The sequence below is a fragment of the Rhabdobacter roseus genome, from assembly GCF_014202275.1.
Classification (GTDB): Bacteria; Bacteroidota; Bacteroidia; order Cytophagales; family Spirosomataceae; genus Rhabdobacter; species Rhabdobacter roseus.
The window spans coordinates 230,686-288,001 of sequence record NZ_JACHGF010000007.1; the positions used below are offsets into that span (position 1 = coordinate 230,686).

Here is a 57,316-nt window from a genome sequence, read left to right on the forward strand (position 1 = left end):
GCAAAACCGACGGCTTTACGAGGAAGGTCACGGGAGGGGTACTTTTTGGCAGGCCGGCGGTCAGGGCAAAGCTACTCAGCAGCCAGCAGAGCATGGCCCAGAAGGTACTTTTTCGTTGGATCAGCGGGTTAGGAATCATCGTATGGCTAGGGATTTAGGAATAAAAACTACTCGGCGGGGTACTTGGCATCCATGATCATTTTTTTCTCCTTGCTTAGCTTTTGCGGATCGGCACCGGGACGACCATTGCCCGCGTAGGTATTGCCTTTGGCCTTTACGTTTTTGGCCGCGTAGGCTTCCAGGCCGTGTCCGGTGTTGTAGTGAATGAGGTTATGGCTTAAAGTAACGTTTCGGGAGCCCTGGTGCAGGTACTCCAGCATCACGCCACTGCGGTCGTTGGCCTCGATAAGGTTATTTTCCACCCAAATATTTTCCGACTCGGTGACGAGCAGGCCGTAGTACGCATTGCGGGCTATTTCGCAGTTGGCCACAATGACGTCCCGGCAGTACCCTAGCGCCAGGCCGCTGCCGTGGGGGGAGGTAGCCAGGCGACTATCGCGAACCGTGACGTCGGCGCAGTGCGTCAGGAGCAGGTTATGCTGGAGCTTGGGGCCGGGTACTATGCTGGCCCCGTTTTCGTTGAAGTCGCAGCCAAGTACCTTCAGGCCGGTGGCTCCGCTCACAAATACGCCGTTGTAGGTCGCATTTTGTACCGTTATATTTTCAAAAGTGATATTTTTCATTTGTCCTTCCTGCTGCGCCAGCAGCATAATCCCGCCCCGGTTGGCCGTGCTCCGGTACGAGCGGGCGCTGTTGGGGTCGGAAGGTACCTCGGTGCGGGTCGCGACTTCGATCACCAGGTCTCGTAGCGTGAAGTCGTGCAGATTGGGCTCAGCGTTCACCAGCGCATCGCGCACGCCAGAAGCCGGGTCCAGAAAAAGGATGGTACTTAGGCCCTCGCCCGCCAGCGTGACGCCACTGGGTACTTTGAGGGTAGTAGGTAAGCTATGTATTCCGGCCTTCGCCACCACCCAGCGGTTTTTCCCCGCCGCGGCATCCAGCGCCGCCTGTAACGATTCGCCCGGCGCTACCAGCAGCGCGTCGGAGGGTACTTTGGCCGTGGCCGAATGGCGCGCCCCGGCTACGTAGCCAATGGTACTTGCCTTGGGCGAAACCGCCTGCGTAGGTACCTTCGCCAGCGGGGCCCGCACGGCCGTCAGGACGGAGCGGCTCGCTTTGGTCCGGACCGAGTCGGCCGCCTGGCGGGTGTAGGGCATGTCAACGCCGCGGGCGGCGTAGTGGCGGTATACGTACTCGTAGTCGTCGCGCAGGGTGCGGGCTCGCTCGGAAATGGTCCCGTAGCTATGGGGTTTGTCGCTCAGCAGGAACTGGGCCGTGTACTCGTAGCCCAGGGCCAGGCGATTATTCCCAATCGAAAAGAGATCTACCCCCTGCGTGTAGGCAATCTGGGCCGCCCCGGCAAATTCGCCCAGGCCCAGCTGCACGTGCGCCTGATCGCGGGTACTTTCCTGGCACTGTCCGCTGGGGTAGATGTACTTGAAGATCCCGCCGTTAACGGGCCCGTGCAGAAAATGAGCGACGGCGTTGTCGAACAGGGGCCGGTTGTCGGTAAAAATAGCGATGGCAAGCAGCGAGTGGATAATGGCCCCGTCCCAGTTGCCATTGGCCTGGGGGTAGTAAAAACGCATGAGCGGGTAGTAGACCGTCGTGAGCATCTTTGTAAAGCGCTCTACCTCGGCGGAAGCCAAACCGGCGTTGGTATAGCGCAGAATCTCGGCGGCATTGCACAGCGCGTGGCCCGTCCAGGCGGCGAGTAGCTTGGCGTCGTTGTAATCAAAATCCCAGAGGGTACCTGACCAGGCGTTCAGGATCTCGATGGCTTTCCGGGCGTAGGCGGGGTCGTTGGTGAGGTACCAGAGCAGGGCGCAATTATAGGCCATATTGGCTCCTTTGGACAAATCATCCCCGCCGATATTGGGCCGCCCGTAGGGTCCCCGCAGTACGTGCGTGTGCGGCTTTACTTCAAAAGTAAGGTCAGTTGCTGCTTTGAGTCGATCGAAGGCGTCTTTCCAGGGCTGCTCGCCTTTGAGCACCTGCTGCTTCATATAAGCCAGGTCCTGGGCCGACTGGTCGATACCCGGATGGATGAATTTTTGGGCAAAGGCCGAAGGAAGCAAGACGGTAGTAGCAAGAACTACCACCAACATCAAAAGTCTTTTCATAACGAATGGTAAAAGGGCTAGGGTACCTGAGCAGCGGGCCGTGTCCACTACACGGTCAAGCTTTTATGCTTACTTAGAAAAACAAATGGTTGAATTGTTGGTCTAGAAGCAATTCTAAACGTAGCAATTCAACCATTTGAAGGTATTCCAACTTTTTCAACGTCAAGAAGTACTTATAAAGGTACCTCCGGGCAAATTAAAGGGCGTAGCGCTTGATGCTGATCCGGGCGCTGCGGGCACCGTTGTTTATGGCGTTAAAGTAGATATAAGCCCGGTAACGACCATCGGCCGTTTCTACCCAGGCACCCGACTCGGCCCGCATGTTGATGGCGAAGTTAGGCTCCCCTTCCAGGTTCAACTGCTGGAAATCCAGGTCGTCGATGTACACCCCAAACTGGGTGCGCGCCAGGTGGAAATCCCGGATTCCCCAGGCTTTCCGGATCTTGATGCTACGGTTTACGCCCGCCGGGAGCGTAATACCCGGACGGTACTGGGCATCGGCCGCTGGCGAAACCAGCCCGTGGTTGAACGTTACGTTCGGGATGGTCCGGTAGAGGTACACCAGGTCGATCTTGTCCGGATTGGCGGCGGCTTGTGCTGCCGTGTACACGGCCATGTCGGCAATCGAGATGTAGCAGGCTCCGGCGTCTACGACGTTCAGGTCCAGTTTAAGGTCCATTTTCCCAACGGTATACGGCCCCATGGTATAGGATACCGTTTGGCCGTTACTGCTGGTCGCCGAGAACGTAAAGTTCACCGACTGGCCGCGTGCTTCTTCGGGAATCCGGTAGAAATAGCGCAGCGTAGCCGCCGAGGTATCGGCTGTGAAGTTCACCCTGGTGATGCGCCCTTCGGTAGCGGAGGGCTGGCCCACCACGACGCCCACGTCCGCTCCACCGCCATCGGTATAGAAAGAACGATGCTCCAGGTAGGTACCGCTGGCCCCCGAAATGGAGGCTTCTACCTGGGCGGAGGTGATCCGGCCCATGTCCCGGGGAAGCGCCATGGCGTAGGCAAACTCAATGTCGAGGCCCACCACGTTGGGGCCCAGCGTACGTTTAATCACATCGTTCTGAAATCCACTGCCTTTCAGCGGCGTGACCGTCACGATCTCCTTCTCCTGGCAGGCCGAAACGCCCAGCAGACAGATCAGAAGCAATAGGGTAATGTATGAATAGTTCCGTTGCATGATCGATGGTTTTTTATTACGGTTTCTGAACAGTAACGTAAACAGTATAAGGCTTCCGCACCTTTCGGTTACCGGAAACAACTGTGTACACTTTGGGATTAGCCAAATCGGAGAAATCCACTTTGCCGGTAATCTTGGGGTCCAGCTTGGCGTCAGTCACTAACGAAAACTGAGGGAAGAGGTTCCGTAGGTCCGTACCGTAAAATACCTCCACTTGAATGGTTTGGGCGGTGGTATCAATCACGGGGTTTTTGGTGCGGACGGTTTGGAAATCCCCGCCCAGCAACTCAAAGTTACTCACGAAACACTCGGCCCGATCGGTGATGAGGAGTCCGTCCTCATCTACGGGAAAATCATTCTTGCAACCTACCCAGGCAACGGATACCAGCAAGAGTACGCAGGCTATTCTAAAATATTTTTTCATTGCAATGTTCATTTATATTACAAAAATCTCACTAGGATAGCCTGGCTTACATCCACGGCCGGTTTTGGGTCAGGTTCGGGTTACGATCCCGCTCTCCGGGCGGAATCCGGAAGATGTAGGCCTGCTCGTACACGCGCTCGGAGGCATTTTGGTAGTAGCGCTGCTGCTGAGCACCGCGCGTGTCGATCCGCCATACGCCCTCCGTGAGAGGTCCACCCCATACGCGTTCGATGGCCCGCCAGCGGCGCAGGTCGAAGCCCCGGTGGCCTTCGCCCAGCAGCTCGATGATCCGCTCCTGCTCAATGGCGTCAAAGAAAGCTTGTTTGCTGGCCGTTTTGTCTGCCTTCAACGGAGGCAAATTACCCCGGTGACGAATTTTATTCACCAGCTCAATGGCGTCGGCTTGGGGACCGTTGATTTCGTTGGTCGCTTCGGCGTACATCAGGTACACATCGGCTAGGCGCATCACGGGGAAGTCATAATCGCCGTCGCTCCGTCCCTGCCCGGCGTAGTTGCGCAGGAACTTCCGGAATACGTAGCCTGAGTTGCTACCGTCGGTATTATAGGAAGTATATCGAACGCCGTTGATAGTCACGGGTTGATTCCAGGTTTGGTAAATAAAGGGTACCCAGCCGGTCGACTGTAGACCAATCATCCCGATGCTCATTTCGTAATCCCACATGATGGAAGACTTCATGCGGTAGTCGCGGTTGGCGTAGCTCTGCGGATTCACGGCCGAGTTTGGCGTGGTACGAGCCGCGGGATTAGCCGAAGGGTTCATCGGAATCATCGGTTCCATAAAGTCGCCGGTGATGGTCGATTGGTAGCGATCGGCGATTTCGTAACGCGGAGAAACCCAGCATTGGGATCCTTCATGGGAGCGCCCGGCCACGTCGCGCATGAGTTCTTCACCCTGCGCGGTACCTACGCCACCGTGCGTGAAAGTCATGATCATCTCGGGATTTCCGTTCGCAATGGGCGTAAACAGATAGTAGTAGTTGGGTAGTTTTTCGGCTTTCCCTAGCTCATCGATTTCACCGGGTTCTCCTCCCCGGAACAGCGTCAGACCGAAATCCTGAATCACTTTACGGAAGTCCTCGGCGGCGGCGGCGTAGGCCGCATCAGCGGCGGCAGGATCACTCTTAAAGGTTTCGAGCTCCGGCCAGCCAAACTTATTCCAGCACGCCCAGTAGAGCTGCAACTTACCCCGGAAGGCCAGTGCGGCAGGCTTGCCGGCCCGCCCTATGGCGGCTCCCTTCACAGGTAGCTTTTCGTAGGCATAGGTAAAGTCAGCCATGATGGAGTCCTTCACCTGGGCGATGGGCATCCGGGTAATGTCTGCTACCTCCGCGTTGGCATTCACAATGTTGCTGATGTAGGGTACATCCCCCCACATGGAGATCAAGCGGAAGTACACCATCCCGCGGAGCAAGCGAGCCTCCCCCACAATCGCTTCCAGGTTCTCCACCGAGGAGGGGCTGGCCGTTTGCAGCATTATATTTACGTTATCGATTACGTAGTTGGCGCGGTTAACGCCCCCGTAGAGGTAACGGTACATTTTATCGAAGCTTCCCGCGTAGCCCGAAGGGTTGTAGTTACCGTTATGGTACGCATCTCCAAGCCTTAAATTTTCATTTGTTGCGCTGGTTCCGCGGGTCCGGACGTACTCCCCGTGGCCGTCAAGGTAGTAGTCGCGATCGAATAGAGGACGAATGGACGAATAGGCACCCATGAGGGCAAAGGTAGCGTCGGCTTCCGTTTTCCAGAAAGCGTTGGTTCCCAGCTCGGTTGTGGGCGCCTGCTCGAGCAGATCTTCCTGGCAGGAGCTTGCCCCCAGCATGAAGCCCGTCAAAGCCGCAACGGACAGTATTTTTGAAGTAATTCTTTTCATACCTATAAAAATCTTTGAATTAGATACCAATGTTGATACCAACTGAATACGATTTATTGATCGGGTACACGTTGCTGCGGTTACCGTCTTTTTCGGGATCAAGGCCCCGGAACTTGGTCAGTGTAGCGATGTTTTCCGACGAGCCGAAGATCCGAACGCTAGCCAGGCCAATTTTACGCAGCACGGTCTTGGGTACATTATAGCCTAACTGCACGTTTTTCACCCGGATGTAGCTCAAATCGTCCAGCCAGAAGGTACTTTCGGTTGTGTTATTACTTCCTCCTAGACGGGGCCAGGCTCCGTCGCGGTTTTCCCACGACCAAGGATTCTCCCAGTGCCCCCAGGTAGAAGCGTAGCGCTGGGTACCGAAGTTTACGTTGTTGTGGTTGTTGAGCCAGAAGTCCTTACGACCCGTAGCCCCTTGCACCAGCACCACGATGTCAAACCCGCGCCAGGAGGCATTGGCGTTCAACGCTAAGAAGGTCGTAGGGCGTTCACGCTGAAATTTAGAATGGGCAATTTTATCGTTATCGTCAATCCGGCCATCACCGTTCACGTCCTTACGCAGAATATCGCCCGGCGAGGCACCTTGGGGCGTGGCGTTGTACACATCCTCCCAGGTCTGAGCAATCCCCATATCCTCCCAAGCATACACATAGCGGTACGGCATGTTTAGGAATACCCAACCTTTCCCCAGGAACTCGTTCCACTTCTCCAGGGTTGTGACGTTTTTCGAGCCGTTCAGGTTGACGCCGTAGGCGACCTGTCCGATCTGGTCGCGCCAGGTTAGGTTCAGCTCCACCCCGCGGTTACGGAGGTTCCCGATGTTGCGGCGGGGCGCGGTGTAGGCTCCCGTCAGGTGGATCGACATCTCCGAAGGCCGGTTCATGCCCGTCGTGAGGCGGTCGTAGAAGTCGATTTCGGCGGTCAGGCGGTTGTTGAGGAAGCCCAGGTCCAACCCTAGGTTAAATACGGAAGTCGTTTCCCAGGAAAGATCCCGGTTGACCATCTTGCGGTTCACGAAGCCCTTCTGGATGCTGTTCCCCAGGAAATAGTTGCTGGCGGCCAGCGTTTCCTGCTGCTCGTAGCGACCCACCCCAGCGTTGTTTCCGAGACTACCGTACGACACCCGTAGCTTACCCGAGCTCAGGAAACGATCGGTAAAAGCACTGATGAAGCTCTCTTCGGTAAAGCGCCAGCCCAAAGCCGCCGAAGGGAAGAAGCCAAACCGACTTCCGTCTAAGAACTTGGAAGAACCGTCGGCGCGGAAGTTCACTTCGAGCAAGTAGCGGTCAAAGGCCGTGTAGTTGAGGCGGCCAATGTACGAGCGAAGCCCTTCGGCGCTGGAGCTCCCCCCTGTGCCTTGAATGTCGGTCAGGGCAGCATCGATTTCGTGCAGGGACGGGTGCAGACGGTCGTTACGGGAAGAAGACTGGTAGCGATCGTACCAGTATTCCTCGCTGTATACGGCCAGGGCGCTCAACGTGTGGTTTTTCCCAAAGGAGGTGTTGTAGGTCAATCGCCCGTTGAGCATCGTTTTGTAGCCGGTGTTGGTAAAGTTACCTACCCCCGCGTTATCCGTAACGTACGCCCGGGCCCCAAAGGCTCCCTGCTGGAAGTTGTAGGCGCGGTTGGGCATGTTGGCGTTCCAGCGAAACTGGTTGTCGTAGTTCAGGGCGTAGTCAATACGAGCCGTTAGGCCTTTGATCGGCGACCAGTCCCAGAACAAGTTGGCGTTGGCTTCCTGGCGGTTCTGGTAGCTCAGGTTGTTGATGTAGTTGGTGTAGGGATTGTAGGCCTGGGGATCTTCGTTGTAGGCCATGGTCCCCCCGTAATAACCCGAGACCGGATCGTAAGGAACAATACCGGCAATGGCGTACTGCATGTCGTAGCCCGCGGTGTTGTTGTCCTCGGTGAAACCATCCGCCAGGAAGTAGGTAAACTTCGACCAGTTCCCCTGGAAACGTACCCCTACGTTCATATTTTTGTTCAGCTTATAATCAAAGTTGAAGCGGGCGTTGTAGCGCTTAAAGTCGTTGTTGATCTGCAAACCTTTTTCGTCCATCAAACCAATCGAGATGAAGAAGTTGGACTTGTCATTGCCGCCGGAGGCCGAAAGGTTGTGGTTCTGCATGGTACCGTTACGCATGATGATGTCCCACCAGTCGGTGTTGGGATAGCGCAGCGGATCTACCATACCCAGGGCCATCCACTGGTCGATGGTACCGTCCCGGAAGAGGTAGTTAGAACGCAGCGTACCCACGTCGGCCGCGCGCTGGTGCAGCGTCAGGGCGCGGGGGTAGTCGTCCATGAAGTCGATGGCCCGGGTTGGTACCTGTACGGCGTAAGAGCCCGTATAGTTGATGCTGGCCCGTTCCTGCCCTTTACCCGACTTGGTGGTGATCAGGATAACCCCGTTGGCCGCCCGTGATCCGTACACCGATGCCGAGGTAGCGTCTTTCAGTACCGATACGCTCTCGATGTCGTGGATGTTGATCCGGTTGATGTCTACGTCGGGCATGCCGTCGACGACGATCAGCGGACCGGCACCATTGACCGTACCCAAGCCGCGAATCATCAGGCTGGCGTTATTACGGCCCGCCATACCCGTCGACTGCGTCACGGCCATACCGGGTACCAAACCCGCCAAACCCGACGATACGTTGGCCAGCGAGCGGCTGGCAATTTTTTCGTCGATGGTCACGGTGGCTACCGCGCCCGTGACGTTGGCGCGCTTCTGGGTACCGTACCCAACTACTACGACTTCGTCCAGCGCCCGGTCTTCTGACTGAAGGACCACTTCGACGGTCTGGCGGTTGCCTACTTCTACCTCCTGGGTGGCATAGCCAATAAAGCTAAACACCAGCACGGAGCTTGCATTGGTGACGTTGAGCGAGTAATTCCCGTCGGTGTTGGTGGTAGTACCGTTGGCGGTACCTTTTTCTACCACACTCACACCGGGCATTCCTTCTTTGCTATCAGAACCCGTCACGCGGCCCGTAATGGTGATAGCCTGAAGGCGGCGGGCGTTGGTCAACATTTCCGAAACAGCTACCGACCGAAAGGGAGCCTGCATACCCGAAGCGGTATTGCGGCTGGCCAGCTGAATGGGCACGAGCTGGTTGGAGGGGACTACCAATTCCGTTACCGACACCCTTTTCGTGGGGTTTTCCGTAACGTGAATCGTTTCGTTGACCCGGCGAAAGCTCAGGCCCGTCTCCTGCGAAATGGACCGAAGTACCTTACCCAGGCTCTCGTTCGTAAAATCCTGACTGAGTTTCTTATTACTCACGATTTTTCGGTCGTACTGAAAGTTGAGGTCCGTTTTCTCAACAATCTTCACGAACGCATCTTCCAGCTTCATATTACGCAGATTTGCCGAAAGGTAAATGTCCTCAATACTTTTTTCCTGGGCCTTCAGGTCAGAAGCGGCCAATAGTCCCACGAATAAGCACTGGATAATTCCTCCTAGTAGTGCGTACCTTGTCATTGCTACAATTTGTGGTAGTAGTTTGAATTTCATAAATTTAAAAGTTTAAAATTCTCGCTTAATTTTAAATAAGGCTGAACACTTGCCGCCGAGGTGCCACTCAAAGCAAGTACCCGCCTGGATTTCAAGCCGGCAATCTTTACAGATTGTCGGCTTTTTCACTAGCTACTATCGAGTAGTTTCATTTTCCTGGGTTATCTTATTTAATTATTACCTCTCGGTCGGTGACTACAAAAGAAAAACGGTTGGGGTAACGGCAAATCTCCAGAATATAATCAATGGACCGGTTCTCGAACTTCCCGCTCAAACGCCAATCGGGGCTCATTTTCACCTCACCCTCAATCCTTATTTTTACGCCGTACCACCTTTCCAGCCTGCGTACGATTTCGGCAAAGTCGGCTTTCTCAAAGTGCAGAACCCCGTCTTTCCAACCCAGCAATTCATATTTATTGTAGGTACTTACCGTCATGGCTTTCTTCTGCTTTTCAAACGTCACCATCTCGTCCCGTACCAGGTAAATCTCATTTTGGGCCGCTTCATCCGCTCCGTTGCTTACGCCTACCTTGCCCTCCACCACGGCTACCCGCACGTCCTGATTTTCGGGATAAGATTCGACGGCAAACTTCGTCCCCAGTACTTTGATGTGCAGCTCATCGGTGTGGATAATGAAGGGTGCCTTCGGGTTGGAAGCGACCTCAAAGAAGGCTTCTCCCTCCAGGTACACTTCACGTCGATCGCCAGGAAATTTTTCGGGGTAAGAAAGGGTGGATCCGGCATTGAGTTTAATCACACTCCCATCCATTAGCTTGATGGTCAGCTGCTGGCCATTGGCTACCTCCTTGCGCGCCAGGCTGGGCGTAGGGGTGCTCAGAGAAGTCCAGTATTGTTTTCCGGCCCACAGGCCTGAGAGTAGGATCACTGCCGCAGCTACCCGAAATAGCAACCGACCAATTCGCTTTCCAGCACTTTCCTCTTCCGTATCCCACGCGTCGTCCTGTTCCAGGCTAGCCGCCTTCACCTTCTCCCACTCCTGCTGCACCGTATCACTATCTAGCTTATTTTCCTTAAATGACAATGCCGCATAGAGCTCTTGCGCTTTTTCTACTTCGGCCCGTTGTCCGGGATTGTCGCTGAGCCACTCTTGCCATTCCCGGTTAGACTGGGGGCTATCACCGCGCATCCAGGCCAAAAAATCATCATCCAGCAAAAAATCCGAAGCTCGAAAATGAACGTACCGCTGCTTTTCCACAAAATCTGTTGAAATTGTCTTTTGCTAGTATAAAGCTAGAATATTACCACAGTGACCCTCTCTGATTCATTTTTTTTCTAAAAAAAATACTTTCCTCAGCACTCGCTGTTATCAGGGGTACTTTGAAAGGGTACTTTGACCCTAAAAAAGGAGGGTAGAGGTAAAAAAAGCATAGCCGCTTGGAAGGGTACTTGAGCCAGGGGCAAAAAAAGCCAGGGCCGGGTTACCTGAGCAAGAATAAGGTACTTAGCAGAAAAGGAACTACGCTCATCAGTACCGACACCGGCTCCGCCGTAAACTCTTCGGTGAGGGCGTCCAGGGCTTTGTAGATGAGCTTGTAGACGGCCCGGGTGCTGATGTTCATGGTATGCGCAATGTCGGCAAACGACTGCTCCCCGTAGTACTTCAGGTACAGGGCTTCCTTTTGGCGGGCGGGTAGTTTTTCCACGCCACGCTGCAGTTGGCTCAAACGATCGCTTGCCGTTTGGTCCCGGATCATCTGGGCTTCGATGGAAAGCTCGGAGTGGAGGTTAAATGTATCGGGGTCAATCGTGAGCCGTAAAGAGTCTGACTTCATGCGCTTTAGCACCAGACGACGCAGCGACGACAACAGGTAGTTTTTAATGGAAGTCGTTGGCCCCAGGAAAGTGCGGCGTTCCCAAATGGTAAGAAATAGAATCTGGAGACAATCCTTGATTTCGTCCTCATCGTCCTGAAAACGCTGGCAGTAGTTAAACAAGAAACTGTAGTGCTGCTTGAATATTTCCTCATAAACGATAGTATTCCCCATTTTCAAGGCTTCCCACCGCTCCGCATCGGAACTACTCGCCACTACATTATCCTCCATTTTCATACTAGGTTGTAACAAAAAAACTGGGTAAGCTTAACTTCCGAAACTTAGGGCCTTTCTTGATAAGTACGCGGTGCATCCTCATTCAGACTACTGTGTCCAGCGCGGAGTATTAGGTGGCGCGGGCTCGAAAAGGATTTAAGCCCTTTTTCTCCTTCACTATCCTGTACCTTCATGCCTTAGAGACGGCTATTTCAAGCCGTACCCCTACGACGATCTATGATTTTTCTAAAATAATATTTAATAAATTTCAGACTACCCCGGCTGGCTTACCTACGTCCAGGAAAAGGTACCCAGACCAGGAGGTACTTGCCAAAGGTACTTGGTCGATAACATGTTGAAGTTCAGAAAATTGAAGGATAGTAAGGAAGCCAAAAACGGAAGAGGTACCTGTCTGATTCGCTAGCCTTCCAGGGTAATTTTGGCGCGGGTACACACGCCGCCCACCGGAGGGTTAAACTTTGACACGCTAACCGTCACCCGCTCGACGCGGGGGTACTTTTGGCGCACCTTTTCAATGACCCGGAAAGCAATGTGCTCGAGCAAGCGGGAGCGCTCCTGCATCACCTCGGCGGCAATGCGGTAAAGCTCTTCGTAGTTGACGGTTTCGCTCAGGCGGTCGTGGTGGGCGGCCGCTACAAAATCAGTGGTGATGACGATATCAAGCGAGTACCGGTTGCCTATTTTTTGTTCTTCGGCGTAGTAGCCGTGGTAGGCAAAAAACTCTAGCCCTTCTAGTGTAATGGTACCCAAAGCAGCGTGTAAAAGTATAAAATGTACCTATAGAATGAAATCAATACGTATTCAGAGGTAGTTTGTAAAACTACCCATCCGTGGCTCGTTCCCGGCCGTTGGGCCGGAAGTGCAGGTACCTAGTTGATTTGATCAAAGAAGGAACCACCGCCTTTTTTGGGTGCCGCGCTCGTCTCCATCGCCCTGGCTTCGTTGCTTTTCTCCAACCTTTCGTTGGCTTCTTGCACCGCTTTTTTCACCTTTTGTGCTTCCGCCATGGCTTCCGAGGCGGCATCGGGTGCAGGCTCCGGCTCTACCTCTGCTACTACTTCTTCCGGTTTTTCTTCCGGGGTACTTTCCGGTTCGGTGATGGGCTCCGCAGCGGGTGGGGGTACTTCCTCATCCAGGGGAGCTTCGGCTACGGGCTCCTCCACGGGCTGGCTTTCCTCGGTGGCCTCTTCAGCCTGCGGCTGCTCTTCCTGAGACTGCTCTTCGCCCACAAGTACCTCTTCGCTCGCTGCTACGGCTTCGTCCGCCCCGGCTTCCGGGCTGCTTTCGGCTACCTGCTGGGTTACTTCCTCCATTTTCTGCAGGAAAGAATCTTTATTGAATTTTTTCTCGAAGCGGTCTACGGTTTCGCTGGTGGTACTTACCAACGTCCGGAGCTGAACGATCAGGTTGTCGCGGTACTTCTCCATGGCTTTGAAATCCCGGTCCTGGTTTTTCAGCTCATTGAGAATTTCCTCTTTGATGTACTTGGATTGGTTTTCGGCGTCCTGAATGAGCATACTGGCCTTGCGCTTGGCCTCGTTGAGCAGTTCGTCCGATTTCTGCCGCGACTCCTGCAGGTACTTTTCGGCGGCCTTGTTGGCCTGCTCGGTGATCTGCCCGCTGGTGTCTTCGGCCGTTTTGAGGGTACGGAACAGCGTCATCTCCACATCTTTGAGCTTATTGAGCTCTTTCTCGGCTATTTCGAGCTGCATTTTGAGCATTTTTTGCTCGTTCATGATCCGCTCCCACTCCTGCGATAAGGAGTTCAGAAAGGCATTCACTTCATCCACGTTATAGCCTCGGAATACCTTCTCAAAAGTGTGTTGCCGTATATCAATGGGAGATATTTTCATGCGCGTTTCGTCCGTTTTGAGTTAGTTAAATCTTTGTTGTGAAATTAACGGTTAAATTAGCACAATTCAAAAACTTAATCCAAATTATCCTCTTGAGGGTACTTGTACTCCCGCAGGGGTACCCGTTCTTAACCTGAGCCCGGCAGCGGCCCTATTCCACTTCCCAAACCGAAATCATGCGGTCGTCGCTGCACGAAACGAGCCGGTTTTGGTGCTCTTTCCAAAGCAGCTTATTCACCGAAGTACCATGCCCGGCGTGCCGCGCCCGGTCGATCACCTTCCGAAGCCGGAAGGTACCGGCATCCCATACTTTAATGGATTTGTCCATGCTGCCCGTGGCCAGCCAACGCCCGTCGGGGCTATACGTGAGGTGGTTAATGGCGAACAGGTGCGCCGGGATGTCTTCCCGCAGCTCGTAGCCCTGCTGGACATCCCATACTTTGAGGTGGGCGTCGCGCCCGGCCGTGAGCAGGTAACGGCCGTCGGGGGAGTAGCGTACTGTAAAAACGGAGTTGTCGTGCGCGCGCAGCGTTTTTTTTAGCAAAAATCCGTCCGCGTCAAATATACTCACAGTCCAGTCGCTGAATCCGGCGGCGATTTCCCCGGTAGCCGGGTTGACGGCCAGCGTACGAACGCTTTTCGCGGAGGCTTTGATGTGTTTTTGCACCGAAAAGGAAGGTACATCCAGCACCACGATCACGCCGTCGCCCTGGGCTACCCAGGCTTTTTCGCCGAAAAACTGGATGTCAAAGATAGGCACTGAGGAAAGCTTGAGCGAGGCGATGACGGCCTTTCCCGCGGGGTCAATCTTTTGAATACCTTCAAAATTCTGACCAATCCAAAGCGTATGCTCCTCCGGATGGTAGGCCAGTGCGTACACCGAAGCCCCCAGGCGTGCTACTACCTCTCCCAGGTCGGGGCGTTGTAAGTCCCACTTCACCACCAGCCCATCGCCCCCGGCCGAGTAGAAGCCCTGCGGCGTGTGGTCTGAAATTAAAGTATAGACGCAGTCGCGATGCCCGGAAAAAGTATCAATTTTGCGGATATTCATACATTCGGTTTAATGGAGGGAACTCCGGTTGTTGACAGTTAACACCTATTGCCATGCCACTCGTTCACTACGAACCCTTACTACAGTCGGGCCAGCTACTGCTCTGGAAATTGGACGAAAGTACCGAAGAGCTCCGTACGTTGTACGCGTTGCCGTACAATCAGGAAGAGCTCAGGGGGATTTCGCACCCCCAGAAGGTACGTGAATGGCTCGCCGGGCGGCTGGTGATCCGGCAGCTGGCCGAGCGCGCCGGGATCAACTACCAGGGGCTGCGCAAAGACGAGCACGGTAAGCCCTTTCTGGTGGGGTCATCCTGCCCGATTTCCGTCACCCACAGCCTGGACTACGTGGCCGCCGTGCTGCATCCGGACAGGCCCGTGGGGATTGATATGGAAAAAAAACACGAGAAGTTGATTCGTACCTCGTCCAAGTACCTGTCGGAGGCGGAGCTGCTTCAGGCCGGTGGGGATGTGGCCAAACTTTGCATGTACTGGTGTGCCAAGGAAGCGCTATTCAAGCTCAATGGTCGCCAGAAGGTCAGTTTCCGGGACCACATCCGGATCGCCCCGTTTGAGGAGGACAGCCTGCGGCTGGATGGTACCCTTACCGACGACGGCGTGGTGCGTTCAGCGGCGCTGTACGTACAGTGGGTAGGTAGTTACTGCCTGGTTATTGCTACGTAAGCACGAAGCCTACTCGCCCAGTTCGTCGTCCAGAATTGATAAAAGTATCTGCTCTACCTCCCGAATTTTGTCCGGCTCGCCCGCTTTTTCGTAGGAAAGAATCAGGTTGCGAAGTACCCTTTGAATAATCTCGAGGTGGGTGCAGGGTTGGTAAAAAGACTCCTGCGTTTTCAGGTTCAGCTGCGCTATGTAGTGGTCAATGTCGGTCTTCAGAAAAATAATGCCCCGGTTGAAGACATTGATGTAAAACTGCACCTTGTCCTGCTTGTAGGTGAGTACGAAGAGGTTGGGCAAATTGACCCCGTAGACCGGCATCCCGAGTTTGCGCGCGATCAGCATGTAGATGACACAGAGCGTAATGGGGTTGCCGCGGCGGTTTTCGAGCACGATGTTGATCATCGAGTTGGAGGCCGAGTGAAAGCTCTTGGTATTGGCCCCAAAGTTCATGGATCCATAAAACAGCGTATTCATCAGCTTCACCTGGTCCGACGGATTCATATCGTCCTGAAACTGCGGCCAGATGGAGTAGTGGAGCTGCTCAATATCCATCCGCAACTTTTCAAGCGACAGATCGGGGTACTGGTAGGTAGCTACTATCCACATACCTTCCAGCAGGTCCAGCGCCCCGCCATTTTTCCAGGCCTGCAAGCGGTCGATCATTACGCTGAGCTGCAGATCGTGGATCAGTTGTTCGATTTTTCGCTGTACAACCGGACTGAAGCTTCCCTCCCATTCGGTTTCCAGAAAAGGTATCACGCTACTACCCAGCGAGCGGATTTTCTTTTCTACGTGCCCGGTAATCTCACGGTCCTCGTCGTCCAGCAAGGAAACCAAAGCCTTTATTTCCTTTTCGTTCATACCTGCTCCAGATTGTGTTTTGATAACGATGGCTTAAATAAAAACAATTTTTATATGGGTTTCAAATTTTCTACTTTTGCCCGAAATAAAACTACCTTAATCCACAAAATTCATTCCATCGCTTAATCTGCTTACTACTATTCAACGTTTATGAAAATTTTGGTCACCGGGGGTGCTGGTTTTATTGGCTCGCATACCGTCGTAGAACTTCACAAAGCCGGTTTCGAGCCCGTTATAGCCGATAATCTCTCTAATTCCAACCGGGGCGTGCTCAACGGCCTGCGTACAATTATTGGCCAGGAAGTACCTTTTTATGAACTAGACTGCAACGATTCCGCGGCCCTGCGGGACTTGTTTCGGCAGGAGGCGTTTGGCGGAGCGATCCATTTTGCGGCCTACAAAGCCGTGGGCGAATCCGTTCAGAAGCCGCTCAACTACTACGAAAACAACCTGGGCTCGCTGTGGGTATTGCTAAAAATCATGCAGGAATTCGGGGTAGGTAACCTCGTCTTTTCTTCTTCCTGCACGGTGTACGGCCAACCTACCGACCTGCCCGTTACTGAAGATACCCCACGCCAACCGGCCGCTTCGCCCTACGGCAACACCAAGGCCATCAGCGAAGATATTATCCGTGACCACGTCTTTTCGGAGCCGGGCCTCAAAGCCATTGCGCTGAGGTACTTCAATCCCATCGGGGCGCATCCCTCGGCCCTGATCGGGGAGCTGCCCCTGGGGGTACCTAGCAACCTGGTCCCTTTCCTGACGCAGGCCGCCGCCGGGCTCCGGGAGTCCCTGACGGTCTTTGGCAGCGACTACAATACCCCCGACGGTACCTGCGTGCGCGATTTTATCCACGTGGTGGACCTGGCCAAAGCCCACGTGAAGGCGCTGGAACTGCTGGCCGAGCAACCCAACGCAAACTACTACGATGTGTTCAACGTCGGGACCGGGCGGGGCAACACCGTGCTGGAACTGATCAAAACCTTTGAAGAAGTAAATAACCTGAAGCTCAACTATACCATTGGTCCGCGCCGCCCCGGCGACGTAGAAAAAATATACGCAGAATCCAGGAAAGTCAATACCGTGATGAAATGGGAAGCCGAAAAAACGCTGGCCGAGGCCCTTCAGGATGCCTGGCGCTGGCAGCAAAAATTGGCAGAAACCCACGTAGCTTCGTAGATTCACGCGGTTTTTAACGAACTAATTCAATCAAGGAATAGTATGAAGAAGATTTTGATAACGGGGGGAGCAGGCTTCATTGGCTCGCACGTGGTGCGCCGCTTCGTGACACAGTACCCGCAGTACCAGATCCTGAACCTCGACGCACTCACCTACGCCGGTAACCTCGAAAACCTGCGTGACATCGAAAACGCCCCCAACTACACCTTCGTCAAAGGCGACATCACCGACGCCGCTTTCATCGACGCCCTCTTTGCTGAGCATGACCTCCAGGGCGTCATTCACCTGGCCGCCGAGTCGCACGTGGACCGCTCCATCTCTGACCCCATGGCCTTCGTGATGACCAACGTCATCGGGACCGTGAACCTGCTCAACGCCGCCAAAAAAGCCTGGAAGGACGACTATGCAACACGTGGTGCGACCAACCGTCGTTTTTACCACGTCTCGACCGACGAAGTCTACGGGGAGCTGCACGACCCTACGGAGTTTTTCCTCGAAACCACCAAGTACGATCCGCGCTCGCCCTACTCGGCCTCCAAAGCCTCTTCGGATCACTTCGTGCGCGCCTACCACAATACCTATAAACTACCCGTGGTCATTTCCAATTGCTCGAATAACTACGGCCCCAACCATTTCCCCGAGAAGCTCATCCCGCTGATCATCCACAACATCATCCAGCAGAAGCCGCTGCCGGTCTACGGCAAGGGCGAGAACATCCGCGACTGGCTCTTTGTGGAAGACCACGCCCGGGCCATTGACGTGATTTACCACCAGGGCAAAAACGGCGAAACCTACAACATCGGCGGCCACAACGAGTGGAAAAACCTGGACCTGGTGCTGCTGCTGTGTAGCATCATGGACCGCAAGCTGGGTCGCCCCGAAGGTACCTCCGAGCAGCAGATCACCTACGTCACCGACCGCGCCGGCCACGACCTGCGCTACGCCATCGACGCCACCAAGCTCAAAGAGGAGCTGGGCTGGGAGCCTTCGCTGCAGTTTGAGGAAGGCCTGGAACGAACCGTAGACTGGTACCTGAGCAACCAGCCCTGGCTCGAAAACGTGACCTCGGGGGCTTATCAGAAGTACTACGAAGGCATGTACGCGGGGCGGTAGGGCGCGTAGGAGAGTTCATGAGTAAGTGAGTTGATGAGTATCCTCATTTTCTCGTCCACTTTTAACTCATCCACTTTCCACTCCTCCTGCACTCATGAACTTACAACTCATTGACTCATAAACAACTTTATGAAAGGAATTATCCTGGCCGGAGGCTCCGGTACCCGTCTGCACCCGCTCACGCTGGCCGTCAGCAAGCAGCTCATGCCGGTCTTCGACAAGCCCATGATCTACTACCCGCTGTCGATCCTGATGCTGGCCGGGATCAAAGAAATCCTGATCATCTCTACCCCCCACGACCTACCCCACTTCGAGAAGCTCCTGGGCGACGGCAGCCGCCTGGGCTGTTCGTTTAGCTACGCTGTGCAGCCCAGCCCCGACGGCCTGGCGCAGGCTTTCCTGATCGGCGAGGAGTTTATCGGCTCCGACAAAGTGGCGCTGGTGCTGGGCGACAACATCTTTTACGGCTCGGGGCTCTCGCGGCTGCTGCAAGCCAACAACGACCCCGACGGCGGGGTGATCTACGCCTACCAGGTCCACGACCCGGAGCGCTACGGAGTGGTGGAGTTTGACAAAGATTTCAACGTACTTTCCATCGAGGAGAAGCCCGCTCAGCCCAAGTCCAACTACGCCGTGCCGGGCCTGTACTTTTACGACAACCAAGTGGTGGACATTGCCCGTCATACGGCCCCTTCACCGCGCGGTGAGCTGGAAATCACGGACGTCAACCGCCAGTACCTGGAGATGGGTCGTTTGAAGGTAGGCGTGCTGGACCGCGGCACGGCCTGGCTGGACACGGGTACTTTCCAGTCGCTGATGCAGGCGGGGCAGTTTGTGCAGGTGATCGAGGAGCGGCAGGGGCTGAAGATCGGGTGCATCGAGGAGGTAGCCTACCGCATGGGCTTTATCAACGCCGAGCAGCTGCAGCGGGTGGCTCAGCCGCTCATCAAAAGTGGCTACGGCGTGTACCTCCAGAATCTGCTGCGGTAATTTACAGGTACCTTGAATTGTTTTTTTGTATAAGAATTAGGGAAAGCTATCGTTTCTTTGGTAAATTTGATCATACAACGCCTCCTTTGGCGCTCGGATTGATGTACGCCCTAATCTTGAATGGAGTTTTTACCCAAAGACATTGAAACCTATACGGAGGCTCATACGGAGGCCGAAAGCGAGCTGCTGCGTGCCCTGGCCCGCGAAACGCACGCCAAGGTACTTAGGCCCCGCATGTTGTCGGGGCACCTCCAGGGCCGTTTTTTAGCGCTGCTTTCGCGCCTGCTGCGGCCAAGGCGCATTCTGGAAATAGGTACCTACACCGGCTACTCGGCCCTGTGCCTTTGTGAAGGACTGGCCACGGACGGTACGCTTACTACCCTGGATGTAAACGAAGAGCTGGAATCCCTGACCCGACGCTACTTTGAACAATCGGGCTACGCGTCCCGCATCGACTACCGCCTTGGCCCGGCTGCCGCTATCATTCCCCAACTGGACGAAACCTTTGATCTGGTTTTTATCGACGCCGACAAGCTCAACTACCTCACGTACTACCAGCTCCTGATCGACAAGGTACGCCCCGGTGGCCTTATCCTGGCCGACAACGTACTTTGGAGCGGAAAGGTAGTACCGGTACCCGGCCAGCGCATCGATAAAGATACCCAGGCTCTGCTGGACTTCAACCGGACGGTCCACGAAGACCCCCGGGTGTCTAACCTGCTGCTGCCCATTCGGGATGGCCTCATGATTTTGCAGAAAAACAGCTAATTCTCAACGCTTACTACCACAGAACCAATCATCCATCATGTTAAAACACGTCAAGAACTACCTTAGCCTCTATCTGCTGGTCGCCTGGGTCGTTGTGGGAAAAGAGAATACCGCCGCGCAGGACATCCCTTCTATCCCGGCTAGCCTGCCCTTTGCGGGTATTAACGTGAAGCTGGATAACGGCGCCCGCGCGCTCATTGAGTCGGATGTGCGAAGCCTTATGGCCAACCGTCGCTTCTGGGAAGACAAAATGGACCGCGCTATCCTGTACTTCCCCCTCATCGAAGGGGTACTTATCGACGAAGAAGTACCCATCGACTTCAAGTACCTGGCCGTGCAGGAAAGCTCCCTCACGCCCGACGCCGTGTCGTCTTCCAACGCAGTGGGTTTCTGGCAGTTCAAGCAGGAAACGGCCCTCGAACTGGGCATTCGGGTAGATAATGAGGTAGATGAACGCAAGAATATCTCCGCCTCTACCCACGCCGCCGCCCGCTACCTCAAGCGCAGCAACCAGCAGTTTAACAACTGGGTGTCCTCGCTCTACTCCTACTACCTGGGCATGGGCGGCATCAGTAAGATTGTTCCGGCCAACTGGGCCTACGCCCGCGAGATTACCCTTACCGGCCAAACCGACCGCTATGTACTGCGCTTTTTTGCCCACAAAATAGCCCTCGAAGCCGGGCTGGAACGCTACCGTTCGGCCAATACCATTGTGCTGCTGGAAGCGCCTTACGGCAAGGGCCGCGCGCTCAGCGAAGTAAGCCGCGACCTGGGCGTCACCGTACTGGACCTACAACGTTACAACCGCTGGTTCAACGGCGACTACATCCCGGCCGATAAAGACTACATGCTGGCGATTCCGGTGGCGACGGGCCAGATCAATGCCGTTCGGGACAAGCTTTCGATGGTACGCCAGGACCCAGGCATGGACCTGAGCCGGACCGACATCGGTTTTCCCGTGCTGCGTAAGGCTAGCGTACAACTCCGGGGAGCCAATGATCCTGTATTTTACGAAATCAACGGATTACCCGGCGTTCAGGCCCGTCCCAACGACCAGGTAGCCGCTTTGGCCAAAATCGCCAAGATTAGTACCTCCAGCTTTTTGCGCTACAACGACATGACGCCCCAGGACCCCATCATACCGGGGGATGTGTATTACCTGGCTAAGAAAAATAAGAAGGCCATGGTGCCTTTCCATACCGTACGGGAAAACGAAACCCTGCGGAGCATTTCTCAGATATACGGGATCCGGCTGCGCGACCTGATGAGCTACAATCGCATCAACAACCGCAACCTGCGCCTACCCACCGGCCGGGTAATGTGGCTCATGAAAAAGCGCCCCGCCAAGCAGCCCGTGGAGATCATCAACCAGCCCGGCCAGGACAAGAACCTGCCGCTACAGGCCACCAGCACGCTGGCTTCCGCTCCGGCTACGGTGGCTCCGGCTAGTACCCCTTCGTCGCCCTCCGCGGAAATTCCCCGCAATGCCTCGGAGCGTAAGAAGTATACGCCCAAATTAGCCGAAAATACCACCGCCTCCGGCACCTCCACAGACGTGTCCCGGACGGACGTGCCCCGGACGGCTTCCCCCAGCAACGAGGCTCCCGCCGTAGCCGTCACCCGGACGGAGGTGCCCCGGACGGAGGTACCTGCCAACGAGGCCCCTGCCAACGAAACCGCTCAGGCAAGGGTACCCACCCGTACCTCTACCTCCGGTGGAAGTACCGGCGACCGGATCGTGATTATCTCGCAGGAAAACGGCCAGCCGCAGATGCAGGCCGAAGAACCTACCGCGGTGGCCTCCCGGCCCGTCAACCGGACTCCCTCCGCCAGGGTACCTGCCACCAGTACGCCAAGTACCTCCTCCCGCCCCGCGGCTCCCAGCTCAGGTACCCAGTACCACACGGTTGAAGCCGGACAAACCTTTTACAGTGTTTCGCGGCTTTATAACATCTCTGTTTATGACCTGTTTACCTGGAATAAACTCACCGCAGACGATAAGCTATCCGTAGGCCAGCGGCTGCTCGTCGCGCCCCCGGCTACGCAAGTACCCACCACTGTATCAACTACGACGGCCCCCACGGCTGACTTCGTCACGCATACCGTCGCTTCGGGCGAAACGCTTTTCCGCATTTCCCAAACCTACGGGGTGAGCATGGATGAGATACAGCAAGTCAACAACATGCCCAACACCACCGTTAAACTCGGCCAACGGCTCAAAATACCCAAGCGCTAACGATACCCAGCATGATACTCATTGATAATACGTGCATCAGCGACGACATAGGTGATCAGTTTTTTGTCTGTAATCTCGAAAAATGCAAAGGTGCCTGCTGCGTCGAGGGCGACTCCGGCGCTCCGCTGGAGCCCGAAGAGGTACCTATTCTCAAGCAAATTTACCGGCACGTAGAGCCCTACCTGTCCGAAGCCGGCAAAAAGGTGATTGCCGAAGAGGGCGTCTTCACGAAGGACTGGGAAGGCGACCTGGTGACGCCCGTCATCGACGGCAAGGAATGCGCCTATGCCATTTACGACGAAAAGGGTATTCTGAAATGCGGCATCGAAGCCGCCTACAACGACGGCAAGATTGACTTTAAAAAACCCATTTCCTGCCATCTGTACCCCATTCGGATCACCAAATATGAGCAGTACCACGCCCTCAACTACGACCGCTGGCATATCTGTAGCCCGGCCTGCTCCTTCGGGCAAGCCCTTGGGGTACCCGTCTATCAGTTTCTGAAAGAGCCCCTCACCCGCGCCTACGGTGCCGAGTGGTACCAGCAGCTTCAGAAAGAGGTTGAAGAACGAAACGCCGCCGCTTCCCATGCCAAAAGCTGATTATTTTGAGGATGTGTATGAGGTAGTGCGGCTGATCCCCGTCGGGCGTGTAAGTACCTACGGGGCCATTGCTGCCTACCTGGGCTCCAAGCAGGGAGCCCGCATGGTAGGCTGGGCCATGAACAACTGCCACGCCCGGCCCGACGTCCCCGCCCACCGGGTGGTCAACCGCCAGGGGGTACTTACGGGCAAGCATTTTTTTGGCAGCCCTACGGCCATGCAAGAGCGGCTGGAAGCCGAAGGGGTACTTGTAAAAGAAGATCAGGTGCAGCAGTGGGACGCTCGCTTCTGGGACCCCAGCCTGGAATTGACCTAGCTTTGCCACCATGCAACAAAGTACCTAAAAGGCCCGCTTCTGGCGGGCCTTTTAGGTACTTACAACTGCAAAATGAAATTGATTATTTACTTGATCGCAATTAGTTGCTGCGTGGGCGTAGAGAGCTCAAGGCGCTTGCGGAAGGTTTCCTCGCCCGATTTGAACTCGAAGTAGTACGTTCCGTTTTCTACGTCTTTCAGGTTAAAGTTGCGCTTGTATTGCTGCTGTTTTTTACTCAGCGTTTCCCGGTAAAGTACCTTCCCGCGTTCATCCACCAGGCGGATCGTCATGGGCTCCTCTACGTGGCGTACCAGCGCCAGGCTTACTTTTGAGGTATTCGAAATTCGGTACAAAGCCATCTCGAACGATTTTGGCTTCTCGGGGTTGAAGAAATGGTTTTCGGCTTGTACTGCGAAAGGCAGCGAGAGAAGTGCAACGAGAGCGAAACGGCGGAACTGAGAGATAATCAAGGTTTTCATGGCTTTTTCTTTTTTAAAAAGTTGGCTAATAAATGCATTTGATTTATTAACTAGAAAAGCCCGTGCCGTATGTGCCAGTACCAGGAAGCGCGACCAGCTAAAGAAGAGTATCTACCTGATAATCTGTAAGATAAAATTATTTCTAATAAATATAAAGCGTGAAGTACCTTGACGGCAGCTGTTCGTTTCCGAACATACTTGTGCAGAAATGAACGTTCGGAACCGTACCGGGCTATTCGTTCTGGTTTACGCGGGTACCTTCGTCGCGCTGGCGACGTGCCTGCTTATCTTCAACGTACTCGACCAGGTAGGCGCACCAAACGCCGCTGGTGATGGATGCGATAAAAAATAGTAAGACGTCCATAGTTCTTGCTTTTGATTCGTTTGCGTTGAACTAAGGGATAAAAGAATACGTCCAACCAACGGTAAGGTACCTGTCCGCATCCTTACTCAAGAAACAAGTACCTGATTTTCATGCCATTGCCTCATACAAAGGCCTCTACCCTACCAAGGCAGGCTGTGGAATCGATTGCCCGGCTGGTTTCACGAAGTGGGGGAAAAACGATCTTTCGGCCCGATGGAGAGCAACCACAAGCCGGTGAAGGTGATGAGCCCGTTGAGGATCAGGCGCTCGAAGCCCAGCTTGTAGCCCCCAAACCATTCGGCGGAGTTTTGATTGACGATGTAGGTAAGAATGGGGGCAAGCACACATACTAAAGGTACCCACGCATCGCGCACCGGCCGCTTCAGGAACAGGCCAAAAGCAAACAACCCCAGTAAAGGCCCGTAGGTATAGCCCGCCAGGTCAAACACCGCCGTGATGACTTCCTTGCTGTTGAGCTGGTTAAAAACGATGATTACCAGGTAAAAAAGGACCGAAAACCCAATGTGTACCCAGAATTTGGTGCGCGAGCGCTGGGCTTCGGGTTTGTTTTCCACGTTCATGAAATCGATGCAAAAGGCGGTCGTCAGGGCCGTCAGGGCCGAGTCGGAGCTGGCATAGGTAGCCGCCGTGATCCCGAGCAGAAACGTAATACCCACCACCAGGCCCAGGTGATTCAGGGCCAGCATGGGGTAAAAATCGTCGGTCTTGGTGGTGGGCGCAATTCCTTTTTCGGCGGCGTAGAGGTACAGCAGAGCCCCTAGCGACAAAAACAGCAGGTTCACGATCACCAGGATTACCGTAAACCAAAACATGTTTTTCTGGGCTTCGCCGATATTCTTGCAGGTCAGGTTTTTTTGCATCAGATCCTGGTCCAGGCCCGTCATGACGATGGCGATGAAAGCCCCCGCAAAAAATTGCTTGTAGAAGTTTTTGGGATCGTTGCCATCCCAATAAAATATCTGGGAATAGCTACTCTCCCGCACCGAGCTCACGATGTCCGTAATACTTTGCATATTGAGCTCCCTGGCTACGAGCACAATGGTGAGGATGACGGCCGTAATCAGAAAGGTAGTCTGTAGCGTATCCGTAACGATGATCGTCTTGATGCCCCCTTTGAAAGTATATACCCAGATCAGCAAAATGGTAATGGCCACGGCTACCTCAAAAGGTACCCCTAACGGACCGAAAATAGCCAGCTGAAGTACCCCCGCCGCCACGTACAGCCGCACCGCCGAACCAACCGTGCGCGATAGTAAAAAAAACGCCGAGCCCGACTTGTACGTCCAAAACCCAAAGCGCTGGTCCAGGTAGGAATAGATGGAGATTAAGTTGAGCCGGTAATAGAGCGGCATGAGTACCGTACCGATCACCAGGTACCCCAGCAAGTACCCTAAGACCACCTGGAAATACGAAAACTGAATGGCAGCCACCGCCCCCGGCACCGACACGAACGTGACCCCCGACAGCGAGGTACCGATCATCCCGAAAGCCACCAGGTACCAGGGCGACTGCCGGTTGGCCATAAAAAAGGTATTGGTATCGGCCCCGCGCGACGTATACACCGAAATGGTAATCAACATCCCGAAATATGCGATCAGGATAAACAGGGCGATGTAAGGATTCATATGGAAAAACGGTAACTTTTTTGAAGGTAAATGCGTTGTAAAGAAGTCTTCGGGGGCTTCGGTTAGTCCTCGATTTTTATTAGATTTGCTAATCAAACGGAAATTTGACTGTTATGCAAACCCAGATAGAAACCGAGGTTGAAATTCTTGAAGAAACCATTGAAACGGAAGTAAAATCGCTGGTAGTATTCAATGACGAAGTGAATACCTTCGATTGGGTAATTCAGACGTTGATCGAAGTATGTGAGCACGGCCCCGAGCAAGCGGAGCAATGTACGCTGATTATACACTTTAAGGGAAAATGTTCGGTAAAGGAGGGAGAGTTTGAAAAACTGGCACCCATGCGTAACGAAATTTGCCGGAGGGGTATTTCTGCCGAAATTCTTTGAATTAACCCGAACGCCTTACTTTTTTAGTGCCTATGAATTATCCATCCCGGCTCATTGAGGATGCTGTAAATGAAATAGCGAAGCTACCTGGTATTGGAAAAAAAACCGCCCTACGGCTGGCTTTGCACTTACTCAAGCGCGACGAAGAACAAACCCGGGCCCTTTCGGATGCCCTTTTGTCTATGCGCACCCAAACCCAGTTTTGCCGCCAATGCCACAATATCGCCGACGGCGAGCTTTGTGCCATTTGTAGCAGTACCAAGCGCGACGCTTCCCTGATTTGCGTAGTAGTAGATACCCGCGACGTGCTGGCCATCGAAAATACCAGCCAATACCACGGCCACTACCACGTACTGGGCGGGATCATCTCCCCGCTGGAAGGGATTGGCCCCGCCGATCTGCACATTGAGTCCCTGGTGCGGCGTTTGCAGCAAGCCTCCGAGCAGGAGCCCGTTCGGGAGATTATCCTGGCGCTGAGCCCTACCATGGAAGGCGATACGACGGCTTTTTATTTACAAAAAAAACTTAAACCTACCGGAGTAAAAGTAAGTACCATCGCCAGGGGTATCCCCATCGGTGGTGACCTTGAATACGCCGACGAGATCACCCTCGGGCGCAGTATCGTGAGCCGGGTGGCTTACGATTGATTATCGTTTTTCCTAACCTTCAAGTACTATGAACCGTACCGAATTTTTACGTACGTTAGCGGGCACAACCCTGGCCGTGGGTGCCTTTGCCAGCCAAAGTTCCTGCCAGAGCTCTTCCAAAGAAACGGGCCTGATGGCTCCCTATTCCCAGGCTCCCCTACCCTACGATTTTGCGGCCCTTGAGCCTAGCATCGACAAGGAAACCATGGAAATACACTACGGCAAGCACCATGCTACCTACGTGAGCAAGCTCAACGACGCGATCAAAGGTACCGAGTACGAGAAAATGTCGCTGGATGATATCATGAAAAAAGCCGGCAACGCCCCTGATGCCGTTCGTAACAACGGCGGCGGGCACTGGAACCATACGTTTTTCTGGGAAGTAATGGGCCCACAAAAGGGAGGTACCCCCGGCGGAGCCCTGGCCGAAGCCATCAACGGGCAGTTTGGCTCTTTTGACCAATTTAAAGAAGCCTTCGGCAAAGAAGCCAGCGGCCGCTTTGGCTCCGGATGGGCCTGGCTGGTGGTACAGAACGGCAAACTGGCCGTTGGCTCAACCCCTAACCAGGACAATCCCCTCATGGATGCGGTTGATCTGAAAGGTACCCCCGTTTTAGGGCTCGACGTATGGGAACATGCGTATTACCTCAAGTACCAGAACAAACGTCCCGACTACATCGGGGCTTTCTGGGACGTAGTGAACTGGGACAAAGTGGCCGAGAAATTTGATAAGGTAAAGTCCTGATGGGCTGCTTCCAGGTACTTTAAAAAAAAGAAAACCCTCGTCGCTGCTGACGAGGGTTTTCTTTTTTTTAAAGTACCTACGAATGCTTCCGGATCAGGTACTAGTTGCAATAGTCACTGATCACTTTATAGGCAGGCGTGTAGCCTAGCTCACCGGCTTTGCTGAGGTCCAGGCAGCCGCCGTTGACATCGCCCAGGCTATGCTTGACAATCCCCCGCACGTAAAAGGCTTCGGAATGCCCGGCTTTGAGCTTAATGGCACTGCTGCAATCCAGGATGGCCCCCATTTGATCGCCCGTGGCCGACTTCACCAGCCCCCGCGAAAAGTAGGCGTCCGAGTAGGTAGGGTCAAGCTCCACGGCGCTATTCATGTCCTGGATGGCCCCTTTGGCATCGCCACTTTTGCTTTTACTCAACCCCCGGATAAAGTAGGCCTCGGCGCGCTCTTGCGACAGCGGGTTAATCTTCACCTGCTCTTGTACCTGCCCGCGCAGGGCGTCCAGCACACTACGGTTAATGGGCCCCATGTACACAATCTTCTTTGGATCAGTCGTATACGAATTATTAATTTCTACCGCTCTGGTTAAGTCCAGGATCGCGCCCCGCTGGTCGCCCAGCTTGCTCTTGGCAAAGCCCCGCCCGTAGTACGACTCATAGCTGTTGGGATTTACCTGCAATGCCTTGTCGTAGTCGGCAATGGCCCCGCTGAAGTCATCTACCTTGGCTTTGGCGAAGCCCCGGTATCCGTAGGCCAAGCCGTCTTCAGGATTCAGCTCGATGGCCTTGGTGTAATCGCCGATAGCGCCTTTGTAGTCGCCCAGTTTAATTTTTGCGTAGGCCCGCCCGGCATAAGCGCCCGAGCGCTTCGGGTTCAGGTCAATTACCCGCGAAAAATCCGCCAGGCAACCGGCGTAATCCTCCAGTTGTTGCTTGCTGCTACCGCGGGCGTACAAGGCCAGCACGTCATTCGGATCCAGCGTAGTAGCCTTGTTAAAATCTTCCATGGCTCCCCGCTGGTTGTCCAGCTTGGCGCGGCTTACGCCCCGGTTGTAGTACGACTTGGCATCGTCGGGGTTTAGCTCAATAGCCCGGGTATAATCCTGAACCGCCGAGCGGTGATCGTCCTGCATACTTTTGCTGACGCCCCGGCTTTGGTAGTATACCGCTTCTTTGGAATTTATTTCAATGGCCCGATCGTAATCGATGATGGCCCCCCGGTGGTCCTTGAGGTTGGCCTTGGCTAGTCCGCGGTTAAAAAAACTGGGGGCGTGGTCGGGATTCATGGCCACTACGGCACTGTACGATTGCAAAGCACCGGCAAAATCACCCGCCCGCGCCTTGGTATTGCCTTCATCAAAATACTCAGCCGCTGAACGCTGAGCCTGCACCGGGTTTGCAATACCCACCCACAAAGTTGGAATGGTAATACTAAGCACTAGTAAAAACTTTTTCATGAAAAATTCGAGGAGGATGGTTATAGAAAACGGATTTTAAGGAAATAGACCTTAAAATTATTCAAATTCAGATGCCGGGACAAAGGTTCTTGGATTAATTTTTCGCTGACTCAACTAGTTGTCAATTCTTTACCGGCCAAATTCACTCACGCCATGCCAGTTAGGTTTCCTCTGAGCCACGTACGGGCAAATATCGGCCCGGCTCCTGCGTTAAAATAGGAGTAGCTAAGAACCCGCAGCCGAACCCCAACCGACCAGGCATACCCTTACTAAAAAACTATTTAATGAGTACAAACGCGCAAATCACCAAATAAGTACCTGTATCATAACTCCTTAAGGCCTTATCGTCACCTCTGGCAGGCCGCTGTATGGAGAAAAGTCATTTGGGAATGAAGCCACGTTTGCTTAGTTTGTCACGCTAAACCCTGATTCGACCTATGAACTTTGAAGATTTTTCGTTTGATCCTGAGGATGATTTCGATGCTCAGGGAGGCAGCCGCCAGCCCGGCGAAAGGCGGGACCGGGATGAAGTGTTTAGTTTGCCGATCATGAAAAAAGCCAAGGATATCTACCAAATCACGCGGGCCCTGGTGGAGCTGATCGACGAAGAGAAGGACGAATTCATGACCCGCCAGTTTATGCTGGAAAATGCGTCCCTGCTGGCCTCCAAAATTGCCGGTGCCGAAGGAGGAAATTTGTACTCACTCCGCATGGAAAACGCCGTCATCATCAAGCTCAACGCCCGCGAGCTCCTAACGCAGACGTCGGTACTGCTCATGGAAGAAAACGTGAATAAAGAGTACGTGGACCTGCTTCGGCAGGCCATCGAAGAGTTCCGGCTTCTCTTTATTGATTGGGTAAGTACCTTTGATAAGGGGAACGATATTCCCGATGGCTGGGGGAATCTTTTCGGTTGATGGGCCGAAACAATTCCCTTTTCCACCGATAGTGGTACCTTTGTTGTGTTCACTTTTTAGCTTACTACCATGAAACTAAACGGAAAAATCATACTCGTAGCGCTGCTGGCCATTTTGGCTTTTACGGCCTTGTATTATAGCTTCAAGACCGAAACCCAAAACGAAACGGCCACCCCTGCTACTTCCGATGAGTTTGCCGCCCTTCCGGCCAGCCAGGCGCTCAACCTGCCCGGCCTAACGGATCTTCAGGGGCAACCGGCGGCGCTGGAAACCAATAAGCTGGTTTTCCTGAACCTCTGGGCCACCTGGTGCGGCCCCTGCAACACCGAGATGCCCAGCATTCAGGCGCTGTACGAAAAGTACAAGAGCCATCCCAAAATGGCTTTTTACATCGTGTCCGACGAGGATGCCGGTACGGTGCAGCCTTTTATTGAGCGCAAAGGCTACCAACTACCTTTCTACCGCTTCGCCGGGAACTACCCCGCCGAGCTGAACGGTAACGCTATTCCCCGTACGTACCTCCTCCGCGACGGCAAAGTGATTGCCCAGGAAGTAGGAGCCGTACGCTGGGACGATCCGCAGGTGGTCACTTTTATTGAAGAACAACTCAAAACCCTCTAGAGAAGTAAAAGTACCTGCCGCTCTCCGGACTCAAAGTACCTGGCGAGTTGGCTTGGGGTACTTTGGCTTGGAACAGAGGTACTTGAAAGTTTATTAACACAAAAGGCCAGGCACTAAGCCTGACCTTTCTTTTTGTCTTTCGCCGCAATACCTGTTGCGTTCATCAGATACCTAGTTCACGTAGGTAATCAACCATGGTGTAGGGTCTACGTTTGCGTACCAATACCGCCGCCGTACTCACTGCTAACGCCACTGGGAATAACCATAATGCTCTTTTCATACCATTTTTTCGTTGAATAATTAAATTTTAATAGGAATAGGCTAATAGCAGTGCATTAATGCGAATTTTCGCTATATATTTCTAACGCAGAAATACCCGTTTTGTTCCATATTATTCCTTTTATTTTCATAAAATTTAGTTACCGAAAAACAAAGCCCAGGTGAGCCCAAGCAGGTGATGTACCAAAGTACCTGCGCTGGTACCTTACTGCTAAGTACCCTGGGGTAGCTACCCGCAAGTACCTAAGGGCAAGCCTAATCACCGCAGGGTGAGTCAGAAAGTGGGAGAATTCAGGACGATCAAAGGGAAGATCGTAGGTGGCGGAGGTAGCTGGGGGTACGAAGCAAGCGGCTGCCATACCAGCTAAACAGCTCGCCATCCACCAGCTTTACGCTGGCGTGCGGGCAGATCTGTCGGAGCTCGGTCAGGTGCTTTTCTTTAAACGGATAAGGCTCCGAAGACAGAAAAACAACCTCCGGCTGGGCCTGCCGCAGCTCTTCGGCCGTGCACGTGGGGTAGCGCTGCTGCTGGGCAAACGCGTTCGTAAAGCCCGCTTTTTCGAGCAGGTGATGAATAAAGGTGTCAGCGGCGGCCACCATCCAGGGCTTTCGCCAGATCAGGTAGGCCACGCGGCGGCGCTGAAGCTGGCTGATCTGCTCGCTGGCCAGCTCGGCGAAGCGTTCTTCTATTTTGGAGGCAATCCAGTGCGCGCTGGCTTCTTTATCCACCAAAGTACCCAGGGCCCGCATCATCTGACCGGCGGCGGGGAGGTCGCGGACGTCGGAGGTCCACACCGGGAAATCCCGGCGCAGCTGCTCGATAGCCTCCTGCGTGTTTTCTTCCTTATTGCCAATGATCAGGTCCGGCGCGAGCGCCCGTACCAAGGCCAGATCCACGTCTTTGGTACCGCCTACCACGGCTTTGTGACGCACCTTCGACTCCGGATACCGGCAGTACTTCGTCAGGCCAACTACCTCGGCGTTCAGGCCCAGGTCAAAGAGCAGCTCGGTTTGGGAAGGCACCAGCGACACCACGCGCTGGGGAGGTACTTCCAGGTAGATGTCGTGGCCGGTCTGGTCGGTAAAGGTCTGCATACGGAGGTACTTTGAAAGGACGAAACGGAAGCCTGAAAGGTACTTCGCCCGCCCGTTGTGATAGGAAAACGAGGGGCGGGCGAAGTTATTTACCTACTATTTGATGTACCGGAAATCCTCGTTGCCTTGCAGGCGCAGCAGCGTTTCGTACATGAGCTTAATCACGTTCTGGACGTCTTCCTTGTGTACCATTTCCACGGTGGTGTGCATGTACTTCAGCGGCAGCGAGATCAGCGCCGAAGCAATGCCCTCCGTCGAGTACGCAAAGGCGTCGGTGTCGGTACCGGTGGAGCGGCTCACGGCCTGGCGCTGGTAGGGAAACTTTTGGTCTTCGGCTACCTGAATGAGCAGGTCGCGGACGTTGTTTTGCACCGCCGGGCCGTAGCAAATCACCGGGCCACCGCCGCAGCGCAGGTCGCCCTGCTCCTTTTTATTGTACATCGGCGACTGCGTGTCGTGCGTCACGTCGGTACAGATGGCCAGGTCGGGCTTCAGGCGGCGCGAGATCATCTCGGCCCCGCGCAGGCCTATTTCTTCCTGCACGGCATTCACCACGTATAGCGTGTAGGGTAATTTCACCTTATTTTCGTGCAGCTGGCGAGCTACTTCCGCAATCATGAAGCCGCCCATGCGGTTGTCGAGCGCCCGGCCTACGTAGTAGCGGCCGTTCATTTCGGTGAGGCCGTCGGCAAAGGTAGCCACGGTACCTACGTGGATTCCCATCTCAAGTACCTCGTCTTTTTTGCTGGCTCCCACGTCGATGAAGAGCTCATGTACCTTAGGTACCTGGTCTTTGGCAATGTCGCGCACGTGAATGGCCGGCCAGCCAAATACCCCCGGCACGGTACCCTTGCCGGTGTGCAGGTTTACGCGCATGGAGGGCGCAATGGCCGCGTCGGAGCCGCCGTTGCGGCGCACGTAGATGAAGCCGTCGTCGGAAATGTAATTGACGAACCAGGAAATTTCGTCGGAGTGGGCCTCGATCACAACCTTGTAGGGCTGGTCGGGATTGATGACGCCCACCACCGAGCCGTACACGTCCACGATGGTTTCGTCGATGTAAGGTTTGAGGTAATCCAGCCAAATCTGCTGGCCCGACGACTCGAAGCCCGTCGGGGAGGCGTTGTTGAGGTACTTATAAAGGAACTCTTTACTTTGATCGGCCATAACGCGTAATACAGATTAAATGGTTTTTACAAATAACCATTTTTCTGTCGAAGAATTCAACCCAAGGTACCTGCCGGGGGTACTTATTCGCCAAAGTACCCTCGGCAGGTACCTTGCCTAGCGCCAACCCGCGCCCCGCGCCGAGAAGTGGTAGGTAAGGCCCAAGGTACCAAAGTTGATCAGCGAAAAATTATATATATCGTCGGTATTAGCTCCACCTTCCAAGATCCGGTAGCCTACTTTTACCGCCAGGCTTGGGCGAATAAGGTAATTGACGCCCCCAAAGAAATCAAAGGCCCGGCCCTGGTCAAAGGGTGGACGCGCCAGGCCGTCGCCTTCTAGCACCACGCCCAGCCGCTGGGTTGGCAGCCAGTTGAGGTATACATTCAGCAACGGAACCACACCAAGGTTGTCGTAGGCGGTGGTACGTTCGCCCTGCTGGAGCCGGATCTGGGCCTGCCGCACCAGACCCGACACCCCCGCCCCAAAGCGTAGGCGCTCCCGCCGCACAAAGTCGTAGCGGTAGGTGAGCCGGTAGGTATTGAAGAGGTACCTGGTGCGTAAATCGGGATTGGGGCTGAAGCTCACGCCGTTGAACTGAATGGGCGTGGACAGAGTACTCCGGGCCTGGGCGTCGAGCTTGAGCGGCGCGGCCGTAACAAATACCGAGTGGCGGTCGTTGAACAAGTACCCTATCTTGCCCCGGAAGTAGGGCACGGCTTTTACCTCAAAATCAAGCCCGAAGGCGTTGAACTCAGTACCGCCGGAGCTAGGTATCCGGACGTCATTATAAGGCCCCTTGAAGGCGCCACCGCCCTCCAAGTCCAGAATTAGCTGGGCTTGGGCCGAAGAGAAAGTACCTACTCCATATAGCAAGAGCGGCAGGAAAGTACGCAGGTAGTGTTTCATGGATTTTTTATAAAAAATGAGTACCAATTTTTGATGAAAGTATTTCACAAAAGATCGTACCCAACTACCTTTACATGGCTTTTGGCCAAAGAAATTATTTTGTTCCAGACCCGCTAAGTACCCTCTAACAACAATTTTTGGGCTCGGCTTTGGAATTGAAAAGGCTTCCTCCAATATTTACCTAAAAAATAGAGTACGCCATGCAGTATACCCCCATAGAGAAACGAAGCGGGCTGACCCGCGAAGAGTTTCTGGAAAACTACCTGAAGCCGCGCCGTCCGGTTATTTTTACCGACCTGATTAAAGATTGGCCCGCCACCGAAAAATGGACGTTTGACTGGTTTCGTAAGCACCACGGCGACCTGGAAGTACCCCTGGTTGATAACCACATCCACGACCCCGACAAGTACTTTCAAAACGCAGCCACCATGCCCTTTGGCGAGTACCTCTCGCTGATCGAGGCCGGCCCGACGGACCTGCGTATCTTTCTCTTCGATATTTTCAAGAAGATCCCTGAGCTAGCCAACGACATCCGCTTCCCGACCATCATGGATGGCTTTGTAAAAAACTACAAGTTCATGTTCTTTGGCGGGCAAAACTCCGAGGTGAACCTGCACTACGACATGGACTGCTCGCACGTATTTTTGTCGCAGTTCCAGACCCGTAAAAAAATCATCATCTTCCCGCCGGAGGAAAGCGTACGGTTGTACCAGCACCCCTTCACGGTGATGAGCCACGTACACCCGCTTAACCCCGACCTGGATCGTTTCCCGGCCTTCAAAAAAGCGAACGGCTACGAGGGTATCCTGGAGCACGGCGAGACGATCTTCATCCCCTCGCTTTGGTGGCATTACATCAAGTACATCGACGGCGGTTTTGGCCTCGCCCTGCGCGCCAACGACTCGGTGTTCACCCTCCTCAAAGGCGGCATGAACCTGGCCCGCCACACCGTGGTAGACAAAGGCATGAACTCCCTGCTGGGCCCGCGCTGGAAAAAATGGAAGGAAGACAAAGCCGTAGAAAGAGCCGAATCCGCGCTGGTGTAGGTACTTTGTATTTTCATAAAAATTGTAAACGGGGTAGTTGGTGTTCAAAGCCAGCTACCCTTTTTTTGGCTGGATGAAAGTACTTCGCCACGGTTGGCTTTCAGCTGACGTATTTGACTAGACATTTAACACCAGCCACGGAAGTACCTATGCCCAAATCCAGAGCCGTCCCTTTTAGCTTTTATGCCTTTTTTCTGTTGCTCGTGCTGCCTTTTTCAGGAAACGGCCAAAACAAACTAAAGAAGTACCTTAAAACGGGAACCAACCCCATTGCTACCCTGTCGTTAGACAGCCTCAATGGTTTACATTCCCTCCAAAAGGCGATTGGCAACGCCCGGATTGTCATGCTGGGAGAGCAGGCTCACGGTGATGGAACTACCTTTCTGGCCAAGACCAAACTCATCAAGTACTTACACGAGCAGATGGGTTTCACCATGTTAGCCTTTGAAAGTGATTTCTTTGCTCTGACCGAAGGCTGGGAAAACACAGATAAAAATCCGGAATCGATCGGCCATTTTTTTAAAGAAAACCTGTACCCCATTTGGGCCTATAGCGAAGAGTGTGGTACCTTACTGTACGAGTACATACCGGCTTCTTATAAAACGGACCGGCCCTTAAAAATAGCAGGGGTCGATAATCAACTGCACGGAAAATACACGACCGATTCGCTCAAACAATCCATTAACCACCTGCTTTCTTCAAACGGAGTAGCGTATTCTCATTCAGATGATTATAGATCTTTTTTCTTGCCTTTTATAGATCAACTATGGCCGCTTAATTTCAAGACAACCAGCTATTTGGATAGCCTCGTTAAGACTGATTTTACCAAGCAACTTGAAAAATTTCAAGCTGCGGTTGAGGCCATCAATCAGGAACTACCCGTTGAGTCTCAAACGTCGGTTTCTTTTATTGCTTTGCAAAATTTAAAACAATTTGCAGGAGAGATGTATCATTACAGTAGCAAGGTTTCTCACAACGTGCGGGACAAACAAATGGCTAAGAATTTACAATGGCTGGTTCAGGAAAAGTACCCTACCGAAAAGATCATCGTCTGGGCCGCCAACACCCACATCATGAAGAAAGGCGAAAGTTCGTTTAAAAATCCGGCTTTGAATTTAGCCTCGATGGGCGGGTACTTTACCCAGGGTAGTACCCTAGAAAAACAAACGTACATTTTGGGTTTTACCTCCCAGTTCGGACAAACCCAAACGGCCCTGAAAGCAGCGCAGGGAATGTCGCCCACGCTGCTAAAAAAAAGCAAAAGGTACCAGTTCGAAAATTGGATACATAAAGATGTCGAGTACGCTTTTGTTGACCTTCGGGCCTTCAAAGCCAAGTACCCTGCCTTCCAACGTTTTTTTAAGCTAAAGGCCAGGGGCCACAGTAGTATAGCGGCCCGCTGGACGGAAATGTTTGATGGTATTTTTTATATAAAGGAAATGCAACCGAGTCATTTTTTGAAGCCAAAGCATTTTTGAAATCAAGTACCTCCAGCAACGGCAAAAGATTAAGCGCGGACTAGCACATACCCCCGCGCCTTTTCCAGCAACTCCTCCTTTTCCTCCAAAGTCAGCGCGAGGGGTAGTTGCGCCAGCCCGATGAGCCGCCGGATGATCTCAGCCCCGCAAAAGGCCTTACAAAGTACTAAATCAAATTCTGCTCCCGGCAGGTACCCCTCCAGCGCTTCTTGGAGGGTACTTTCGGGCTGCTGCGCCAGGTGCAGGTGGGCCAGCAGCACGCCCAGGTCAAACTCCGCCCGGCCCAGGTACCCAAACTCCGGGTCGATCACCTTGGGCCCGCTGGCCGTGTGGAGCCAGCTGCCGGGGTAGTAGTCGCCGTGCAGGAGCGTGGAGCCGGAGCCCAGGTAGCTATCGGCCAGCGCTTGTACTTTTTGGTGTAAGGCTTCGTCTTGCTGGTAGCGCCGCGCCACCGCCGCCAGGCCCGGCTGGACGTCGTCCAGGTTCAGGCCGTTGTCGGGCAGGTAGGGGTACTTGAACATGTGCTCGGCATTAAGCTGCCGGAGGGTTTGGTTGGGCGGAAAACCGGCCGTAGCCGCCTCGGTTTGGCTATGGAGTTGCTTCAGGAAAGTGACCAAAGTACCCAGCACCTCAGGATCCAGTACCTGGTCTTTCTGGTACAAAAAGGTGTAGTCGGTAGCCTGGCCCAGGTCCTCGATCATCAGTAAGAAATCCGGCGCGCTGTATTCCAGGAGCTGCGGAAGGTACGGCCGCAGCGCGGGTACTTTATTGGCTTGCTGAAAAAAGCGCGCTTCCACGGCGGCCCGCTCCACGGGGGCGTCGAGCTGGGGGTACTTTTCGACCCACGACCGGGCCTGCTTGATGATGAACGACCGCGCCTCGGTTTTGACCCGCAGCACGTAGTTCATGTTGCCCTCGCCGGGTTTTTGTACCCAAAGTACCGACTCGTACGGCTCGATCCAGCCGCGGTCGTGGAGGAATTCCTGAAGGCTCGGTTCGTCCTGTGCGTCCAGAAAAAAGGTACGGGGAAATTCTTTTTGAAAACGTTCTTTTTTATTCAACATAACGAGTAAAATTCTGACTCCAAGTACCTCATCAACCGCCGGCAAAGTACCCTACAGCGGAATGTTGCCGTGCTTTTTGCGGGGTAGTTGGTCTACTTTATTTTCCAGCATCCCAAAGGCCCGGATGAGCTTCTGGCGGGTTTGGTCGGGGTAGATCACCTCGTCGATGTACCCCCGATGCGCCGCCCGAAACGGATTGGCAAACTTCTCGGTGTACTCCGCTACCTTTTCCTGGAGCTTGGCCTGCGGATCTTCGGCCTCGGCAATTTCGCGTTTAAATATAATCTCGGCGGCCCCGCTGGCTCCCATCACGGCGATCTCGGCGCTGGGCCAGGCGTAGTTCATGTCGGCCCCGATGTGTTTGGAGTTCATGACGTCGTAGGCGCCGCCGTAAGCCTTGCGGGTAATGACCGTCACGCGCGGCACGGTGGCTTCGCAGAAAGCGTACAGCAGCTTGGCCCCGTTGGTAATGATGGCGTTCCACTCCTGATCGGTACCGGGCAGGAAGCCGGGGACATCTTCCAGCACCAGCAGCGGAATGTTGAAGCTGTCGCAGAAGCGTACGAAGCGCGCGGCTTTCTGGCTGGCGTGGATGTCAAGTACCCCCGCCAATACGGCGGGCTGGTTGGCTACGATGCCGATGCTCCGCCCGGCCAGGCGCGCAAAACCCACCACGATGTTTTCGGCAAAGTAGGTATGTACTTCAAAGAAGCTATCGGCGTCCGTCAGCTCACCGATCACCTCGCGCATGTCGTAGGGTTGGTTGGGGTTTTCGGGAATGAGGGTATTGAGTGCCGGGCGGCTTTCGTCGGCGGGCGTATAGGGCAGGCGCGGTGGCTCGTCCTCGCAGTTTTGGGGTATGTAGCTCAGCAGTTTTTTGATATACTCGATGCACTGCACTTCGTTGGCGGCCACCAGGTGCGTCACGCCCGACTTGGTGGCGTGCGTCATGGCCCCGCCCAGCTCTTCGGAAGTCACGGTTTCGTGCGTCACGGTTTTGACTACGTTCGGGCCCGTCACAAACATGTAGCTGGTGTTTTCCACCATCAGAATAAAATCCGTAATGGCCGGGGAGTACACCGCCCCGCCCGCGCACGGCCCCATGATGGCCGAAATCTGCGGGATAACGCCCGACGCGCGCGTGTTTCGGTAAAAAATATCGGCGTAGCCCGCCAGCGAAAGTACCCCTTCCTGGATGCGCGCGCCGCCCGAGTCGTTGAGGCCAATGACCGGCGCGCCGTTTTTCAGGGCCAGGTCCATCATTTTACAGATCTTCTCGGCGTGGGTTTCGGACAATGAACCACCAAAAACCGTAAAATCCTGCGCAAAGACGTACACCAGCCGCCCGCCGATGGTACCGTAGCCCGTCACGACGCCGTCGCCGAGGTAGTGCTCTTTGTCCAGCCCGAAGTCCTTGCTACGGTGCATCACAAACTTCCCGATCTCCTCAAACGACCCCGCGTCCAGCAGCAGGTCCAGTCGCTCGCGGGCGGTGAGTTTGCCTTTCTGGTGCTGGGCGTCGATGCGTTTGGCCCCGCCGCCTTGCAGCGCTTCTTCGTTTTTGCGGTCGAGTTGTTCGGTTCTGGTTAAGCTACGGTCAAGTGATTTCATGTACTAAACGAATTGAATGGGCTGATGAAACGTACGGAATCCGGGCGGAAGCCGGGACGCCTAAATATACGCTCAATTTTACGGAATCAAGAAATTTTTGCAGCGAAGCGGGGTGCCGGCGGGGTACTTTTCAGGGATCTTTCAGCAGGTACTTTCCAAAAAACGAATCCTTTTTGCCCAGGTATTGCCTGGCTTCCTCGGGACTAAATTCTTGATAAAGAGCCTGATAAATACCAGGGTATGTATCGTAGGCATAAACCGGATAGCCGCCCTCGCCCCGCGTGAGGTAGTTGTGGCGCAGCGCGCGGTAGGTGTGCAACGAGCACGTCAGCAGGGCCAAGGCCAGCAGGCCCAGCACCCACTTTTTTTTCCAAGGTACCTTCAGCAGGTTTTTCCAGGAAAAGTACCCCAGCTCCAGGTCGGTCAGGACGTAGTAGTAGATCGGCAGCGCCAGCACCGTGGAGGCCCGCACGAACAGATCATAGTGCATCCCGACGCGGTAAAGGGTACTTAGCCCCAGCAACCCGAACGAAACCCACGCCAGGTACCTGGCCAGGCCGCGCGGCGAGGACGTGAGCCCCAGCAAAGTACCCAGAACCAGCAGATCCAGCCCCGCGCCAGCCAGCTCGTAGGTCGTTAAAGGATGAAGGTCGTGGGGCTGCGGAAGCCAAACCCAGCCGTGCCGCAGGGGATGCCGGGCGGTGAGCAGGAAGAGCAACACGGGTACCTGAAGCAGCAAAGGCAGCAGGAAATCCGGCAGCAGGCGGCGGGGCGGGATTTTCAAAGTACCCTTCCTAAGCGCAAACAGGAATCCAAAACTATAACTAATCAGCAGTAATGCCGCCGGAAAGGCCGCCCAGAAAAATAGCAGCAGTAGTAGCCCGAAGCTCCGGTCGTAGCGGCCCCGCTGGTACGCCTCCACCAGGAAGTACCCGCCGCCGATGAGCGCCGGAATGAGCTGATTGGGCGCCCAGATCGACTGGTCAAACAGCGACCAGACCGTGTAGCCCCGGTACTGCCACCAGCCCAGGTTGTAGCCCATGGCCTGCAAAAAATAGAAAAAACTACCCCCGCCCAGCAGCAAAAGTACCTTCGGCCAGCTCCGGTGCAGCAGCACGTACAGCCAGCCAAGCCCCAGCGCCAGGCCCAGCCACGTCCACACCCACAACGCCCCCACCGACAAGCCCCCCGCCAGCTTGGAATACAGCGCCGGTACCAGGTAGTAGCCAAAGTAGTAGCGCAGGTAGGTACCTTCCGCGCGCAGCGGCCAGCGGTTCGTGACCAGGTCGTGGTACTTGGCGTTGTGGGCGGCGTAGTCTTCGGTTTGGTACACCAGCTCGCCCACGCCCGTCAGCACCGTCCAGGCCGCCGCCCCGAGCAGCAGTCCGCCCACGACCCGCCCCGGCAGGCGCGGAGGTACCTCGTCGGGCTCGGTGGCCCGGCTCGCCCAGTACAGAAATACCAAAGTACCTGCCAGCACCGGCACGGCCACCTCGGCCCGCAACCAGAAGCCCACAAAAAGCAGGTTGGGCAGGGCCAGGTACCACAGGCTTAGGCGACGGAGGTAGAGTAAGGACACGGGGGATTGGGTTTGGTGAGGGTACTTTATTAAAAAATCATGGGTGCTTTCCTTTACTCTTGCTCAAGGTACCTATCGAGTTGATCGAGCAATGCGGCCGAGCAACGCTCGTCGAGCTTGCGGGCCATCCAGGCGGGGGTCTGCTTTATTTTTTCCCAATCCCGCTCGTCGAGGAGGGCAGGTCTTTCCCGGTCCAGCGCCCAATCGATGTACCGAAAATGAAACACCTCCTCAGTGAGAAAAGGGGGCTGGTCTCCCGCCTGTGCCCACTGCTGATAGCGTGCATAATGAATCGCTTTTTCTTTGAAGGGAGAATTGAGAATAATGGTTTGGAAAAGCTGTTCGTCCGGCCCGTCCGAAAGGCGATAAAATTGTGCTAACCAGGGGTTTTGATCCATGTATTCCAATACATACTTTACACACCCGTACGACAGCGCCCACCACGCCGCCCCTCCGTAAGCCACGAGCTCGGGTGGGTACCTGCGGCGCGGAAGCAAGTACCTAAAAACGCGAAAATAACCCCGCGTCCACTGCCGGGAGAACCAGCTAGTCCTAGGATTGAGCCAGGTTACATCAAAAAAATAGTAGTAGCGGATCTTGTGCAGCCAGGTAGGCTTATCAACCAACCGCCAGTAGCTCAGGTACTCGTGATTTGCGTCCTGAAAGAATTGTCGAAGGTAAGAAATGGGCTTGATGGGGTAGTCGTTGCCCGAGAGTAAAACCAGGTAGCTATCCGAAGGAACCACGTCTAGCCCTTTGGCCATCAGCCGCAGGGTGGCCTCCACGATCGAGTAGCCTTTCCAGTTCACTTTGAGCCGATCCTGAATAAAAATCACATTCGGTGTAGTAACGAAAGGGCCTTCAAAGTCAGCCAAAGACGCCCGGCCACCCACGTGTACCACGAAAAAAACACCCGTATCCTGTAGCCTTTCTATGAGCCGATGCAACTGTCGAGGTTGGTGGTGAGCCAGAATCAAAAAACAGATAGGTCGCATACGGGAATTTTCAGCAGAGAAAACTTTTGTTAAACTATCGCTTTATCATTTTTTATTCCCCAAAGTACTTTCTAAAAAAGAAAAAAACGACCCAAACTACACCTATAAAGAGCAGATACGGCCAGCTTTCGGCCCAGCGCCAGCACTCGGTACACCAGGCTAGCTGCTGCTCGGGGAAGGTACCTAGGTCGGGTTCGAGGTGGGTGAGGCGCATGAGCGGCAGCGAAACGACCCCGGCCAAGTACCCGGCCCAGGCGGGCCGTTGCTGCAAAAGATGGAGCAGGTACGTCAGCACAAAGGGCGAAACGAGCATCGCATTCCGCACCGTATCCCCTCCCCCCAGCAGGCCAAGCACCAGACCTACCATGCTCATAAAGCCCAGGTACTTTAGGCTGAAAGTACCTTCGGCGTCCTGGTCTCCGGCGGTTTGGGAGGTACCCGACAATAATCGGGCACGAAGCCACTCGTAAAAGCCCACCAGCCCGATCCCGCCAAAGGCCAACAGCCAGCCCACGGGTACCCACAGCAATTGGGACGGGTGCAGCAGGTACTGCCGGGCCCGCCAAAGTACCGTCACGAGGGAGCTGGTGCGCCAGTCGGCCTGGAAGGGCGGGAAGGTACGCTCAGCCCAAAAACGAGCTACCAACGCCAGCGCCAAGCTACCCGCGAAAAGGAGAAGCACGCGCCGGTCAACGGCCCGACGATGCCAAACGAAAAACAACCCGCTAGCCCCCACCAGCGGCACGAAAAGCTCCTTTTGGAGCGTCGCCAGCACGCTGAGCGGAAGGAGACTGAGACTGAGGTAGTCTACACGCCCTTTGCGGACCAAGCGCAGGATAAGAAAAAGCCACAGCGCGCCAAAAAAGTACCCCGGCACATCCACCGTCACGGGGTCGGGCAGGTACATCCGAACCAGCCCGCGCCAGTGCAGCAGCAGCCAAAACAGCCCCGTCGTCACCAGGGAAAGCCGCAAACCCAGGTTCACCCAAACCCGGACCAGCACCGCCATGGCCAGTACCACGAAAATGCCATTAAGTACCTTAAATACCGCCACGGCATCGTCATAAGGTACCTGGGCGGCCAGCCAGGGTACCAGGATGCGGGGGTTGTAGGGAAAGTCGAGCTGATAAGTACCCCGCTGCCCTTTGAAGTAGGCGTAAGCCCGCAGGTACTGGTGAGCGTCGTAGCGGGCATCGAGCGTAGTGTAGGTATAAACGGGCTGTAGCTGGACGTAAATCCAGTAGATTAGCAAAGTACCTAGGACGGCCAGGGCGGGGATTGGGGCTTGGTACTTTTTGTTCATCTTTTCTATTTCGGAGAAACGCCTTATTCACCTGTTTCTACCAGAATCCACCACGCCCAGGCTGCCCGTTTCTGATAGGCTACGTTATCCCCCACGCGTTGGGCTGGGTTTACTCTTTTCAAAAGTACATTTTAATCCGTATTTCTGCCAAATAGCCCGCCAGCTACCAAATTCAGATTTCTCTTCTTGTGGAAATGACAAAAATCCCTAACTAACCTTATCTTGCCAGAATAATTCAACCTACCGGATGGGAAGATACATATTTGTGTTGCTGCTACTGGCGCTGGGGGTACTTGGCGGTAGCGCTTGGGCCCAGCCTACGGGTGGGCGGGCGGCGCTTCCGGCCTTGATCCTGCCCTCGCAGGCGCGCAGCACGGCGCTGGGCACCTACCACTTTACGCTGCCCGGCTCCGAAGCGGCGCTCTTTCTGCAAAGTCCGGCCCTGCTCGATACTACGAAGCACCAGTCGGCTTCGCTGAGCCTAATGCCTTACCTGGCCGACACGCGCCTGCTGACGGCCGCCTACGCGCAGAGCCCTAAGCAGGGTGCCAGTACCTGGGCGGCGGGTGTGCAGTACTTCCACTACGGTACCTTCGTACAAACCGACCCGGCCGGGAACGTGACGGGCGAGTTTCGGGCGGCGGACTACGCACTGTCGGCGGGTTACGGCCATACCGTGGGCAACATCACGCTGGGGGGTACTTTGAAGTGGGTCGGCTCGGGGGTGGAGAGCTACCAGCTCTGGGGACTGGCGGTGGACTGGGGGGCGGTGTTCAAGCACCCGCGTCAGGATCTGACGGCCGGGCTGGTGGTAAAAAACGCCGGTTTTCTGCGAGCCAACTACGGCGGCGGTGAGGTACCTCCCCTGCCCCTGGACGTCCGGCTGGGGCTCACCTTCAAGCCTACCTACATGCCCATCCGCTTTTCGGCCACGGCGCACCACCTCCACCGCTTCGACATGGTCTATAACGATCCGGCCCTGTTCTACGACTTCGACGCCAACGGCAACCGCCTGCCCCGAAAAGTACCCCTACCCGAAAAGCTCCTCCGCCACCTGGCCGTGGGGGCCGAGGCCCTGATTCACCCGCAGTTTCGGCTCATGGTGGGCTATGACCACCTGCGCCGCCAGGAGCTGCGCCTGCAAAATGCGGGCGGGCTGGCGGGTATTTCGTTCGGGGGTTGGCTCAAAATCAGCCGGTTTGAGATTGGCTACGGGCGGGCTCAGTATACCGCCGGCCTGGGAAGCAGTACCCTTTCTCTGCACGCCGATCTGAAATAATGGCATACTCGGGCGGCGGGTACGGTATTTTTGCGTTTCATTCGTTTACTCATTGGCAGCCTCTATTTTATTTTCCTGCCCGTTTTTTTCTCTAATCATCGTATGACCGAGCACTTAGACCGCCTCACGCCCCGGCAAATTGTAGCCGAGCTAGATCAATATATCATTGGCCAGCACGAAGCCAAACGCAACGTAGCCATTGCCCTGCGCAACCGCTGGCGACGCATGAACAGCCCCGAGGACATTCAGCGCGAAATTATCCCGAACAACATCCTGATGATCGGGGCAACGGGCGTGGGTAAAACCGAAATAGCCCGCCGCCTGGCCAAGATCGCCGACGCGCCCTTTGTGAAGGTAGAAGCCTCCAAATTTACGGAGGTAGGCTACGTGGGCCGCGACGTGGAAAGCATGGTGCGCGACCTGGTGGAGCAGGCCGTGGGGATGGTGAAAGCCCAGAAAAAAGAGGAAGTAAAGGTACGGGCCGAGCAGGCCGTGGAGGATATTATCCTGGATACGCTTATTCCGCCCATGCACACGCCCAACCCCGGTGGGAAGTCTATTGGCTACCAAAACGGGAACAATCCGGAGGGCATGCCGACCAACGACCACGAACTCAACCAGCGTACCCGCGAGCGCTTCCGGGAGAAAATCCGAAACGGAGAGCTGGACGACCGCAAAATTGACATCGAAGTACAACAAAACCAGGCCCCGAACATCGGGATGATTGGCGGGGGCATGGACGACGTGTCGATGATGAATATTCAGGAGATGATTGGCAACATGATGCCGCGCCGAGGCAAAAAGCGGAAGGTAACCGTGCAGGAAGCCCGCCAGCTCCTGCTGGATGAGGAAGCTTCCAAGCTCATCGACATGGACGAGGTAAAATCCGAAGCCATCCGTAAGGCCGAGAACCTGGGGATTATTTTTATCGACGAAATCGACAAGGTAGCGACCAGCCGCTCGTCCGGCGGCGGCCCCGACGTAAGCCGGGAAGGCGTACAGCGCGACCTGCTCCCGATTGTGGAAGGAAGTACCGTCAATACTAAGCACGGCATCATCCAGACCGACCACATCCTGTTCATTGCGGCGGGGGCATTCCACGTTTCGAAGCCATCGGACCTTATTCCGGAGCTTCAGGGGCGTTTTCCGATCCGGGTGGAGTTGCAAAGCCTCACGCAGGATGATTTTTACCAAATCCTGAAAGCGCCCAAAAATGCCCTCACCAAGCAGTACGAGGCCATGATGCGGGCCGAGGGCGTTGAGCTGCAATTTCAGGACCAATCGCTGTTGGAAATTGCCCGGATTGCGTTTGAGGTAAATAGCGAAGTAGAAAACATCGGTGCCCGCCGCCTGCAAACGGTCATGAGTACCTTGTTGAACGAATTTATGTTTGATATACCGGACCTGATCGGGCCGAATTCCTACGTCGTCGTGACGCCGGAAATGGTGCAGGAAAAACTAGCTCACCTGGTTAAAAACCGCGATCTGAGCCAATACATTCTGTAGGCAGAGGGAAGGGGCAGGGGGTACTTTTTGATTGATAAGTCATACCCGCTGCCCTTACCCCACTGCCACTCAGCCATTCTAGAGCTATGGACTGGGGTACTTTGTTAATTACTAAAATTACACCCTCTGCCCTTACCCCACTGCCCTTTGCTAATCAATCAAACAGCCATTCCAGGGCTTTGGGAAATTCTTCTCCCCAGCGCTCTTCGCTGTGCTCGCCCTTCGGGTCCACGGAAAGCTTTATCTCTACCCGGTCGTAGCCAAATCCCTGTCCTTTAATCGTTTCCCGCAGTTGCTTGAGCTTAGGTACCATCTGGCCGCCTTCCTCTCCACCTCCGTAAAGGTACATGCGCGTAGCGTAGGGTTCAAAAAAATGGATGGCGTCAAAAAACACCCGCTCTGATAGCCAAAGCGAAGGCGAAAAAATCATGAGTTTGCCAAAAACGTGGGGGTACATCAGGGCGGCGTACACGCTGAGCAGTCCGCCCAGCGAGCTCCCGCCCAGGCCGGTATGGAGGCGGTCGGGCAGGGTACGGTACAGGCTATCGACCTTGGGTTTGAGTACATTGATGATAAAACGCAGAAAATGCGCTCCTTCTCCTTTACCCAAACGCGCATTGTCGTAAGGCGAAAGCTCCCGCATCCGCTCGTCCTCACCGTGCTCAATGGCCACAATGATGACGTCGGCTTTGCCCTTTTCGGCCAGCACCGCCAGCTGCTTATCAATGCCCCAGTTGCCAAACGAAGATCCTTCTCCAAAAAGATTCTGTCCGTCGGTCAGGTAAAGTACCGGGTACCTGCGCCCGGGGTGGTGGTTGTAGTCGTAGGGAAGCAACACGTGGACGCGGCGCGGCCGGGGAAATTGCGGCGTGGTAAAAAGCTCGGAGAGCGTTTCTACCTGGGGCATCATGGATACTTCCTCCCCTTCCGGCGGTTTTACGGCCCAGCGGGGTACGTAGTCATGTACCCAGCCTTTTTGCTTTCTCGCCGTCCGGTTGGGTACCCCGTAGCCATTGGTTTGCAGCTCGGCCTGGTCCCAGCCGCCGCGGGTGTATTTGTACTCGATGGGGTCCGGCAGTTCCTGGTCATCCGGAAAGTTAAAAACGTAACGCCCCGCCGCGATCCGCTGCATCCGGTAGGGTTCGGGCTCAGGGTCCCAGGCGCAAAAATTCCCCGAAATATAAACGGGGCGCTCATCGTCGATGGGGGTGGTTAATTCTAAACGTAACGTTTCAGTTAGAGTCGGGGTAAGTGCACTCATGGGTATATCATGCTAATTCGAAAAAGCCAAAGGTGTCAAAGATACACAAAACCAGCTTTTTAGACTACGGGTTTTCGTTCTAAATAACGAAAATCGAAGGAATTAGTATGTCTTTCGTCCGCGGGATGGTGTTCTTGAAAGGTTTCTGCCCACTGGTTTTCGTCCGGAATCGTAAAAAAAGTGTCCCCCTCGAACGCTCCGTGCACTTCGGTCAGATACAGGCGGTCGGCCAGGGGTAGGGCCTGGCGGTACACCTCCCCGCCCCCGATGACAAAGACTTCGTCGGTACCGGAGCGCCGGGCGGCCTCCAGGGCTTCTTCCAATGAATGGACCACTTCTACGTCCTGGGCCGCGTAGTGGATGTCGCGCGTAATGACGATGGACGTCCGGCCCGGCAGCGGCTTCCCGATCGACTCGTAGGTTTTACGGCCCATGATCATGGGGTGCCCCAGCGTCAGGCGCTTAAATTGCTTCAGGTCGTCGGGCAGGCGCCAGATCAGTTGGTTGTCTCGGCCAATGACGCCATTCTCGGCCACTGCCACCAGTAGGGAGATGTGCATGGGTGGGTGGTGCTGGTTCATAGCTTCAGGCCGCGCAGGAGCTCGTCGGTAGTCATTCGTCGCTTTCCTTCCAGCTGCAGCTCCTCCACGGCTACCCAGCCGTCGGCGGCCCGCAGGTGCAGGTAGGTTTTGTTGTCGGTACGATACGTACCCGGTGCCAGGTTGTCGTCCGGTGGTTGGGGCAGGCTGCTTACGCGGTAGATTTTACAAAAAAGCTCACCCAAATTCGTCCAGGCGGCGGGGTACGGGGCCAGCCCCCGTACCAAGTTCCGGACTTGCTCGCGGGGTAGTTCCCAGTTTATGGCGCAGGTATCCTTATAGATCTTGGGGGCGAGCCGGGGCTCGGGTACCTCGGGCTGGGGTACCTGCGGGTAGTTTCCGGCTTCAATGGCCCGCACGGTGCGCAGTACCAGCTCGGCGCCTTTCTGCATGAGCCGCTCGTAGAGCGTCCCGGCGGTGTCGTCCGGGTGAATGGCTTCTTTCTCCTGAAAAATAATTTTTCCGGTATCGATCTCCTTTTCAATAAAGAAAGTGGTGACGCCCGTCTGGGTTTCGCCGTTGATGACCGCCCAGTTGATGGGGGCCGCGCCGCGGTACTGCGGCAGCAGCGAGGCGTGCAGGTTGAAAGTACCCCGGCCGGGCATACTCCAGACTACCTCCGGCAACATCCGGAAGGCTACTACGACCTGGAGGTCGGCCCGGAGCTGCCGGAGCTGCTCCAGGAAGGTACTTTCTTTTAATTTTTCGGGTTGCAATACCAAAATTCCCCGTTCGAGGGCGTACTGCTTTACGGGCGAAGGGGTTAGTTTCAGCCCGCGGCCCGAGGGGCGATCGGGCGCGGTAATGACCGCTACTACCTCACAACCGTTCTCTACCAGGATTCGTAGGCTCGGAACGGCGAAATCCGGGGTACCCATAAATATAATTCGGAGCCGCTCGCTCATAGTAGGTTCATTGATTTTCTGAAATAGTACTTGTTACGATTTACAAATATTGCTAATTTTGTCATCCTTCATTGGACTATGAAACAAAATTTCCGATACGGCAACCGATCCGAGGCACCTTAAAGGGCGCAACTACGAGGTATACTTCACACTTTGTAGAACGGTCGGAGCGCCGTTCTTTTTTGTTTTTTTAGCGTAAAGAAATTTTAAAAAAAACCACATGAATTTATTAACGAATATCTGACCCATGGCAAAATTTTCATACTACACGGAGGAAGGCCTCAACAAACTGAAGGCTGAACTGAACGACATGAAAACCCGTGGACGCACCGAAATAGCCCGCCAGATTGCCGAGGCCCGTGATAAAGGAGACCTGAGCGAAAACGCGGAATACGATGCCGCCAAGGATGCCCAGGGAATGCACGAAATGAAGATTGCGAAGCTGGAAGAAATTCTTTCCAACGCCCGGATTCTGGACGAATCTTCGATCGATACCTCCCTGGTGGCCGTTCTGTCGACGGTAAAAATCAAAAACAAAAAAAATGGGGCCACGCTGAGCTACACGCTGGTGTCGGAAGAAGAAGCGGACCTCAAGCAGAATAAAATCTCGGTGGGCTCGCCCATCGGAAAAGGCCTGCTGGGTAAGAAAGTAGGAGAAATGGCCGAAATAAAAGTACCCGCCGGCGTGATGGAGTTTGAGGTGTTGGACATTACCCGGGAGCTTTCCTAGCGGTACCTGGCCCTGGATAACGAAAGCCGAAGCGGGTACCCGCTTCGGCTTTCGTAGCTCAAGCTCTCTGGCTTAATTGATCCGAAACTGCTTGTCGTCGATCCCTTTGTTGATCTTCACCGACTGCGTCTCCATGTTCATTTCAAATTGCCCCATTTTCTGGCTGCGCACAAAAGGGAACATAATGCCGTTGACGGCCTTGTAGTTGCTGAATTGAATCGCCACTTCGGATTTGCCCCGGGGCGTATCCAGGGTAGCCGTGCGCTGTACCTTCAGGCCCGAGCTGGCGTCGAAGTACTCCTGCCAGGTACGGTCTCCGGCCGAGTACTCTACTTTGTAGGCATCTTTGCCGTCTACTTTTTCCTTGCCAGCCAGCTTTTTCTCAATGCCCAGCGAGTCGTAGTAGAGCTCCGGAAAAGGATGATTCTGCAAGAACTCCTGAAAAGCCTCATTTCCCTCCTTCACCTGGCTCTGGCCGCGCATGTTCCGCGACAGCTTGGTGCCGTCATACACGGTACCACCGGCTTCGTTGCCCATCATGTAGGAGGTCTGTTTGTACTTGTTGGGCATCTTGAGCTTCGTTTCCATCTCCATGGTACGCCCCTGGATATCGGCGGTCATGGTCATGGTGAGGTCTTTGATGCTTTTTAGCTTTTCCCGCCCGCCAATGGCAGTCAGGTACTTTTCAATAACCGCGTTGGCATCGGCCGGGTCCTGGGCGTAGGCGGCAGTTCCGCCCGCGAGCAGGAGCAGGAGCAGGAGTCCGAATAGTTGTAGCGTACGAACCATGGTTTAGGTTTAGTAAAAAGTGAAACGATGGCAAAAGATACGTATATCTTCGAAATGAATCACCACCCGCGGGGCAGATTTTCCCGGCTCGGGTACTTCACTACGTTGCGTGTGGGGCGTCCGAAAGACGCCCCACACGGAGGTACCTAAACCCAAAGTACCTCAGAAAAGCAGCAGGTACACCCCCGCGCCCGCCAGGTACCCGATCAGCGCCAGGAACGAGATCCGCTTGATGTACCACATAAAATCCAGCTTTTCGATGCCCATCACGGCCACCCCGGCCGCCGAGCCAATGACGAGCATACTACCTCCCGTACCGGCGCAGTAGGCCATGAATTCCCAGAGCTTGTGGTCGACGGGATAGGTGGTCATGTCGTACATACCCATGGCCGCGGCCACGATGGGTACGTTGTCCACCACGGCGGAGACGGCCCCGATAATGACCACAATCAGATCCAGATTCCCCACGGCGTTGTCGAGGCTGGTGGCGAGGTTGGTCAGTACATTCGTCACTTCAAGTACCCCCACGGCCGACAGAATCCCGAGGAAAAACAGGATACTCGACGCGTCGATCTTACTAAGCGCGTAGGCCGCCGTGTAGGGCTTTTTATCTTCCTCGTCTTTGTCTTTATGAATGATTTCCGAAAGTACCCACAAGGCCCCCAGCGAAAGCAGCATCCCCATGTACGGAGGCAGGTGGGTGACGGTTTTGAATATAGGTACAAACAGCAGCCCGGCCGTACCGGCAAAGAACATGATGCGGCCTTCCGTACGCGAAGGGCCCACTTCTTCGTTGAGGGTTAGGTCGCGGGAGAGCACCGGCACACCCAGCAGCGTTTTGCGCCGTACGAAGGTCAAAAACAGCAAGGGTACCGCCAGGGAAACCAGGCTCGGTACGATTACTTTCACGATGATGTTGAACGTGGTGATTTGTCCGCCGATCCAGAGCATGGTGGTGGTGACGTCCCCGATGGGCGACCAGGCTCCGCCCGAGTTGGCCGCGATGATGATCATCCCCGCCATGATTTTGCGCTGATCCGACTCCGGCATTACTTTCCGGAGCAGCGACACCATCACGATGGACGTGGTGAGGTTGTCCAGGAGGGCGGAAAGAAAGAACGTAAGCACGCAAATGATCCAGAGCAGTACAATGGGGTTTTTGGTTTTGATCCGATCCGTGATGATGGCAAAGCCGTCGTGGGCATCCACCAGCTCCACAATCGTCATGGCCCCCAGCAGGAAGAAAAGGATCTCGGAAATGGAGCCCAAATGGTGCGAAAGCTCCTCCACTACCCTTTCCGGGTCGCCGCTGATGAGCACGTAGGCCGTCCAGCAAAGTACCCCCGTAATGAGGGCCGAAGCCGTTTTATTGATTTCGAGGGGTTCTTCTAGGGCAATGGCAAGGTATCCAATAATAAAAATGACAATGATAGCGGTGAGCATGGTTGCAGTAGAAATTTAGGAAAGGCGGTTTTTTTGATCGGCACAAAAATAGCACGAGTTGTTAAGAGAACCGTACGTTTGAAGTGCTTAAATGGTAATTTTCTTGGTTAATAGGGCTCAGAGAGTCGTTTACGTATGCTATTTCGGGGAATTGTGGTGCGGGTACCTTTTTTGTGGGTGGAAGGGATGGCCCTTTGCCCCTTCGTGTTGGTGAAGCGTAAGTACCCCACGCCGGTGCTACTGCACCACGAGCAGATCCACCTGCGCCAGCAGCTCGAGACGGGCTTTTTACTCTTTTACGTATGGTACCTGGCCGAGTACCTCTGGCGGCTCGCCCGGCTCCGCAACCACCACCGCGCCTACCGAAGCATATCTTTTGAGCGGGAGGCTTTTCAGTGGCAAGGGCACACCCGCTACCTGGCCCAACGCCCCCGCTGGGCCTTTTTAAAGTACCTTTGAGGGGCCTTTCTGGTCGCGGTGGCTCATCACGGCTACCATCATCACCAGGGCCGTCATGATCACGGTGATCATCAGAATCCCCTCCCGAAAGCCCTTCACCAGGTACTGCGGCGGAATGCTCATGAACAGCAGTACGGTGATCAGGCCGCGGGGTGCTATGTACAAAATAGGATTGAGATTGCCCTCAAAAGTAGCCCTCAACGAAAGGTACCTGGTACCGATGATCGCCAGGACCAGCAGGCCGCTCACGATCCAGGCGTCCACGTCGGTCAGCTCCGAGATGTTGGTGGAATACCCGAAGAGCAGGAAGAAAAACGTACGAATGACGAAGGCTCCTTCGGCGGTCAGGTTTTTGAATTGATCCAGCTCTTTCTCAAAAAGATCGTTTTTCAGGTAGGTACTTAGCTTGCCCCGCACAAAAAGCTCGGTATTGTTGAGAAATAACCCAAAGATCAGAATGGCCAGCAGCGAAGACAAATGGTACATTTTGCCCACTGCGTACACAATGAAGAGCGTAGAAATAATGGGCAGGTACTTGACGTGGTGGTTGATGCGGCTGATCAGGTACAGCAGCACGAAGCAGCACACCACCGAAACCAGCACAATGAGGAAGGTACTTCTAAAAAACAGAATGGCGGAGTCCCAGCCGGAGCCGCTGGGCAGGACCAGAATGTTGAAGATCATCAGGCCCAGGATGTCCGACAGCGACGATTCGTAGACCATAAACTCGCGGCTTTTCTCCCCAATGCCCCGGATGGAGGGTATCGCCACCGCGCTGCTGATGATGGCAAAGGGCGTGGCCGTTACCAGGGCGTTATAAAATTTTTCGCCTAGCAATAGGTAAAAAACCCCGGCTATCAGGAACATACTCAGCAAGATACCCAGCAGCGCCGCTCCCAGCGTGCGCAGCACGAACCTGTATTTACCTCGGCTCAGTTCCAGGTCGAGCCCGCCTTCCAGCACAATCAGGATAAGCCCCAAAGTACCCAGCGTGGGCAGGATCACATTAACAAAAGGGATGTTAACGCCAAAGTAGTGAGTGGCCTGCCGCAGCAACATGCCCGTTGCCAGCAGCAACACGACGCTGGGCAGCTTGGTCCGGCTACTGACCAGATCGAATCCGTACGAAATAAGTACGGCGCTGCTCAACATAATGATGAGTAGAGATATATCCATCAGGAAGGTTGTGGGTTTTCTTAAAACACAATTATACGAAATAAAAGAAGGAATCCGGAATGGCGTGGCGCAAGGTACCCCTTCATCACCACCCCAAGGGCGCGCAGTACAGGCGGGTACGGTTGTTGAAACGCAGCCCCAGCATGAGCTCGTGGCTGCCGGCCGTGGCGGTGCGCAGGCCGTTGAGGGGGTACTCATACACGTAGCCCAGGCTCAGCAAGGGCGACAGCGCCAGCCCGAACAAAAAGCCCAGGCTCTCCTGCGCGCGGTACTGCGCGCCCGCCCACAGGCGGTCGGTGTACTGTACGCGCAGCTGGGTATCCAGCGAAGCCGGGCCCCGACCGTCGGTTTTGAGCCAAAGCTGGGGCAGGATGGCTACCTCGTCCGAAACCGCGAGGCGGTACGCGCCGGTGAGGTAGTAGTGCGGATTGAGCCGGCTCGAGGTACTTCCGTCCGGGAGGGCGTAGTGGAGGCGGGGCGCGTTGAGGGCCTGCGCCGAGGCCCCGAGCAGCAGGTTGTCGTGGCGTAGCAAAATTCCCGCCGATAGCAAAGGACGCCAGAGTGACACCCGCCCGCCCGGCAGGATCGGGTCGGTGGGCAGGGTAGTTTGGATGCGGTCAAAGCGCAGGCTATACTGAAGTACCCCTATGCCCAGCCCCGCCGACAGCTGCCAGCGGGCGGGCAGGCTGAGGTGCGCGGCACCGGTGAGCGTGCCGATGGTGCGTTCGGTGGGGCCCGTCTGGTCCGTCAGGAGCTGCACGCCGCCCCCAAAACGCCACGAACCCGCCGGAGGAGCGGGTGCCACCGCCCGCTGCGCCGCGTAGCGGGGCGACTTAGCGCCCGGCCTTAGCCTATCGCCGTAGCCAATCGGTAGGTGCGCCGTGACGTAGGCCGTGTGGGGCGCATCTTCCAGGCCCAGCCACTGCCTGCGGTAGCTCAGACGGACGTCCGTAAAGTCATAAGCCCCCGAAACGGCCGGATTTACGACGAAGGGGTTCAGGGCCAAGAGTCCGCTCTGGGGAAGTTGCTGGGCCCGAACTACGCCGCCCAGCACCAGCCACAGCAGGCAGGTTCCGGCGAGGTACTTTAGCTTCGCTTTTGTATTGATGATCAAATGTATCCTGACTAGTTTTTTTTACCTGATTACGAACCAAAAAGGCGGAGGCCTCCCCCACCTACCGGGTTGGCCAACAAAATCCGGGCCAAAAAATAATGATTGGATAAACCACTCCGATAAGGTACCTGTACCAAGTACCTTACCGCTTTCTGAACAAGTTCGCAATGGTTTTACCGATGTCGTCCAGCCGGTCCAGGTTGTCGGAAATGGGCTCCAGCACCGAGTGATTCGTAAAGCTCAGGCTTCTTTCTTCCATGAGCGCCGACTGGATGGGATAAATCAGGATGTAATTAATAGTTTGAAAGTACTTATTGAGGTAGGTAGGAATGCGCGCCATGCTTTTGTTGTAGGAAGCCCCTTCCCGACGGCTCAGGATGATCAGCAGGCAGTCATCCTTCTTGATGTCACGCGAGAGAATCAGAAAATCATTCCAATTATCGAACAGGTTAAACTCAGACTCCAGCGGATGATTCTCATGAACCATCGTAATGTAATCCAGCGTTTTGCGGGACGCGTAAAAGACTAGCTTGGCGCCGGTGTTTTTCGCAATGTTCCATACTTTAATCAACCAATACGGAAAGCCTATTTCCCGCTCGGCTCCGTCGGGCACGGCCACCAGGTACCGCTTGATGGTGGCGAGAGGCTGCGTGTATTTATAGATCAGCGTGGTGGTGTTGCAACGGGTAAGAATCCCTTCGGTCAGATCGCCCAAAAAGGAATCCGTAATGCCTTTTTTGTGGTGCAAGCCCAGAATTAAATCCGTAATATTATTTTCCCGCACGACGCTGGTAATTCCGTTGACAATGTTCAAATCATACCGAAGCAGCTCCTGCATGGGAGCATCGGCGGCGGCGGCAGTATTCACGGCTTTATGAAGAATTGCTTTGGCTTTTTTATCCGCTGATTTATCGGCACTGTTGTTATGAATAATATTTAACGCGTACAGGCGGCTATGTTTTGATTTGATCGTCACGCTGAGATTAATCAGCTCCTCGGCGGTCTCCAGGTTATTGACCGGAATCAATATACGTTCTTCATTTTCCGTCTCGTAGGGGGTATCCTCCGCGGCTTCGGCCAGGGCAATGTTCTGCGCGCCCTTCTGGGCGATGAACGACGCAATGGTACAGGTAATCAGGATCATCAGAATGGTCCCGTTCAGCACGGTTTCGTCGAGCAGCCTCACTACTTCTCCGTTTGGTAGCTGGCCGGTTATGATGTTGTACCCCACCAACACCGCCGCCAGCGTAGCCGCCGCCTGGGCGTTGCTCAGCCCGAAAATCAACCGGCGCTCGTCCACCGAAAACCGGAACGTTTTCTGGGTGATCCAGGCCGCCAAAAACTTGGCCGTAGTGGCCACGATGGTCATTACGGCCGCTACCTTGATGGTTTCGAGGTCTTTAAAAAAAGCCTGGTAGTCAATGAGCATCCCTACGCCGATGAGAAAGAAAGGGATGAACAGTGCATTACCCACAAATTCGATCCGGTTCATGAGCGGCGAGGTGCGCGGGATGAGCCGGTTCAGAGCCAACCCGGCCAAAAAGGCCCCGATGATGGCCTCAATGCCGGCGGCTTCGGCCAAAAAAGCGCCCAGAAAAACCATCCCGAGGACGAAGATATACTGCGAAATATTGTCGTCGAACCGTTTAAAAAACCACCGCCCAATGATCGGAAAGGTGAAGATGATGATGGCGGCAAACAGCAACACCGAAATACTCAGCCTGATCCAGAACTCGTTGGTGATCTCGCCGGTGGCCATACCCGCAATGACGGCCAGTACCAATAGCGCCAGCGTGTCGGTGATCATGGTACCTCCGATGGTGATGTTCACAGCCCGGTTTTTGGTAACGCCCAGCTTGCTGATGATCGGGTACGCAATGAGCGTATGCGAAGCAAACATACTCGCCAGTAACACCGAAGTTTGTAGGGAAAAATCCAGGATGTACAGGCCGGACAAAACGCCCAGCGCCATGGGTATCAAAAAAGTATAGAGTCCAAATACCAAACTCTTTTTGCTATTCTTTTTAAAATCGGCCAGGTCAATTTCCAGCCCCGCCAAAAACATGATGTACAACAGGCCGACCGTCCCGAATAAAATGATACTGCTATTTCGCAGCATCAGGTTTAATCCGTTGGGGCCAATGATGGCCCCGGAGATAATGAGTCCAATCAGGTGAGGAATCTTTAATTTATTGAGTAGTATCGGCGCAAAAAGTATGATAAATAAAATGAGCGAAAACAAAAGTACCGGGTTCTCCAGGGGTAGTTTTATTTCAAATATATTTAGCCGCATACAAATCAGATTTAGGTGATCATTCTCCCGTCGCTTCCCGAAAATGAAGCGCTCAAAAAAGCCTTCTTCTATCGATTTGGCCTTACCTCCATCCCGAACAGGACCTGTGCTTTAGTCTATTCAAGCGCGCGGTTTAGCAAAAGAAAGTACCCTCGCTTCACGAAATAAGACGGGTTTAAATGCCGAAAAAAGGTACTTATAGACTACTGCTCATCCGCTGGAAGGCGACCAGCATCTGCTTTTGGGTAAGCTAAGATAACGTATTTTTGACTTGCTCCAACATCACCTCCCGGCTGGTCACGTCCAAAGCCCGCGGGTACTTTTTTAAAGTAGCATATTCCGTTGATTTTTTTAGCCATTTCAAACCTAGCGTAAGTACTCGGCTCGGAAAAAGGGTACCTCCCGTAAAAGGTACCTTGCCAGGTTGCTCAGGTTGCAAGTCAGGTCTATCGGGTAGCGCTCTGTTACACCAGGCCCGCCGTAATCCGGGCCGAGAGCAAACAAAGCGGGATTCCCCCGCCGGGATGGACGCTCCCGCCCACAAAGTACAGGTTACGAAACTGGCTCGAAAAATTGGCGTGCCGCAGAAATGCCGCAAAGCGGTTGTTGGAACTGTTGCCGTACAGTGCGCCCTGCGCGCTTGACGTACGCGACTCGATCAGGCGCGGGTCCAGCACGGCTTCGCAGGCAATGAGCGAGGCAACGTCGGCCCCGAGCAGGCGGCTGAGTTTCTGAATAATATTGGCGCGCGTGGTGGCAATGAGCGCATCCCAGTCCTGGCCGTCGTTGGCGGGCGCATTCACCATCACAAACCAGTTTTCGCCGTCGGCCGGGGCGTCGGACGGCTCGTACTTGGACGTAATATTGAGGTACACCGTAGGATCGGCATGGATGGTTTTCTTATCAAAAAGGTACCTGAACTCGGTAGGATAATCCTGACTAAAAAAAATATTGTGCAGGCCCAGCTCCGAAAAGCGTCGATTGATG

At 54.6% G+C, this 57,316-nt stretch carries 53 protein-coding genes (2 of these 53 running past the window's edge); 20 read left to right on the top strand and 33 right to left on the bottom strand.

Annotated elements, in window-relative coordinates; all coding sequences use genetic code 11:
• From HNQ92_RS20110 to HNQ92_RS20160, 11 genes are all read right to left on the bottom strand, one after another.
• On the bottom strand, positions 1-139 hold the 5' portion of the coding sequence (locus tag HNQ92_RS20110; protein WP_246440498.1) for an alginate lyase family protein. It extends 1,097 nt beyond the left edge of the window; only the first 139 of its 1,236 coding nucleotides appear in the window; its start codon is at positions 137-139; its stop codon lies off the left edge, out of view.
• A gap of 28 nt (positions 140-167) precedes the next feature.
• Entirely contained in the window at positions 168-2,243 is a 2,076-nt protein-coding gene (locus tag HNQ92_RS20115) for a right-handed parallel beta-helix repeat-containing protein (protein ID WP_184176598.1), read from the bottom strand.
• Positions 2,244-2,439: 196 nt separating this feature from the next.
• A complete protein-coding gene (locus tag HNQ92_RS20120; RefSeq protein WP_184176600.1) occupies positions 2,440-3,432 on the bottom strand; it encodes a DUF4466 family protein in 993 nt (330 codons plus the stop codon).
• 16 nt (positions 3,433-3,448) lie between these two features.
• Positions 3,449-3,823: a hypothetical protein gene (locus tag HNQ92_RS20125; protein WP_221307497.1), complete on the bottom strand. Its 375-nt coding sequence runs from the start codon at positions 3,821-3,823 to the stop codon at positions 3,449-3,451.
• 79 nt (positions 3,824-3,902) lie between these two features.
• Positions 3,903-5,747, bottom strand: a complete 1,845-nt coding sequence (locus HNQ92_RS20130) for a RagB/SusD family nutrient uptake outer membrane protein (RefSeq protein WP_184176604.1) — start codon at positions 5,745-5,747, stop codon at positions 3,903-3,905.
• A 19-nt stretch (positions 5,748-5,766) separates the two neighbouring features.
• Positions 5,767-9,237, bottom strand: a complete 3,471-nt coding sequence (locus tag HNQ92_RS20135; protein ID WP_221307498.1) for a SusC/RagA family TonB-linked outer membrane protein — start codon at positions 9,235-9,237, stop codon at positions 5,767-5,769.
• Positions 9,238-9,436: 199 nt separating this feature from the next.
• Positions 9,437-10,486 (bottom strand): FecR domain-containing protein, encoded by a 1,050-nt coding sequence (locus HNQ92_RS28965; protein ID WP_184176606.1) that lies wholly within the window; start codon positions 10,484-10,486, stop codon positions 9,437-9,439.
• 223 nt (positions 10,487-10,709) lie between these two features.
• On the bottom strand, positions 10,710-11,333 hold the full coding sequence (locus HNQ92_RS20145; RefSeq protein WP_184176608.1) for an RNA polymerase sigma factor: 624 nt from the start codon (positions 11,331-11,333) through the stop codon (positions 10,710-10,712).
• 405 nt (positions 11,334-11,738) lie between these two features.
• Positions 11,739-12,089 carry a dihydroneopterin aldolase gene (folB, locus tag HNQ92_RS20150; RefSeq protein WP_184176610.1) on the bottom strand — a complete coding sequence of 117 codons (351 nt, stop codon included), beginning with the start codon at positions 12,087-12,089 and terminating at the stop codon, positions 11,739-11,741.
• Between the two features lie 119 nt (positions 12,090-12,208).
• Positions 12,209-13,192: a DivIVA domain-containing protein gene (locus tag HNQ92_RS20155; protein WP_184176612.1), complete on the bottom strand. Its 984-nt coding sequence runs from the start codon at positions 13,190-13,192 to the stop codon at positions 12,209-12,211.
• A 151-nt stretch (positions 13,193-13,343) separates the two neighbouring features.
• Complete coding sequence (locus HNQ92_RS20160; RefSeq protein WP_184176614.1) at positions 13,344-14,243, bottom strand: WD40 repeat domain-containing protein; 900 nt, start codon at positions 14,241-14,243, stop codon at positions 13,344-13,346.
• A gap of 53 nt (positions 14,244-14,296) precedes the next feature.
• On the opposite strand from HNQ92_RS20160, the gene HNQ92_RS20165 reads away from it, so the two are divergent.
• A complete protein-coding gene (locus HNQ92_RS20165) occupies positions 14,297-14,926 on the top strand; it encodes a 4'-phosphopantetheinyl transferase family protein (RefSeq protein WP_184176616.1) in 630 nt (209 codons plus the stop codon).
• Positions 14,927-14,935: 9 nt separating this feature from the next.
• Here HNQ92_RS20165 and HNQ92_RS20170 read toward each other — a convergent pair whose 3' ends face one another.
• Positions 14,936-15,784, bottom strand: coding sequence for a transglutaminase-like domain-containing protein (locus tag HNQ92_RS20170; protein ID WP_184176617.1), 849 nt, complete (start codon positions 15,782-15,784; stop codon positions 14,936-14,938).
• Positions 15,785-15,934: 150 nt separating this feature from the next.
• Here HNQ92_RS20170 and galE point away from each other — a divergent pair, with 150 nt between their 5' ends.
• The 7 genes from galE (at position 15,935) to HNQ92_RS20205 (ending at position 22,988) form a co-directional block, all read left to right on the top strand.
• Complete coding sequence (galE, locus tag HNQ92_RS20175) at positions 15,935-16,963, top strand: UDP-glucose 4-epimerase GalE (RefSeq protein WP_184176619.1); 1,029 nt, start codon at positions 15,935-15,937, stop codon at positions 16,961-16,963.
• 42 nt (positions 16,964-17,005) lie between these two features.
• Positions 17,006-18,076, top strand: a complete 1,071-nt coding sequence (gene rfbB, locus HNQ92_RS20180; protein WP_184176621.1) for a dTDP-glucose 4,6-dehydratase — start codon at positions 17,006-17,008, stop codon at positions 18,074-18,076.
• 129 nt (positions 18,077-18,205) lie between these two features.
• A complete protein-coding gene (rfbA, locus tag HNQ92_RS20185; RefSeq protein WP_184176623.1) occupies positions 18,206-19,066 on the top strand; it encodes a glucose-1-phosphate thymidylyltransferase RfbA in 861 nt (286 codons plus the stop codon).
• 120 nt (positions 19,067-19,186) lie between these two features.
• Complete coding sequence (locus HNQ92_RS20190; RefSeq protein ID WP_184176625.1) at positions 19,187-19,834, top strand: O-methyltransferase; 648 nt, start codon at positions 19,187-19,189, stop codon at positions 19,832-19,834.
• Between the two features lie 37 nt (positions 19,835-19,871).
• Positions 19,872-22,070: a LysM peptidoglycan-binding domain-containing protein gene (locus tag HNQ92_RS20195; protein WP_184176627.1), complete on the top strand. Its 2,199-nt coding sequence runs from the start codon at positions 19,872-19,874 to the stop codon at positions 22,068-22,070.
• Between the two features lie 11 nt (positions 22,071-22,081).
• A complete protein-coding gene (locus HNQ92_RS20200; protein WP_184176629.1) occupies positions 22,082-22,672 on the top strand; it encodes a DUF3109 family protein in 591 nt (196 codons plus the stop codon).
• Positions 22,659-22,988, top strand: a complete 330-nt coding sequence (locus HNQ92_RS20205) for an MGMT family protein (RefSeq protein WP_184176631.1) — start codon at positions 22,659-22,661, stop codon at positions 22,986-22,988. The genes HNQ92_RS20200 and HNQ92_RS20205 overlap by 14 nt, the downstream gene beginning before the upstream one ends.
• A gap of 86 nt (positions 22,989-23,074) precedes the next feature.
• On the opposite strand, the gene HNQ92_RS20210 is transcribed toward HNQ92_RS20205, so the two are convergent.
• The 3 genes from HNQ92_RS20210 to HNQ92_RS20215 form a co-directional block, all read right to left on the bottom strand.
• On the bottom strand, positions 23,075-23,467 hold the full coding sequence (locus HNQ92_RS20210) for a T9SS type A sorting domain-containing protein (protein ID WP_184176633.1): 393 nt from the start codon (positions 23,465-23,467) through the stop codon (positions 23,075-23,077).
• A 232-nt stretch (positions 23,468-23,699) separates the two neighbouring features.
• A complete protein-coding gene (locus HNQ92_RS28970; RefSeq protein WP_281380767.1) occupies positions 23,700-23,831 on the bottom strand; it encodes a hypothetical protein in 132 nt (43 codons plus the stop codon).
• Between the two features lie 179 nt (positions 23,832-24,010).
• Positions 24,011-25,477, bottom strand: a complete 1,467-nt coding sequence (locus tag HNQ92_RS20215) for a sodium:solute symporter (protein WP_184176635.1) — start codon at positions 25,475-25,477, stop codon at positions 24,011-24,013.
• 113 nt (positions 25,478-25,590) lie between these two features.
• On the opposite strand from HNQ92_RS20215, the gene HNQ92_RS20220 reads away from it, so the two are divergent.
• Genes HNQ92_RS20220 through HNQ92_RS20230 form a run of 3 tightly spaced genes read left to right on the top strand, consistent with a single transcriptional unit; the run spans position 25,591 to position 27,258 of the window.
• A complete protein-coding gene (locus tag HNQ92_RS20220) occupies positions 25,591-25,866 on the top strand; it encodes an ATP-dependent Clp protease adaptor ClpS (protein ID WP_184176637.1) in 276 nt (91 codons plus the stop codon).
• A 32-nt stretch (positions 25,867-25,898) separates the two neighbouring features.
• The gene (recR, locus tag HNQ92_RS20225; protein ID WP_184176639.1) at positions 25,899-26,513 is read left to right on the top strand and encodes a recombination mediator RecR; all 615 of its coding nucleotides are present in this window, start codon (positions 25,899-25,901) and stop codon (positions 26,511-26,513) included.
• A gap of 28 nt (positions 26,514-26,541) precedes the next feature.
• Entirely contained in the window at positions 26,542-27,258 is a 717-nt protein-coding gene (locus HNQ92_RS20230; protein ID WP_281380768.1) for a superoxide dismutase, read from the top strand.
• Positions 27,259-27,358: 100 nt separating this feature from the next.
• Here the strand turns inward: HNQ92_RS20230 and HNQ92_RS20235 are convergent, their stop codons facing one another.
• A complete protein-coding gene (locus HNQ92_RS20235; protein WP_184176641.1) occupies positions 27,359-28,711 on the bottom strand; it encodes a tetratricopeptide repeat protein in 1,353 nt (450 codons plus the stop codon).
• A 437-nt stretch (positions 28,712-29,148) separates the two neighbouring features.
• On the opposite strand from HNQ92_RS20235, the gene HNQ92_RS20240 reads away from it, so the two are divergent.
• Together HNQ92_RS20240 and HNQ92_RS20245 are read left to right on the top strand one after the other, a co-directional pair.
• Positions 29,149-29,628, top strand: coding sequence for a hypothetical protein (locus HNQ92_RS20240; protein WP_184176643.1), 480 nt, complete (start codon positions 29,149-29,151; stop codon positions 29,626-29,628).
• A gap of 69 nt (positions 29,629-29,697) precedes the next feature.
• The gene (locus tag HNQ92_RS20245) at positions 29,698-30,249 is read left to right on the top strand and encodes a TlpA family protein disulfide reductase (protein ID WP_246440501.1); all 552 of its coding nucleotides are present in this window, start codon (positions 29,698-29,700) and stop codon (positions 30,247-30,249) included.
• 579 nt (positions 30,250-30,828) lie between these two features.
• On the opposite strand, the gene HNQ92_RS20250 is transcribed toward HNQ92_RS20245, so the two are convergent.
• The 3 genes from HNQ92_RS20250 to HNQ92_RS20260 all read right to left on the bottom strand — a co-directional run bounded on the left by HNQ92_RS20250 (position 30,829) and on the right by HNQ92_RS20260 (position 33,699).
• Complete coding sequence (locus HNQ92_RS20250; RefSeq protein ID WP_184176645.1) at positions 30,829-31,623, bottom strand: helical backbone metal receptor; 795 nt, start codon at positions 31,621-31,623, stop codon at positions 30,829-30,831.
• A gap of 96 nt (positions 31,624-31,719) precedes the next feature.
• Positions 31,720-32,790 (bottom strand): M42 family metallopeptidase, encoded by a 1,071-nt coding sequence (locus tag HNQ92_RS20255; RefSeq protein WP_184176647.1) that lies wholly within the window; start codon positions 32,788-32,790, stop codon positions 31,720-31,722.
• 117 nt (positions 32,791-32,907) lie between these two features.
• A complete protein-coding gene (locus HNQ92_RS20260) occupies positions 32,908-33,699 on the bottom strand; it encodes a hypothetical protein (protein WP_184176649.1) in 792 nt (263 codons plus the stop codon).
• Positions 33,700-33,899: 200 nt separating this feature from the next.
• On the opposite strand from HNQ92_RS20260, the gene HNQ92_RS20265 reads away from it, so the two are divergent.
• Complete coding sequence (locus tag HNQ92_RS20265; RefSeq protein ID WP_184176651.1) at positions 33,900-34,745, top strand: cupin-like domain-containing protein; 846 nt, start codon at positions 33,900-33,902, stop codon at positions 34,743-34,745.
• A 149-nt stretch (positions 34,746-34,894) separates the two neighbouring features.
• Complete coding sequence (locus HNQ92_RS20270) at positions 34,895-36,223, top strand: erythromycin esterase family protein (protein ID WP_184176653.1); 1,329 nt, start codon at positions 34,895-34,897, stop codon at positions 36,221-36,223.
• Between the two features lie 29 nt (positions 36,224-36,252).
• Here the strand turns inward: HNQ92_RS20270 and HNQ92_RS20275 are convergent, their stop codons facing one another.
• From HNQ92_RS20275 to HNQ92_RS20295, 5 genes are all read right to left on the bottom strand, one after another.
• Positions 36,253-37,287 carry a phosphotransferase gene (locus tag HNQ92_RS20275; protein ID WP_221307499.1) on the bottom strand — a complete coding sequence of 345 codons (1,035 nt, stop codon included), beginning with the start codon at positions 37,285-37,287 and terminating at the stop codon, positions 36,253-36,255.
• Between the two features lie 51 nt (positions 37,288-37,338).
• Positions 37,339-38,898 carry an acyl-CoA carboxylase subunit beta gene (locus HNQ92_RS20280; RefSeq protein ID WP_184176655.1) on the bottom strand — a complete coding sequence of 520 codons (1,560 nt, stop codon included), beginning with the start codon at positions 38,896-38,898 and terminating at the stop codon, positions 37,339-37,341.
• Between the two features lie 130 nt (positions 38,899-39,028).
• Positions 39,029-40,477 (bottom strand): hypothetical protein, encoded by a 1,449-nt coding sequence (locus HNQ92_RS20285; RefSeq protein ID WP_184176657.1) that lies wholly within the window; start codon positions 40,475-40,477, stop codon positions 39,029-39,031.
• 53 nt (positions 40,478-40,530) lie between these two features.
• Positions 40,531-41,472 carry a beta-1,6-N-acetylglucosaminyltransferase gene (locus HNQ92_RS20290; protein ID WP_184176659.1) on the bottom strand — a complete coding sequence of 314 codons (942 nt, stop codon included), beginning with the start codon at positions 41,470-41,472 and terminating at the stop codon, positions 40,531-40,533.
• Between the two features lie 52 nt (positions 41,473-41,524).
• Positions 41,525-42,775, bottom strand: a complete 1,251-nt coding sequence (locus HNQ92_RS20295; RefSeq protein ID WP_184176661.1) for a hypothetical protein — start codon at positions 42,773-42,775, stop codon at positions 41,525-41,527.
• 247 nt (positions 42,776-43,022) lie between these two features.
• Between HNQ92_RS20295 and porQ the strand changes: the two genes are divergently transcribed.
• Complete coding sequence (gene porQ, locus HNQ92_RS20300) at positions 43,023-44,054, top strand: type IX secretion system protein PorQ (RefSeq protein WP_184176663.1); 1,032 nt, start codon at positions 43,023-43,025, stop codon at positions 44,052-44,054.
• Between the two features lie 102 nt (positions 44,055-44,156).
• Complete coding sequence (gene hslU / locus HNQ92_RS20305; RefSeq protein ID WP_184176665.1) at positions 44,157-45,560, top strand: ATP-dependent protease ATPase subunit HslU; 1,404 nt, start codon at positions 44,157-44,159, stop codon at positions 45,558-45,560.
• 154 nt (positions 45,561-45,714) lie between these two features.
• Here the strand turns inward: hslU and HNQ92_RS20310 are convergent, their stop codons facing one another.
• Genes HNQ92_RS20310 through fmt form a run of 3 tightly spaced genes read right to left on the bottom strand, consistent with a single transcriptional unit; the run spans position 45,715 to position 48,325 of the window.
• Positions 45,715-46,821 (bottom strand): alpha/beta hydrolase, encoded by a 1,107-nt coding sequence (locus tag HNQ92_RS20310; protein WP_184176667.1) that lies wholly within the window; start codon positions 46,819-46,821, stop codon positions 45,715-45,717.
• A 59-nt stretch (positions 46,822-46,880) separates the two neighbouring features.
• Positions 46,881-47,402, bottom strand: a complete 522-nt coding sequence (locus HNQ92_RS20315) for a dihydrofolate reductase (protein ID WP_246440516.1) — start codon at positions 47,400-47,402, stop codon at positions 46,881-46,883.
• A complete protein-coding gene (fmt, locus tag HNQ92_RS20320; RefSeq protein ID WP_246440519.1) occupies positions 47,399-48,325 on the bottom strand; it encodes a methionyl-tRNA formyltransferase in 927 nt (308 codons plus the stop codon). Before fmt ends, HNQ92_RS20315 begins: the two co-directional genes overlap by 4 nt.
• Before the next feature lie 247 nt (positions 48,326-48,572).
• Here fmt and greA point away from each other — a divergent pair, with 247 nt between their 5' ends.
• A complete protein-coding gene (gene greA / locus HNQ92_RS20325) occupies positions 48,573-49,055 on the top strand; it encodes a transcription elongation factor GreA (protein ID WP_184176669.1) in 483 nt (160 codons plus the stop codon).
• Between the two features lie 72 nt (positions 49,056-49,127).
• Here greA and HNQ92_RS20330 read toward each other — a convergent pair whose 3' ends face one another.
• On the bottom strand, positions 49,128-49,844 hold the full coding sequence (locus HNQ92_RS20330; RefSeq protein WP_184176671.1) for a hypothetical protein: 717 nt from the start codon (positions 49,842-49,844) through the stop codon (positions 49,128-49,130).
• Between the two features lie 27 nt (positions 49,845-49,871).
• Here HNQ92_RS20330 and HNQ92_RS28975 point away from each other — a divergent pair, with 27 nt between their 5' ends.
• A complete protein-coding gene (locus tag HNQ92_RS28975) occupies positions 49,872-49,994 on the top strand; it encodes a hypothetical protein (RefSeq protein ID WP_281380770.1) in 123 nt (40 codons plus the stop codon).
• A gap of 12 nt (positions 49,995-50,006) precedes the next feature.
• Here the strand turns inward: HNQ92_RS28975 and nhaD are convergent, their stop codons facing one another.
• Positions 50,007-51,287 (bottom strand): sodium:proton antiporter NhaD, encoded by a 1,281-nt coding sequence (gene nhaD, locus HNQ92_RS20335; protein ID WP_184176673.1) that lies wholly within the window; start codon positions 51,285-51,287, stop codon positions 50,007-50,009.
• Between the two features lie 135 nt (positions 51,288-51,422).
• Between nhaD and HNQ92_RS20340 the strand changes: the two genes are divergently transcribed.
• Positions 51,423-51,746 (top strand): hypothetical protein, encoded by a 324-nt coding sequence (locus HNQ92_RS20340; protein WP_184176675.1) that lies wholly within the window; start codon positions 51,423-51,425, stop codon positions 51,744-51,746.
• On the opposite strand, the gene HNQ92_RS20345 is transcribed toward HNQ92_RS20340, so the two are convergent.
• From HNQ92_RS20345 to crtD, 4 genes are all read right to left on the bottom strand, one after another.
• The gene (locus HNQ92_RS20345) at positions 51,732-52,922 is read right to left on the bottom strand and encodes a cation:proton antiporter domain-containing protein (RefSeq protein ID WP_184176677.1); all 1,191 of its coding nucleotides are present in this window, start codon (positions 52,920-52,922) and stop codon (positions 51,732-51,734) included. The two genes, HNQ92_RS20340 and HNQ92_RS20345, sit on opposite strands and share 15 nt — an antisense overlap.
• Before the next feature lie 85 nt (positions 52,923-53,007).
• Positions 53,008-54,036, bottom strand: a complete 1,029-nt coding sequence (locus HNQ92_RS20350; protein WP_184176679.1) for a PorP/SprF family type IX secretion system membrane protein — start codon at positions 54,034-54,036, stop codon at positions 53,008-53,010.
• A 142-nt stretch (positions 54,037-54,178) separates the two neighbouring features.
• Positions 54,179-56,329 carry a cation:proton antiporter gene (locus HNQ92_RS20355; protein WP_184176682.1) on the bottom strand — a complete coding sequence of 717 codons (2,151 nt, stop codon included), beginning with the start codon at positions 56,327-56,329 and terminating at the stop codon, positions 54,179-54,181.
• Between the two features lie 464 nt (positions 56,330-56,793).
• Positions 56,794-57,316: the end of a 1-hydroxycarotenoid 3,4-desaturase CrtD gene (crtD, locus tag HNQ92_RS20360; RefSeq protein ID WP_184176684.1), read on the bottom strand. Its footprint extends 956 nt past the window's final position; only the last 523 of its 1,479 coding nucleotides appear in the window; the start codon falls outside the window, past its right edge; the stop codon is at positions 56,794-56,796.

Coding starts and splice junctions, on each gene's coding strand:
- HNQ92_RS20255 (WP_184176647.1), bottom strand. CDS start 32,790: ATGGCCGATCAAAGTAAAGAGTTCCTTTATAAGTACCTCAACAACGCC.
- HNQ92_RS20145 (WP_184176608.1), bottom strand. CDS start 11,333: ATGGAGGATAATGTAGTGGCGAGTAGTTCCGATGCGGAGCGGTGGGAA.
- HNQ92_RS20130 (WP_184176604.1), bottom strand. CDS start 5,747: ATGAAAAGAATTACTTCAAAAATACTGTCCGTTGCGGCTTTGACGGGC.
- HNQ92_RS20250 (WP_184176645.1), bottom strand. CDS start 31,623: ATGCAGACCTTTACCGACCAGACCGGCCACGACATCTACCTGGAAGTA.
- galE (WP_184176619.1), top strand. CDS start 15,935: ATGAAAATTTTGGTCACCGGGGGTGCTGGTTTTATTGGCTCGCATACC.
- HNQ92_RS20240 (WP_184176643.1), top strand. CDS start 29,149: ATGAACTTTGAAGATTTTTCGTTTGATCCTGAGGATGATTTCGATGCT.
- HNQ92_RS20235 (WP_184176641.1), bottom strand. CDS start 28,711: ATGAAAAAGTTTTTACTAGTGCTTAGTATTACCATTCCAACTTTGTGG.
- HNQ92_RS20330 (WP_184176671.1), bottom strand. CDS start 49,844: ATGGTTCGTACGCTACAACTATTCGGACTCCTGCTCCTGCTCCTGCTC.
- porQ (WP_184176663.1), top strand. CDS start 43,023: ATGGGAAGATACATATTTGTGTTGCTGCTACTGGCGCTGGGGGTACTT.
- HNQ92_RS20205 (WP_184176631.1), top strand. CDS start 22,659: ATGCCAAAAGCTGATTATTTTGAGGATGTGTATGAGGTAGTGCGGCTG.
- HNQ92_RS20115 (WP_184176598.1), bottom strand. CDS start 2,243: ATGAAAAGACTTTTGATGTTGGTGGTAGTTCTTGCTACTACCGTCTTG.
- HNQ92_RS20315 (WP_246440516.1), bottom strand. CDS start 47,402: ATGAACCAGCACCACCCACCCATGCACATCTCCCTACTGGTGGCAGTG.
- HNQ92_RS20215 (WP_184176635.1), bottom strand. CDS start 25,477: ATGAATCCTTACATCGCCCTGTTTATCCTGATCGCATATTTCGGGATG.
- HNQ92_RS20195 (WP_184176627.1), top strand. CDS start 19,872: ATGTTAAAACACGTCAAGAACTACCTTAGCCTCTATCTGCTGGTCGCC.
- HNQ92_RS20270 (WP_184176653.1), top strand. CDS start 34,895: ATGCCCAAATCCAGAGCCGTCCCTTTTAGCTTTTATGCCTTTTTTCTG.
- HNQ92_RS20200 (WP_184176629.1), top strand. CDS start 22,082: ATGATACTCATTGATAATACGTGCATCAGCGACGACATAGGTGATCAG.
- rfbB (WP_184176621.1), top strand. CDS start 17,006: ATGAAGAAGATTTTGATAACGGGGGGAGCAGGCTTCATTGGCTCGCAC.
- HNQ92_RS20190 (WP_184176625.1), top strand. CDS start 19,187: ATGGAGTTTTTACCCAAAGACATTGAAACCTATACGGAGGCTCATACG.
- HNQ92_RS20295 (WP_184176661.1), bottom strand. CDS start 42,775: ATGAACAAAAAGTACCAAGCCCCAATCCCCGCCCTGGCCGTCCTAGGT.
- rfbA (WP_184176623.1), top strand. CDS start 18,206: ATGAAAGGAATTATCCTGGCCGGAGGCTCCGGTACCCGTCTGCACCCG.
- HNQ92_RS20275 (WP_221307499.1), bottom strand. CDS start 37,287: ATGTTGAATAAAAAAGAACGTTTTCAAAAAGAATTTCCCCGTACCTTT.
- HNQ92_RS20120 (WP_184176600.1), bottom strand. CDS start 3,432: ATGCAACGGAACTATTCATACATTACCCTATTGCTTCTGATCTGTCTG.
- greA (WP_184176669.1), top strand. CDS start 48,573: ATGGCAAAATTTTCATACTACACGGAGGAAGGCCTCAACAAACTGAAG.
- HNQ92_RS20230 (WP_281380768.1), top strand. CDS start 26,542: ATGAACCGTACCGAATTTTTACGTACGTTAGCGGGCACAACCCTGGCC.
- HNQ92_RS20210 (WP_184176633.1), bottom strand. CDS start 23,467: ATGAAAACCTTGATTATCTCTCAGTTCCGCCGTTTCGCTCTCGTTGCA.
- recR (WP_184176639.1), top strand. CDS start 25,899: ATGAATTATCCATCCCGGCTCATTGAGGATGCTGTAAATGAAATAGCG.
- HNQ92_RS20260 (WP_184176649.1), bottom strand. CDS start 33,699: ATGAAACACTACCTGCGTACTTTCCTGCCGCTCTTGCTATATGGAGTA.
- HNQ92_RS20345 (WP_184176677.1), bottom strand. CDS start 52,922: ATGGATATATCTCTACTCATCATTATGTTGAGCAGCGCCGTACTTATT.
- HNQ92_RS20160 (WP_184176614.1), bottom strand. CDS start 14,243: ATGAATATCCGCAAAATTGATACTTTTTCCGGGCATCGCGACTGCGTC.
- HNQ92_RS20310 (WP_184176667.1), bottom strand. CDS start 46,821: ATGAGTGCACTTACCCCGACTCTAACTGAAACGTTACGTTTAGAATTA.
- HNQ92_RS20280 (WP_184176655.1), bottom strand. CDS start 38,898: ATGAAATCACTTGACCGTAGCTTAACCAGAACCGAACAACTCGACCGC.
- nhaD (WP_184176673.1), bottom strand. CDS start 51,287: ATGCTCACCGCTATCATTGTCATTTTTATTATTGGATACCTTGCCATT.
- HNQ92_RS20220 (WP_184176637.1), top strand. CDS start 25,591: ATGCAAACCCAGATAGAAACCGAGGTTGAAATTCTTGAAGAAACCATT.
- HNQ92_RS20170 (WP_184176617.1), bottom strand. CDS start 15,784: ATGAACGAAAAGGAAATAAAGGCTTTGGTTTCCTTGCTGGACGACGAG.
- HNQ92_RS28975 (WP_281380770.1), top strand. CDS start 49,872: ATGGCAAAAGATACGTATATCTTCGAAATGAATCACCACCCGCGGGGC.
- HNQ92_RS20135 (WP_221307498.1), bottom strand. CDS start 9,237: ATGACAAGGTACGCACTACTAGGAGGAATTATCCAGTGCTTATTCGTG.
- HNQ92_RS20155 (WP_184176612.1), bottom strand. CDS start 13,192: ATGAAAATATCTCCCATTGATATACGGCAACACACTTTTGAGAAGGTA.
- HNQ92_RS28970 (WP_281380767.1), bottom strand. CDS start 23,831: ATGGACGTCTTACTATTTTTTATCGCATCCATCACCAGCGGCGTTTGG.
- HNQ92_RS20265 (WP_184176651.1), top strand. CDS start 33,900: ATGCAGTATACCCCCATAGAGAAACGAAGCGGGCTGACCCGCGAAGAG.
- hslU (WP_184176665.1), top strand. CDS start 44,157: ATGACCGAGCACTTAGACCGCCTCACGCCCCGGCAAATTGTAGCCGAG.
- HNQ92_RS20355 (WP_184176682.1), bottom strand. CDS start 56,329: ATGCGGCTAAATATATTTGAAATAAAACTACCCCTGGAGAACCCGGTA.
- HNQ92_RS20290 (WP_184176659.1), bottom strand. CDS start 41,472: ATGCGACCTATCTGTTTTTTGATTCTGGCTCACCACCAACCTCGACAG.
- HNQ92_RS20245 (WP_246440501.1), top strand. CDS start 29,698: ATGAAACTAAACGGAAAAATCATACTCGTAGCGCTGCTGGCCATTTTG.
- HNQ92_RS20165 (WP_184176616.1), top strand. CDS start 14,297: ATGCCACTCGTTCACTACGAACCCTTACTACAGTCGGGCCAGCTACTG.
- fmt (WP_246440519.1), bottom strand. CDS start 48,325: ATGAGCGAGCGGCTCCGAATTATATTTATGGGTACCCCGGATTTCGCC.
- HNQ92_RS20340 (WP_184176675.1), top strand. CDS start 51,423: ATGCTATTTCGGGGAATTGTGGTGCGGGTACCTTTTTTGTGGGTGGAA.